The following is a 57,671-nucleotide window of genomic DNA, read 5'->3' on the forward strand; positions in this document are numbered from 1 at the left end:
GTTTTGACTAGCATTTAAGTATATTTAAGAAATCAGTAAAAGGTTAATTTCCTTTTACTGATTAAATTCGTCTATCCCCTCTTGTAACCAAGTTTTAAATAAATCTACCTCACCATAATCTTGATAGTTAGCAGATACACCCATTTGGTTTTCGTTATGATCTAAGATGACATAATAAGGTTGGGAATTGGTCTTATACGTTTCAGCTTGAAGAACTGTCCACTTATCTCCTACTGTTCTTACCTTCTTCTTTTTACCTGCAATAGTGGTTTCGTATTGTTTATCTTCATCGAGAGGTGTTCGCTCATCTACATATAAAGATATAAGCACAACATCTTCACTAAGTATTCTTTTAACCTCAGAGTCAGACCATACTTGCTCTTCCATCTTACGGCAATTTACACAAGCCCAACCCGTAAAGTCTATCATTGCAGGTAAACCCACTTTTTTGGCATGAGCCATACCTTCATCGTAATCATGGAATACCATAATACCTTGTGGACCTAAATGTTGCCCTTCTTCTTCTGAGTGAGCAACTATGCTTCCACCCTTAGTGAAGCCTACACCGTGAGGTGATTCGCTATAATGCATCGGAGGTGGGAAAGCATTAATAATTTTCAAAGGCGCCCCCCATAATCCAGGAATCATATAAACAGTGAACATACCAGTAAGGATAGCCATAAACAGACGACCAACAGAAACGTATTTTAAGTCGCTATCGTGTGATAATTTGTACATTCCAAGCAAATACATCGTTAAGAAAGCAAAGATGATTATCCAAATAGCAATAAATACTTCCCTTTCTAACAAGTGAGTTTGCCACACTAAATCGGCATTAGATAAGAATTTAAATGCTAAAGCCAATTCTAAAAATCCTAAAACCACTTTTACTGAATTGAGCCATCCGCCAGACTGAGGCAACGAGTTTAGCCAACCAGGAAAAGCCGCAAACAGGGCAAATGGTAATGCTATGGCTAAAGAAAAGCCTAACATTCCAATAATGGGTCCCATATAACTACCGCCTGATGCCGCTTCAACTAATAATGTACCAACTATAGGTCCGGTACAGGAAAATGAAACTAAAGCTAATACCAAGGCCATAAAGAAAATACCTACTAAACCACCTCTATCAGATGCTCTATCGGCTTTATTGATCCAGGAACTTGGAAGCGTTAACTCGAATGCTCCTAAAAAAGAGGCTGCAAATACAACTAGAAGAACAAAAAATGCAATATTGAAATATGCATTTGTAGCCATACTATTGAGTACCTCAGGCCCAAACAGTGCCGATACACCTACGCCTAAGGCTACGTATATTACTATAATAGAAATACCATAAATAATAGCATTGGTTACCCCTTTGGCTTTATTTTCACTTTGCTTCGTAAAATAGCTAACTGTCATGGGTATCATAGGAAAGACACAAGGCGTAAGTAAGGCAGCAAATCCACTTAAAAAGGCTATGAAGAATATACTCCACATTCCTTTTTTATTGGACTTTTTTTCTGCTGGCTCTTGCGAATCAGATGCAACTAAATTAAGTGAAGACGTACTTTCTGCGTCATCAACACCCTTCGTTTCGACTTGTTCAGATGGTACACCTAAAGTGAAAGAGAAGTCAACATATTCAGGTGGTAAACATTGAGTGGCATCACAAACCATAAACATTAACTCCCCATCGACTTTTGAATCAGTACTAACTGCTTTTACTTTTTGACTGAATACAGCTTCATTAGTAAAATAAGATAAAACCATATCAAAATTAGGGTCATATTCTTGTTTAGGCTCCCCTTCTTGTGTCGTGCCAATAAGCTCATAGCTATTGGATTCAAAAAAAGTAAACGTAGTCGGCAAAGGACCATCATCTTCAACAAATTGAGAATACAAATACCACCCGTCTTCAATACTTGCTTTGAAAACAAGTTCGTACTCACCACCTCCTATATCTTCTTGAGAAAATTCCCATTCTACAGGATTAAAAATTTGAGAGAAAAGCAGTGTTGGAAACACCAGAATAATTGCTAAAAGAAATTTTTTCATGATTATTTATTTAGTTGTTCTTTAAGTATTCGTAATAATTCAGAGGGCTTTTGGCTTCCAATTAAATATTTTAAACCGTCTTTATCAGTCAATTGAATACATTCATTACCACGTGTGTAGAAATGAACAGCACCCTTAAGATGCAAATTGTATACCGCTCTATTAAAGAAGAAGCGGCTATATTTTACTTTAGTGACATCTTTAATAGAGCTCAAGTCAATTTTTACTTTTCTAGCGGTCCATAAACCGTCTAAAATTAAGCTCCCATTTGCAACACATGTTCTGAAATGAAGAATGAAAACAAGAATTGCTGAAACAAAGATTATGGCTACTCCTAAGAAAAAAAGCAGACTACCAGAACCTTCTGATTCAACAGAGTTTTCTGACCAGTAATAGGACAAAAAACAAAATAAAGCTAAAACCATTCTCCTTAAAAAGGACAACCTATTGTAGCCTAGATACTGACTTTCTTCGTATAAAATTTCACTTTCCATGTTCAATTTTCAAAGGTTCGACAAGATATACTTTTTCTGTTTCTGGCACAAGTTTGAATTCATCATTTATTCGATGACCTACTATGCAAACTATGGTATCTAACGAACAAATTACCAAAGTATTTTCTTTTTGATATGTAGAAAACTTTTCATCAATCATAAAGTCACTGACTTTCTTCTTTCCTTTCATTCCTAAAGGGGTAAAACTATCTCCTATTTGCCAATGTCTAACCAATAACGGAAAATGGAGTTTACCGTAATCCAAAACGGCACAACGACTGTTTTTAACCATTTTAAAATCAATAGCCTTATGTATACTAAAAGCTATTTTAATAGGGCTTTCAATTGAGGAATCGCCACTTTTAACTAAAACACTTTGCAGAGCCTTTGATGGGCTTTTGGAAAGGAATAGCCCCTTCCTCTCTCTAACTATTCTGTAATCAGCATTTGAAACCTGTTTGCCAACTTCACTATTTAAAAGCCTAAAAACATCTTTCCAAGCAAACGGCCCATAATACTTCAAGTATTCATAAAGTATCTCTTGTTTCTCGTCCTGATCTAATAAATAATCAAAAGTTAGTAAAATACCACCATCTACAACTTTACAATGTCTAGTCCTAAATGTTTCATATTTTTCAAGAAGGCTTTGGTACTTCACCTCGTTATCTTTAATTTCATCTAGGTATTGATTTCTTTTATCTGTTTCAGACAACAAATTATAACGAATGCTATTTCTTTGGTAATAAGTTGAAAAATTGGATTTGTCTTCTCTAAAATTAATTGAGTTGCGTGTCAAGTATTGTTGTATATCCTTCACTCCAAAGCAAAGCATTGGTCTAATAATATTAGTATTTCTGACTGGTATACCTTGAAGAGCACCTACACTAGCTTTTCTACTTTTTTTGATAATTAAGGTTTCTATTGCATCGTCTTGATGATGAGCTGTTAGAATTTTATCATAACCCTCATCTAGACATAATGTTCTAAACCACGAATAGCGAAGATCACGAGCAGCCATTTGAATAGATAATTTATTTTCCTTTGCGTAAGATTCTGTATCAAATGTTTTGGAATAAACAGGAACTTTTAATTGTTGACCTAATTCCTTTACAAATTGTTCGTCAAGATAACTATCCTGAGCCCTCAATTTAAAATTACAATGCGCTATTGAAAAGTCATAATTCAATTGTGCAAATAGATGAGCCATTAAGACACTATCCTTACCTCCACTTACTGCAAGTAGCAACTTTTCGCCATCATTTATTAACTCATTTTTAGCGATGAATGCTTTTAACTTATTAAGCATCTAGCACCTCCATCATAGCTTTAACTTTCAGCTCACACTCCTCATATTCATCTTTTGGATTTGCATTAGCCGTAATTGCACTACCGACAGGCATAGACGCATATTTCTTTTTTGAATTATAAAGAATACTTCTTATCACTACATTAAAATCGAAATCCCCTGATGGATTAACATAACCAACAGCTCCTGAATACAAGCCCCTTTTGAAGACTTCAACTTTTTCAATTAATTGCATAGCACTAATTTTTGGTGCACCCGTCATACTGCCCATTGGAAAAGCATGTCGAATAGCGTCAACCCAATGTATACTTTCATCCAACTCAGAAACTATGGTTGAAATCATTTGATGAACTTGAGGAAAGGAATAAATACCAAAAAGCTCTTCTACTTTTACCGAAGAAGCCAATGCCGTTTTTGATAAATCGTTTCTCACTAAATCAACAATCATAACATTTTCTGATTGCTCTTTTGGACAATTTAATAACTCATCTTTCAATCGATTATCCTCTTCTAATACAACACTTCTCTTTCTAGTCCCTTTAATAGGTTGAGAAATTAATTTTGAGCCCTCTTTTTTAAGAAATCGTTCTGGACTTGCACACATGAGGTAATTCTCTTTACAACGATAAAAAGCTGCAAATGGAGGTTTCGAAATATCATACAAATTATGATATACCGAAATTGGATTTAGCACTACATTTTCTGCATAATATTCTTGGCAGTAATTGACTTCGTATATATCACCTCTGTAAATATGTTCTTTTAGCTTTTCGAAACCTTCAAAATACTGCTCTTTTGAAATCTTGGATTTTATAGATACGGACTTTTTATTTTCAACAGGCATATCAAAATGAGTAATGTTTTTAAATAAAAGTTGCATCTCTTTACGGTCAACACCCTCAGGAAAAGAAATAATAACTTCATTTTGAATAATTTCAAAAACCCACTTAGGCTGAAAAAAATGCATGATGGGAAATGATAAATTATCATCATTCTCAGATTTTAGATCTTCAATTTCATTTTTCAAATCGTATGATAAGAAACCAAAAATCCAATCTTTTTTATCCTTATGAAAATCAGACAAAGCCGAAAAACTATTCTCTTCAAAATACAGTTGTGAAATTGAATCTGCACCGACAAGCATATCATATTTCAAGTACTTGCCATAGTTAGGACTAGCTTCTCCTTCAAAAACAGCCGATTGCTCAAACTGAGCAGACCAACAAGAAAGTTGTCTTTTAAAAGAATCAATATTGGAAATATGATAAGTAGCCATTTGACGCATAGGTGCAAAACTAAGCAATATTCAATCCCTAAAAATACCAAAATGAGACGCTTTATTATATTTTTTTTAAATTGTCAACAATTAAACCCAAGAAATTATGAAAATAAGTGAAATCATCATTACTGCAATTCTTGTAATTGGTGCTTTTGTAATTGGCTTTTTAAACAATACCAATACTAGCCCTGATTTAAGTAATTCTCCAACAAACACTACTATCAATATTGAGTCTTCAGCTACAAACGAAGAACAAAATCTAATGGTTATTAAGTTTGATTTGGAAGAAAGTGAGGAAATGGAAATGAGTGTAGATTCCCTTGTTGTAGACTCTATTTCTCAAGACACTTTGTTAAATATCGAATAGTAGGGAACTACTTATGAGTTTCTTTTAGCTACTGCGAAACACAAGAACATAACTGCAATAAAAGCAGATAGTCGGCCAATATAATCTCCAAAACTGATATAAAATGTTTGGACTGTATTAGTCTTTATTATGTCTTTAATCACGACTTCTTCATCCCAATTAGTTTTTCGATTTATATTACCACGGCTATCAATAAATGCAGAAATTCCTGTATTGGCAGAACGTGCAATTGCTCTTCTGCACTCTATAGCTCTTAAACTAGCATAATTTAAATGTTGTTTGTACCCTGGCGTATCTTTCCACCATCCGTCATTAGTTATAATAGCAAATATATCAGCTCCATTTCTAGCATAATTTGTTGTGTACTCACCAAAAACTGATTCGTAACATATGATTGGTGCTATTTGAGCTGAATTGGAAGGAAATACTTCTCTGAAATCCTGAGTTCCCAAACTACCTGTAATACCTCCTAAATCAATTGTCAGAAACTCTAACTTTTCTAATATTGAAGGAAAGGGCGTGAACTCAACCCCTTGAACAAGCTTTGATTTATGATAAATTGAAATAGCAGACTTATTAACTTGAATTGCAGAATTATAAACATCATAATAGGCATCTAAACCCGTAAATTTTCTAGCAGTGTGAGGCACTTCATCAAACTCTGCATAGGCTTTGTATGTTACAGCACCTAAAATAATATTTAAGTCTGGGTATTTATCAATTAAACCCTTTAAGCGACTTATTTCTGCTGCATTATCAATCTTGTTTTCCCACAAACCATCGATAATAGCTGTTTCTGGGCCAATCAAATAATTAGTATTTGAATCTAATTTAGTTTCAGCCAATTCAATAAATATATCCAGTTGCTCCATTGAAGTCAATCCATCAAATTTCTCTTGATATGGATCGATATTAGGTTGAACTACAACGACTTCAACATCTTTTCCATCATCTTCAAACTGCACACAAAAAGAAATCAAAATGGGTATAATTATTACTAATGATGGTAATGTATACTTCTTTTTGTTTTTAAAGGAATGAAACAAAAGAATATTGGCTAAAACTATCCATAAGCTACCACCTAAAACCCCCGTAAACTCATACCACTGTATATATTTTGGATAGTGAGCAAAAACATTGCCTAGTGTAAGCCATGGCCAAGACAAATCCCAATTTAGATGTAAATACTCAAAACTTAACCAAAAGCTTAAAAGTGCCCACCATGCTCGTCTGTCATTAAATTTGGATTTTAACCATACGAATAAAAAAATCACACATGCCATAAGAAAGCTATTTACCAAAATTGCTGCTACAGCGCCGAACAAACTAGCGTTGTAAATCCAATAAGTAGTGAATACATTCCATATAACGAACACAAAAAAAGAATAGGTGAAAGCACTTCTTTTTTTACTCAATCCCTCTAAGACAAAAAACAGGGGTACAAATGCCCCAAAAATAAGAAATGGGAAGCCAGACGGCGGCCATGAAATCACCAATAGAAAGGCTGAAATAAGGCAAAGTAGTAGTTTACGAAACATCTTTTGTATTATTGCAAAGCAAATATCGTATTTCTTGAGCATATTTAAACACATACCCAATCTTATTACTTTAGGAAATTTATCTTTTGGTATAATAGCCATACTTTTTGCTTTTGGCGGAAATCTAGATTTGGCTTCAGGCTGTATCATTCTAGGCGCATTTCTCGATTTTTTTGATGGCTTTTTTGCACGTTTACTAAAAGTAAATGGCAATTTAGGAAAACAACTAGATAGTTTAGCTGATTTAACTTCTTTTGGACTAGCACCTTCTGTTATTGTTTTTCAACTGTTATTTTTTGGGGAAACAGAAAAATACTTTAGTCCTTCATCGCAGAATCTTGACGACTATACGAGTCATTTCATACCGTACATAGCCTTTTTAATTCCTTTATTCTCTGCATATCGATTAGCAAAATTCAATATTGACGACAGACAAACTGACTCGTTCATTGGCTTACCTACACCAGCAAACGCTTTGTTTTTCATTTCAATTCCTTTCATTTTAGAATATCAACAAGACGGATTCATCTCCAATTTCATTTGTAAAAAAGAAACGATTGTTATTAGTGTATTAGTTTTATGTCTTCTAATGGTTTCAGAGTTAAAATTAATAGCGCTAAAATTTAAATCCATAAAATGGTCAGAAAATAAGTACAGATATATACTAATTGTATTGAGTGTAATATTATTATTGCTTTTACGCTTTGAAGCTGTTCCAATTATTTTAATTTTGTACATAGTTTTATCGATTATTAATAAGTACAGCAAATGAGATTTATAGCAGAGATCGACATTATGCCATTAAAGGCACTTTTAGACCCACAAGGCAAAGCAGTAAGCGGAAGCATGAAAAACGTTGGTCTCCCAGAAATAACTAATGTTAGAATCGGTAAGCACATTACATTACAAGTAGAGGCTGAAAATGAAGCTGAAGCTACTAAAAAGGTAGATAAAGCGTGTTCGGAAATGTTATGTAATCAAATTATGGAAGGCTATGAGTTTAAAATTTCAGCAGCCTAAAATTATTTCCTAAGCTCAAAATTCTGTCCTAAGTATACTTTTCTTACTTGTTCATCGGAAGCTAATTCCTCCGCTGTTCCAGATTTTAAAATTTTACCTTCAAAAAGTAGATAAGCTCTATCCGTAATTGATAGTGTTTCATGTACGTTGTGGTCAGTAATAAGAATACCGATATTTCTATCTTTCAATTTAGACACTATCAGCTGAATATCTTCTACAGCAATAGGGTCTACTCCAGCAAAAGGCTCATCAAGCAAAATAAACTTAGGATCGGTTGCTAAACAACGTGCAATCTCTGTTCTTCTTCTTTCTCCACCAGAAAGTAAATCCCCTTGATTTTTACGAATGTGCTGTAATCCAAACTCATCAAGCAAAGAATCCAACTTTTCATATTGCTCTTTTTTAGACATGTCTGTCATTTCCAAAACGGCAAGAATATTATCCTCTACTGATAATTTTCTAAATACGGATGCTTCTTGAGCCAAATAACCTATTCCCATTTGGGCACGTCGATACATGGGTTGATCTGTGACATCATCATTATCAAGAAAAACATGACCTTCATTAGGTTTAACTAAGCCTACCATCATATAAAAAGATGTGGTTTTGCCTGCGCCATTGGGACCCAACAAGCCTACAATCTCGCCTTGTTTAACCTCTAAGGAAATACCGTCAACTACCCTTCTTTTGCGGTAGGTTTTAACTATGTTTTTGGCTACTATCTTCATTCTTTATCTTGAAATTTAGCTGAAACCTTTATGCTAATCTCGTACAATAACATTAATGGAAATGTTACTAGAATTAGACTCATAATATCGGGTGGCGTAATTATTGCAGCTAAAATCATTAATACAACTAATGCGTGCCTTCTATATTGCCTCAAAAAAGCAGGAGTTATCAACCCTAGCTTACTCAGAAAATAAATCAGAACAGGTAATAGAAAAACTATTCCGTTTGCTAGACAAACTGTTGTGACAGTCGAAATGTAAGAGTTAAGATTAATTTGATTAGCAACCTGAGAACTTACTTGATAGTTTCCTAAAAACTGAACAGACAAGGGTGCTACTGCATAATACCCAAACAAAACGCCTATTGTAAATAACAAAGATGTATAAAAGACTACTCCTCTAGAATATTTTTTTTCAGTGGAATGAAGTGCAGGCTTAACAAAACGCCAAATCTCCCAAAAAACATAGGGAAAGGCAATTACAAAACCAGCAATTACAGAGGATATAATATGTGTGCTAAACTGCCCAGACATATTGATGTTCATCAACTCAAATGGCATTTCATCTATACATAGAGCTTCACCGAAATGAAGCGTTTCTGACATCCAACAAAAAAACTGATACGTAGCAAAGCTAGGGTCTTTAGCCGCAAAAATTATTTTATCAAAAAGTATACCAGGAAAGATAAATGCTAAAACTGTAAATAAGAGGACTGCAACTGCGCTTCTAATTAGATGCCAACGTAATACCTCTAAATGGTCTAAAAAAGACTGTTCTTGTTTTTCTTCACCTATTTCTTTCATCAAACTAATCCTTCTTTTAAAATATCGTGAATATGAACAATCCCAAAGTAATTAGATTCTTTTAGAACAATTATTTGAGATATATTATTTTGCTCCATAATCTTGAGAGAGGAAGTTGCCAATTCATCATAGCTAACCGTTTTAGGATTAGTATTCATAATATCAACAGCCTTCACCTTACTCCAATCAGCCTCACTTTCCAACATTCTCCTGATATCTCCATCAGTTATAATTCCTAGCAACTTATTTTTATCGATTACGGCTGTAGCTCCTTGTCGTTTGTTAGATATTTCAACTATTACTTCATTAATAGTCGACGAAGGTAGAACTTGCGGTGACAAATCTTGGGAACATAAATCTCCAGCTTTTAAAAACAAACGCTTACCTAAAGTTCCACCGGGGTGATATCGAGCAAAATCTGCATCTGAAAAGTCACGACATTCTAACAAACAAATTGCAAGAGCATCACCCATCACTAATTGAGCAGTAGTACTTGTTGTAGGAGCTAAATTATTGGGGCATGCTTCTTTCTCTACACTTGTTTTAATTGTCCAATTAGCCTGCTCTGACAAATACGAATCCGAATTAGCTGTCATTGCAATTAGTTTATTATTCATTTTCTTGATTAGAGGAACGAGAACCTTAATCTCATCTGTATTCCCACTTTTTGAAATACAAAGCACAATATCGTTAGGTTGAACATTACCTAAGTCCCCATGAATAGCGTCACCAGCATGCATAAAAACAGCAGGTTGACCCGTAGAATTAAATGTAGAAACTATCTTTTGAGCAATATTAGCACTCTTACCAATACCGCTTACAATTAATCTCCCCTTAGACTCAAGAATTGCATTTACTATTTCAGAGAACGTATCATCTATATATTCTTTTAAATGAAGGATTGATTGCCCCTCTAAAGATATAGTTGATATTGCTATTGATTTTATTTCGCTAATTGATTTCAATAAACTAATTTTGATTAACTAAATAAATTTTTCTAAATTTATAAAGAATAATTTGACACAAAAGTATCAAATTTTAGCTTGATTATATTAAATGAATTTACATACTACATCTCTTACAGACGAACTCCAAAAGTATTTTGGGTTTAATCGTTTTAAAAGCCAACAAGAAACTATCATTAAAAACACTTTAGATGGTAATGATGCATTTGTAATCATGCCTACTGGTGGTGGCAAATCTATGTGCTACCAGCTCCCGGCTCTTGTTAGTGAAGGGTGTGCAATCGTTGTTTCCCCATTAATTGCATTGATGAAAAATCAAGTAGATGCAATAAGAGGGTTTAACGATAATGATGCTATTGCTCATGTATTAAATTCATCGCTTTCAAAAAGAGATATTATTCAAGTCAAAGAAGATGTTGAGTCAGGGAAAACCAAATTACTTTATGTTGCTCCTGAGTCTTTAACCAAAGAAGAATACATCGAGTTTTTAAGAAGTAAAAAAATATCTTTTTATGCCATTGACGAGGCACATTGTATTTCTGAATGGGGGCATGATTTTAGGCCAGAGTACAGAAACCTAAGACGAATAATTGAAAATATTGGTAGAGCTCCAATAATTGCACTTACCGCAACCGCAACAACGAAAGTTAGAGAAGACATTCAGAAAAACTTAGGGATAAGCGATTGTCCTGTTTTCTTTGATTCTTTCAATAGAGATAATTTATACTATGACATCAGACCAAAAATTGATGTTGAAAAAGAAATCATCAAATTCATTAAGCAAAATGAAGGAAAATCAGGTATTGTTTATTGTCTAAGCAGAAAGAAAGTAGAAGAAATTGCCGAAACCTTACAAGTTAATGGTATCAACGCATTACCATACCACGCAGGTTTAGAAAATAAAACAAGAGTCAAACACCAGGATGCTTTCCTCATGGAAGACGTAGATGTTATTGTTGCTACTATAGCCTTTGGAATGGGCATTGACAAACCAGACATCAGGTATGTTATTCATCATGACATTCCAAAAAGTTTAGAAAGTTATTATCAAGAAACTGGAAGAGCAGGGCGTGATGGTGGTGAAGGCAACTGCGTTACTTTTTACAGCTATCAAGATATTGAAAAATTAGAGAAGTTTTTACAAGGAAAACCTGTCGCAGAGCAAGAAATAGGAAGGCAACTCATTCTTGAAACCATTTCTTTTGCCGAAACCTCCATGTGTAGGAGAAAATACATTCTGCATTACTTTGGCGAAACTTTTGATGATGCTAACTGCAATGAAATGTGCGACAATTGCCGCCATCCTAAACCTAAATTTAATGGTGAAGAATATATTGTTAGACTTCTAAATTCAGTGAAGGCCGTAAGCGAACGACTAAAGGCTAAAGAAGCAGTTAAAGTAATCGTTGGCGAAAGTAATGCTTTGATAAAACAACATAAATCCGAAGCTTTAGACGTTTACGGAGAGGGTAAAGATAAATCCAAAGGTTTTTGGCATGCCGTAATTCGTCAATCTCTGGTAAAAGGTTTTTTAAGAAAAGAAATTGAAAGTTATGGCATTCTTAAGCTAACAGAACAAGGGTTAGAATATCTTGAAAAATCATATGAAATTCTTCTAACAGAAGACCATGATTACGATGCTATAAATGCTAAAAATGCAGCCAACAGTTTCCAAAAGGGCGCTGCTGTTGACAAGCTTTTATTTTCTAACCTTAAAGAATTGAGAAAAAAATTCGCTAAAGAAAAAGGGTTGCCACCAAATATTATTTTTTCTGAAGCATCACTAATTGATATGGCAAATCAATTCCCAATAAGCTCTGAAGAGTTAGCCCAAATTCATGGGGTGGGACAAGGAAAAGCACGAAAGTTCGGAGAACCTTTTTTAAAATATATAAAACAGTATGTTGAGGATAACAATATTGTTAGACCTGAAGATATGGTCGTGAAAACGGTAGCAAAGCAATCCAGCAACAAAGTCTATATTATTCAGAGTATTGACAGAAAACTGTCTATTGACGATATTGCATCAGCCAAAGGACTGACTGTTGAAGATTTAATCACAGAAATAGAAACTATCGTTGAGTCAGGAACAAAAATTAACCTCAACTATTACCTTGATGAAATTATTGACGAATATCAAGAAGAAGAGCTAATGGATTTCTTTACAAACTCTGAAGAAGCCACTTTTAACGAAGCAAGAGGAGAGTTTGAAGAAGATGAATACACTGACGAAGAATTAAGACTTTACAGGATAAAGTTTATTTCTGACGTAGCTAACTAACTGTTTATAGCCAGCCAACTCATCAAGCCAATACTATTTTTCAAAGCCGACTCATCAATATTAAAATAGGCATTATGCAAATGCTTTCTTTCCTGGTTTTTTATCCCTACACCCAAACGATAAAAACAAGCCGGAACGTGGTGTGAATAGTAAGAAAAATCTTCGGCAGTCATACGCTTAGGAATTTCAATAACACATTCTGTACTCATGTATTTTCTAGCATTATTAAAACAATCCTTAGTAAAATGCTCATCATTTTTCAAGTATGGATAACCAATTCGAATATCAATATTACACTTACCGCCCATTTCTTGAGCAGTACTAAGGCATATATCTCTAATTATTTGATGTGCTTCCTCACGCCATTGTTCATTCATAGCACGAAAGGTTCCTTCTAAACTAACTTTTTCAGGAATTATGTTTCCTGCCGCTCCTCCTTTAATAACTCCCAAAGAAAATACCGAAGGCGTGTCTTTAACATTATTAAATCTTTCATATAATGCTGTTATGATTTTGCTTGATACAACCAAAGGATTAACCCTACCCTCAGGAAGTGCTGCATGCCCTCCTATTCCTAATACATCTATATATATTTCATCAGCAGATGCCATAAACATTCCGCTACGCATTCCAATAATACCACTATCTAATTCAGGCGATACATGCTGACCAATAATTTTATCCACTTTGGGGTTTTCTAAAACACCTTCAGCAATCATTAAAGAAGCTCCGCCCGGTAATTTTTCCTCACCAGGCTGAAAAATCAACTTAACACTACCCTCCCAATCATCTTTCAATTCATTAAGAATACGTGCCACGCCCAATAGTGACGCTGTATGCACATCATGACCACAAGCGTGCATAACTCCATTATTTTTGGAAGCGTAGCTCAATTCATTTAATTCTTGAATAGGCAAAGCATCTATATCTGCACGTAAGGCTATGCATTTTTTATCTGAGTTTTTTCCCTTGATTAAAGCTACTACTCCTGTTTCAACAATACCCGATTTAAAACTAATCCCATAATCAGTTAGTTTTTGTTGAATGTATTCGGATGTTTTATATTCTTTGAAAGATAACTCAGGGTATCTATGTAAATGCTGCCTTAGGGCAATAGTATCATCAAGATATTTCTCGGCTAAACTGTGTATTTTTTCTTTTAGAGAACTCATTTGCCAAAGATTAGTTTCACGCCTCCGATAAGCAAAAGTATGCCAAAGACTTTTTTAAGTGTTTTAGCATCAATATTTACTGCCCATTTTGAGCTCAAATATCCACCAACTATAAAAGCTGCTGAAATGATTAAAGCATATTTCCAATCTACAAAACCAGCTTTGTGATAATTCCAGGCTGCTAATATTCCTATTGGAGGAAGCATTACTGCAAGACTAGTTCCCTGTGCTTGATGCTGCGTCAAGCCCAACAAAATCATAAGTAAAGGAATAATAATTATACCGCCACCTACCCCAATAAAACCACTAAGCAATCCTGCAGCAAGTCCTATAAGTATTAAAAAAAGTAAAGTAATTATAGACATATTATAAATTCCTTGCTAAGATATATAATTCAAAATATCTTTGCCTTATGATACAAATACAATCTTTCATCTTTAACGGCTTTCAAGAAAACACCTATTTATTATTTGACGAAACTAAAGAATGTATAATCATAGATCCTGGTTGCTATGATGAGCAGGAGCAAAAAACTTTAGAAAAATTTATTGCAGAAAATGAACTTAAGCCTGTTCAGCTTATCAATACCCACTGCCATATAGACCATGTTTTAGGAAATAATTTTGTAGCTCATAAATGGAATTTGGATTTGGCTATGCACGAATTAGATTTGCCCACGCTCCATTCTGTAAAAGATTACTGTACAGTCTATGGTTTTCACAATTATGAAGAAAGCCCTCAGCCCACACGATTTTTAGAGGAAGGTGGACAAATAAAATTTGGAAAAAGCACATTAGACATTCTATTTACTCCAGGACACGCACCGGGACATATCGTATTGCACAGCTCCAAACAGCACTTTGTTATTGGCGGCGATGTGTTGTTTCAAATGAGTATTGGAAGAACTGATTTGCCAGGTGGTGATTTCGACACACTCATTACAAGTATAAAAGAAAAATTATTTTCACTAGATGATGAAACCACCGTTTATTGTGGTCATGGCCCTAGTACAAATATCGGCTTCGAAAAAGCCAATAACCCGTTCTTGAAATGACCACTTATATTTGAACAACAAAAAACAATTTTCAATAATGACAGATGGCTTGTCCAAAAAACAAAAGAATATAATTATTGAAGGGCTAAAAAATCATTCCACTCTCCTTTCATAATCCAATATAAGTAGATAATAGGTAAACACTCCAAATGCATACAGAGCTGCTGTGATATAAAAAATATAAGCGTAGGGCATATCCATACTTTTTAAAAATCTAAATATTTGAGAACTGAAATACCAACTGCCACTCCAAATTGCAGCAGTAACCGCAGACAATATTTCTTGGTTCTCTTTACCCACATAATTCATAGTTAATTCAGAGGTCATAGGCGCAGCCATATTCATTAAGGGTGTGCGAACCCAAAAGCATAAAATCGCTAGTGGCAGAGCCCACCAATATTCCACAAAAAATTCAGTTGTCGCTAAGGCTACCAAAGCTAAGACAGCAATTGACTGAGTTAGAGTAATCCCTTTTTTAAAGCCTAATTTATCTTTGACTTTAGGAACTAACAAAGCCATAAAAGCGACAAGTAAACTAGCCCCACCACCTATGAGTGCAAACTCTGATGAATCCACACCAAAGTCGTGATAGAAAAATAGATTGATGAAAGGAATAGTCAGTCCTGCCCCAATAGAAATAATAACTGTTGGTACTATTGCTTTGGTCAACAAATTCCAGTTGTACGACCTCCATTGAATGCCTTTCTTTTCCGCCACCACATCATCTGTCTTTAATTGGAATAAGAAAAACACCCCGACCACACCAATTAATGAGATGAACAGAAGGATTGTGCCTTCATCAATATTCTTCATTAATCGACTTAAAACAAAAATGATAATACTACAACTAATAGTTCCAAAACTATGTGTTGCATAATTCAAGGATATAGCATGTGATTGATTTTCTTTTGATGTGTTTCTCATGATATAAGGCAACGTACTGACTTGAAAACAGGTAAACACTACACCCCAAAAAATAAACATAAAGGGCAATAGTGTAAACAACTGGTTGCGAATGGCTAATATCATACCAATGGCAACCAGTGGCACTCCTAAACTACCTAGCATAAAGAAAGGCTTTAACCGCTTTCCTTTTATATAAAATCCTAAAGGAAAAGCTAATACCATTACTGCTAAAAAGCGGTAGGATATGAAATTTGCTATCTCAGGATCGCTAAAGCCCTCTTTGGCTAAATAAATATTGAGAATAAGAAAAAAGGCAGATCCAATTAGCTGGATAAAAAACTCTGCTTTTATCATCAGCAAGACGTGCTTTTCTAGCTGTATATACGATTTTAAAATATTCCTCAAGCTATTAAACTAAGCATCAACTGTTCCACCTCTTCACTATCCCACATACTTTCAATGTTCGGAACTTTCATAACCTCTTGCATCAGCTGCTCTTGTTGTTGACCTATTTTCCATGCTTCAGAATAGCGAATATTACTGAAGGATACCATCGAGTACAAAGGCAACCACTTGTCAGGATATTTTTTAGAAAAGTGTAATTCTATTTTTTTCTGAAGTAAAAAATTGGGGTCAGCTGTTTTGTCACGCATAACAATAAAGTTGTGCATGGATAAATCTTGCACTCCATCGCCATCAGGTTTTCTTATTTCAGAATATTCTTTAAAACAAGACTTCCAATCATCGCCATGTTTTTCCATAAGTTGATCCAACACAAAACAACCTTCAAAACCTGCATTCATACCTTGTCCATAAAAAGGAACAGTAGCATGAGCAGCATCGCCGATTAGCAGCACCTTATCTTCCACCACCCAAGGATCACATCGCATAATAGCTAATGATGAAGTTGGGTTTTGAAAATACTCCTCTACTAGATTTGGAATTAAATCTAAAGTGTCTGGAAAAACTTCTTTGAAAAAGTCAAATACTTGTTTTTCGGTTTTTAAATTATTAAAGGAGTACTCGCCTTCAAAAGGAAAAAATAAAGTGCAGGTAAAACTTCCATCCATATTTGGCAATGCAATTAGCATATAACTTCCTCGAGGCCATATGTGTAATGCGTTAACTTCAAGCTGATGTGTTCCATCTGAGTTGGCAGGTATTGACAACTCTTTATAACCATGCTCGATATAATTCTGCGAGTACTGAAACCTATCTTGTTTCATCATTTTAGAGCGAATAACAGAATATGCTCCGTCTGCTCCAATAATCATATCAGCATCTATGACTTTCTGTTGGCCGTCTTTATGCTCAAAAGTTGCCGATGCTGTTGTTAAATCTACATCACTGCATTTGTAGTTGAAATGCATATTTACATTATCTTGTTCTCCTGCTAAATTCATTAGCAATTGATTAAGCCCACCACGAGAAACCGAATAAATAGCTTCACCATCTTGACCATACTGTTGGTCAGTAAGCGTACCATCAATAGCATGCATCACTCTTTTGTACATTGGTATAGCCATCTTCTCAACTTCTTTATCCACTCCAACTGCTTTGAGAGCATTCCAACCTCTTGCAGATAATGCCAAATTTATTGAACGACCTGCTGACAGTTCAACCTTTCTCATATCTGGTCTTCTTTCAAATACTTCAACTTGAAAACCTCTTTTTGATAAATAGATAGCCTCTAAAGACCCAACTAATCCGGCTCCTGCAATAGTTACTTTTTTTCTCATGATAATGCTTTTTCTATAATTTGACCTAATTGGTATACATCTTCAAATGTGTTATATAGTGGAACAGGCGCTAAACGAATAACATTAGGCTCCCTCCAATCTGCAATGACTCCATGCTTGGTGATAAAATCAAACATGGATTTTCCTTGTCCATGACATAAAACTGACAACTGACATCCTCTATATCTCTCCTCTTTTGGAGTTATAATTTCTAAATCGCAATTGTCATAACGTTCAGAAATATCATTAAAAACAAACTCCATGAAATTAGTTAGCTTCCTGCTTTTTGCAACTAATTTTGACATACCAACTTCATCAAAAATATCCATACTTGCCTTACAAGGCGCCATAGCAAAGACAGGAGCATTACTCAATTGCCAACCTTGAGCTCCTTGCATAGGAACAAAATTCTTTTCCATCAAAAAACGACGCTCTTCATCGTGACCCCACCATCCTGAGAAACGTGGCAAACTGGAATTTTTAGCATGCTTTTGATGAACAAAAATACCAGACACACTCCCTGGTCCTGAATTAAGGTATTTGTACGAACACCAACAAGCAAAATCAACATCCCAATCGTGTAATTTAAGCTCTATATTTCCGACGCCATGCGCTAAATCAAAGCCAACAAAAGCATCTTGACTGTGAGCTCTTTGAGTAATCTTACGCATATCAAAGACTTGTCCGGTGTAATAATTCACCCCGCCCCAAAAAACTAATGCTAACTCATCGCCAACTTCATCTATTTTAGAGATTATATCTTCTTCTCTTATGGTGTGTTCACCATCACGTGGTGACACTTCAATAATGGTATCAGCAGGATTCAATCCATGAAATTTAACTTGGCTTTCAAGCATATACTGATCAGAAGGAAAAGCTTTTGCTTCACAAATAATCTTAGTGCGCTTACCTTTAGGCTGATAGAAAGAAACCATCATTAAATGCAGGTTTACGCTCAATCCATTCATTGCAACGACCTCATCTTTATCTGCTCCAACTAATCGAGCAAATGGTTCTGACAAAATTTTATGATATGAAACCCAAGGGTTCTTAGCTTCAAAATGTCCTTCAACACCATACTTGGCCCAATCGTTCAGTTCTTGTTGTATAAAATCAGAGGTGCTTTTAGGCTGTAATCCTAAAGAGTTTCCTGTGAAATAAAGCGCTTCTTTTCCATTTACTTTTGGAATGTAAAATCGTTGCCTGTAAGCTGAAATTTTATCTTGCTTATCAGAATCTTGGGCGAATTCTAATGTGTTTTGCATGCTGTAAATTTAGGGTACGAAGATACCAAAAGCCAATGGTATAACGAAAATTAGTAATAACATTAAAATACTTGCTCCCTCAATCCAAAAGGAAAAAAAGAAAGTGTTCTTTTCTTGAGAAGTTTTAAAAATCAGAATAGCTGTAAACACAGAACTCAGTAGTAAGGCCACCAGAACAGAAAGTGAAAAACCTCCAATGAAGAAGTGAACAATAGAAAGTAATTCAAATGCAGCTAAACTATATAATGCAATCATCTTAGCCTGTTCTTCCCCCCACAACTGCGGTATAGTTTTTAAAGAAAAATCGTCGTATTTCAAATCTCTGATATCAAATGGAATGGTTATTGCAATAACAAAACAAAAACGAGCCAGGAATAACAATAACGCATCTAAAGTAAGTAACATATCATTTTCTTCAGCAACTAAGACAACACTAACTATTGACCATACCAAAGCAATTAGAAAAATTTTAAGATAGGGCAGCTCACGTAAAGAGATTTTTTTACTTCCAAAAGGAAATAATTGAAGAGGATATAAAAAACTTATAAATGATGCCGGAACCAAGAACAACAAGACTGTAAGGGAAAGATTAACAGCAAAATAAATAGACAAAAACATCGAAATAAATGTAATTGACAATATAAATTTTCTATGTTTTTTCATCCAATTTAAATGAGCCGGTTGCATTTTATTTGGATTGAACCTTATTAAGCGTTGAAAATTATATATGAACAGCGTTGAAAAAAAGACAAAAGGCAAAATACTAGATTGATTTGAACCTAAAATCATAACTGTACTTTGACAAAGAGCAACGACACATAACGATACGTAAATGTTGGAATAAATAAAAAATTCTGTAGTTTTTCGAAGCAAATTCACCATTCAAAAATATAGAATATTAGTTGGTTAAATTACAACTTCATTTCATATTTTTGTACTTTAAAAATTTCGACCAATGAATCAGTTCTCAGAGCGCCATATAGGCCCACGACCAAGCGACCAAGAAAGCATGCTGAATAAGATAGGCGTTTCATCAATGGATGAGCTTATTGACCTTGCACTACCGCCAGGTATTCGTCTACATAAAAAAATGGATTTACCACAAGCATTGAATGAGTCTGAATTGTTGGAACACATGAAAACCTTAGGTCAAAAAAATAAAAACTATAGATCGTACATAGGACTTGGATATTACAACACTATTCTTCCAGGCGTAATACAAAGAAATATTTTAGAAAATCCAGGCTGGTATACTGCCTATACACCTTATCAGGCTGAAATTGCACAAGGACGACTTGAAGCATTATTAAATTATCAAACGATGGTCACCGATTTGACCGCTATGGAAATTGCTAACGCCTCGTTATTGGATGAGGGAACTGCAGCAGCTGAGGCTATGATTATGCTATTTAACGCTAGACATAAAGAAAAGAAAAAAGCAAAGTCAAAAACTTTTTTAGTGTCTAAAGATTGTTTACCACAAACCATAGACGTTTTAAAAACAAGGGCTACACCAATTGGAATAGAACTGCAAATTGTGGAACATTCTGATTTTATCTTTTCTGATGGTGTTTTCGGAATGCTGGTACAGTACCCTTGTAAATATGGTAATATTGAAAACTACAAAACCCTTGCTCAAGATGCCAAAAACAATAATGTAGGAATTGCAGTAGCTGCCGATTTATTAAGTCTTACACTTTTAACTCCTCCTGGTGAGTGGGGAGCAGATGTCGTAGTTGGCACTACTCAACGTTTTGGAATTCCTATGGGATACGGTGGTCCTCACGCTGGTTATTTTGCAACCAAAGAAAGTTTCAAAAGAAATATTCCAGGTAGAATTATTGGGGTAACGATTGACTCTCACGGAAAAAGAGCGTTAAGAATGGCTCTTCAAACCAGAGAACAACATATCAAAAGAGAAAGAGCAACATCAAACATCTGTACCGCCCAAGTGTTATTATCCATAATGGCAGGCATGTACGGTGTCTATCATGGGCCCAAACGATTAAAAAACATTGCTAGAAAAATACATGGACTGGCCTGTGTTTTAACAGAAGGCTTAGAACAATTAGGGTACAAACAACTCAATAAAAATTACTTTGACACCATATTGGTAAATATCAACGATGTATCAATAGATACCCTTAAGGTATTTGCTGAAGATGCAAAAATGAACTTCAACTATATCGATGACAAACACCTTTCAATCTCTATTGATGAAAAAGACGGTCTTCAAAATATCAACGATATACTCAAAGTATTTGCTAAAAGCTGTAACCATTCAGATCCAAGTGAATTGATAAAAAACGTACTAAATGGCAATTACACTGATGCCAATTCATTTATCCCCAAAGAATTGTACAGAGAAAGTGCTTTTTTACAACACGATGTATTCAACACTTACCATAGTGAAACAGAAATGATGCGTTACATTAAGCGTTTAGAAAACAAAGACTTAGCGCTTAACCATTCTATGATTCCATTAGGATCATGTACAATGAAATTAAACGCTGCTGCCGAACTCTTTCCTCTGAGCTGGAGTGAATTTAGCAATATTCATCCTTTCGCACCTATAAATCAGGCAAGAGGCTATCACATTATGTTTCATGAATTAGAAGAGTCATTATGTGAAATTACTGGTTTTGACGGCATGTCTTTGCAACCCAATTCAGGAGCACAAGGAGAATATGCTGGATTAATGGTAATAAGAGCCTACCATCACAGTAGAAATGAAAGCAACAGAAATATCTGCCTTATTCCTGCATCGGCACATGGCACCAACCCTGCATCAGCTACTATGGCAGGAATGGAAGTCATTGTTACAAAATGCGATGAAATGGGTAATATTGACGTCGATGACCTAAAAGCCAAGGCCGAAGAGCATAGTGAAAATCTGGCCGCATTGATGATAACATACCCATCGACCCATGGAGTATTTGAGGAGTCTGTTATAGAAGTAACTGACATTATACACCAACATAGAGGTCAAGTGTATATGGATGGCGCAAACATGAATGCACAAGTAGGCTTAACAAATCCCGCAAAGATTGGCGCCGATGTTTGCCATTTAAACCTTCATAAAACATTTGCTATACCTCACGGTGGTGGCGGACCTGGAATGGGACCAATAGGCGTTGTCGAACACCTTAAACCGTTCTTACCATCAAATCCATTAATTCCTACTGGTGGTGAGCAAGCCATTTCTGCAATATCTGCTGCACCATGGGGCTCGTCATTAGTCTTATGCATATCTTACGCATATATCAAAATGCTAGGGGAAGAGGGGCTAAAAAAGTCAACTGAAGTAGCTATTTTAAATGCAAATTATATTAAGGAAGAATTAAAAGACGACTACACCATATTATATACCAATCCTAACAATATGGTAGCTCACGAGATGATTTTGGAGTGTCGCCCTTTCAAAGACATAGGTATTGAAGTCACTGACATAGCCAAACGATTAATGGATTACGGTTTTCATGCACCTACAGTATCTTTCCCTGTGGCAGGAACGCTAATGGTTGAACCCACAGAAAGCGAAAGCAAAGAAGAATTAGATAAGTTTATTTCAGCAATGAAATCAATACGCCAAGAGATAAATGCTATAGCTAGTGGTAAATCTGACGAAACAGATAATGTTTTGAAAAATGCACCCCACACTATAGGTTTAGTTGCTAATGATGTTTGGGAAAAACCATACAGCAGACAACAAGCTGCATTTCCTCTGCAATACATTAATGACAATAAATTTTGGCCTAGCGTTGGTCGAGTTAATGATGCTTTTGGTGATCGAAATTTAGTATGTTCTTGCGTAAGTATCGAAAGTTATAATTAAAAATACTTTAAATACTTGTTAAGTAGGTTAGGATTTTTTGAAAAAAGGCCGTAAATTCGTGCTCACTTAACCGATAAATTTAACAAGTATAATGAAAAATTTTTATTCAATTATTGGCTCATTTTTGATAATTGGTAGCGCTTTTGCCCAAGGCGTGAATTCTAATTACAAAATGGCTCAAAAGAAAATAATCGACACCACTTTACCGAAAGTCATTCAGGCTTCTCTCGAATTAAGATCAGCCGCTGTAGATTGTGATTCCGAGTTTTATTGCGAAAACTTTGAAGATGTTAATACTCCAGCTCTTCCTGATGGCATGAATACCTCTTCTCTTGAAAACAACTATTACGTTCCTACAGAAAGTGGCAATGTACAAGTTAGTGGTTTCTTTACAGGAAATAGTCAAGATGCAGGTGTAGGTGGCTATTGGACCTACTTAGATGATCATACTACATTTGCAATGACAAATGATGACTCATGTTTGCCTGGCGGTGTAGCTCCAAATGAAGCTAACAACTGTGACCTTTCATTCGAAGTTTTAGAGCTTCCTGAAATGGATTTCACAGGTCAAACGAATATGTGGATTTTATTCGAATTCTACCACGACAAAAATTGGGGTGGAGGAGATGCATCTGTCGAAATTAGTGTGGATGGCGGTACAACTTGGGAAGAATTAAGCGACGGCCCTCTTCCAGAAACACAAGCATGGCAAGCTGCAGCATATGATTTGAGTGATTATTCAGATTCGTCAAGTGTTACAATCCGTTTTTTATGGTCTGACGCAGGAAGTTGGGCAAGTGGATTCGCTATAGATGATATCGTAATTAATCCTCTTCCAGACTATGCTTTAAAACTTAACCAAGCATTCCAAGTATTCCCAAGTTCTTATTTCGGAGCTACTACTTACCAAACTGTACCAAAAGCACAGGCTGAAGCTACAGCATACAACTTTGCTGGATACATTCAAAACATGGGATTAAATACTTTAGATAGCGCAAGAGTATATGCTTCCATTACTAGTGAAGGTTTCTCAACTCAAAGTGATGGTATAAATACCGTTTCATTAGACCAAGACTCGCTCTTCTGTAATGATGTTTTCACGGCAACTGGCGCAGGCACTTATACTGCTGACATCTATGCTGCCGATGAAAATGGAACACAAACAGAAACTAGCTCTGTTTCATTTGAAGTTACTGAATTTGAATATGCAAGAGATGATGCTGGAATGTCTGGTGATTATTCAGGCGGTTCATTTGTGAATGATGCTGGTAGTGAGCAAAGAGGTAATGTATTTGATATTTACGCTGATGCTACTATTTATGCTATTAAAGTAAGAGCACATCCGGCTACATCTCCAAACTGTATGGTTAAAGGTATTATAAATACTGTTATTCCTGGTGATGGCACAGAAGCAAACCCAACAACATATGCTTTCTTTACAGAAACACCTGAAATTAACATTGGTGAATACACTGACGGTTGGACTAACTTAATGTTTAATCCACCAGTAGAAGTATTTGCAGGTGATGTTATTTTAGCAACTATCTCTGCTGCATACAATGGTGTGGACACTTTAGTTATTGGTACTTCAGGAAATACTGATGTTGCCGAAACTATGCTACAAGATATAGATGGAACACAACCAAATGGTAATCCAGGCGATTGGTATTATACTACTACAGCTCCTATGGTTAGACTAAACTTTGACCCTAATGCAACTGGCCCATTACCACCAGCGTCTGTAAACGAAATAGTAAACTCTGCTACATTCAATGTATATCCTAATCCTAATAACGGTATATTTAACATTTCTATCAGTAATTCAGCTGAAAATCAAACGATAGAAATCAAAAATGTTATCGGACAGACTGTATACTCTGAAATTGCAAGAAACTCTTCTGAAAACACTATCGATTTATCGAACCTAGACAAAGGTGTTTACACTATTACTCTAATTAGTGATAACGGTATGAGCTCTGCTAAAAAGATAATTATTCAATAATTATATACTTAATCTTAACAAGAAAAAAAGCAGGCTAACGTCTGCTTTTTTTATTAAAACTCATTATTATGAAAAACGCTTTATTAATTATAGGGATGGTGTTTGGCTTACATTCATTCGCTCAAATGAACGTTCAGTCTATTGTACATTCATTAGAAAAAGGTAAAAGCCATTATCAATTGCGCTCTTTGCAAGCAGTATCTGCTGCTGATAGTGCCGATATTATATGGTACGAAAACTTTAGAGAAGGACTAGATGGAAATAACTCATCTGCAGATCCTTCTTGGACTACAAGTGGTGATGATGGAGATATATGGGCACTTGATTTTGACGGCTCTAATGGCGATTATGCTGGTGAAAATCCTTTTTTGTTAGAGTCTGAATCTGCAGATAATGGCTGGATGATTTTTGATGCTGATGGTGCAAATGCAGATATACCCGTTGCAGCATATTCAGAAAAAAAAGGACAATTGACATCGCCTTACATAGATTTGTCAAATGATTCAAACGTTACTTTAAGTTTTGAACATGCCTACAGATGGTGCTGCTTTAATTCACACGAACTAGTCGTTTCAATAAATGATGGTAGCGGATGGGAATCTGCAACTTCATACCAAGTCAATGACTTAGGAACTGTTAATGTATTGTCAGGGACTGTAAAGGTTGAAATTATCATTACACAAATAGCCGCTTTAAAGGACAGTGTGCAAATTCGTTTTGACTGGGCTATTGATGAAGAAACAGCATCGCACTATTTCTGGATGATTGATGATGTAAAAATTAGCGAAACTCAACCTTACGCTTCCAATATATTGACTAGTTACAATAGAGTACCTAGCTCTTACTTGGGCGGAACAACATACCGAGTAATGCCATTAGAACAAGCTGCATCAACAGCGTATTTCTTTGGTGGTATTGTTGAAAATGTAGGCTTTAATACCTTAGATAGTATGAGAATACATGCCGAAATTACTGATGAAGATTTCTCAACACAGAGTAACGGTGTAACACTAATCTCTAGCGACAAAGACACCTTATTTGTAAATGAAGGTTTCACCCCAACAGAAATAGGCGACTATACAGGAACTGTTATTGCTAAAGACGATTATGAAAATGTAATTACTGATACGCTTCGTCAATCATTCTCAATTTCAGAATTTGTATACGCTAGAGATAATGGAAACAATGCAACGAACTTTGGACGTTATGCAATAAATGCCGATGGCTCAAGACAATTTGGCAATGTTTTTGACATATACACAACAAGTACTTTGTACAGCATCAGTATTCGTTTAGATACAACTACATCACCAAATGCTGAAGGGACAATCAGAATAAATACGATTGACCCAACAAGTGGTGAGGTAAGTTATTTAACAGAATCTGAAACTCTGAGTTTAGGAGATTATACTGGCGAATGGTTTGACGTGTCATTTGACCCACCATTAATATTAGATGCTGGTCAAGTTATATTACCTACTTTATTTGCTAATTATAATGGTGTTGATACCGTATTTATCAGCACCTCGGGCAATAACCCTAACAATAGCGAAAGTTTAGTACAAGATATCGATGGTATTCAAGAAGGTGTAAACCCAGGAACATGGCTATACACAACAAGCGCTCCTTGTGTAAGACTAAATTTTGATCCTAGCGTTATTGGTGTTAATGTAGGTATAAATGAAAATGAATACGTCTCTAAATTTAACGTTTTCCCTAACCCTAACAATGGTAAATTTAATATTCAGGTTCAAACAACAAATTCTGAAAAATTAAATATTACTATTCGAAATTTGGTTGGACAAATTGTTTATTCTGAAAAAGTCTCCGTAATGAATGCACTAAACAAATCACTAAATTTAAGTCATTTAGAAAAAGGAATATATACCATATCATTAGAGAATGAGCAAACTAGCTTATCAACGAAAAAGGTTACTGTCCAATAGATAACTCATCTTTTTATTAAACTTTAAAAAGCAGGCCTATGGTCTGCTTTTTTTATTTCTTTTTTTTATGTAATTTTGCTTTGAACTTAAAACTATGAAACCAGTGCTTACCATTTTGGGTATTTTTTTATTTCTGCAAACAGCTACCCTAATGGTAAAATTCAAACCAAACTTTACCAATTAGATAACGGAACCCCTATTTTTCTTTATGAATCGAATAAATTGAGCCTAATAAACGGTATCGATACTTGGCAAAGCATAAAGTTCCCAGAACCCTTTACTTTAGAACAAGGAAATGAATATCTAGTGACAGTTGGTGGTGATGGTACTATCACGTCTGATACAACACGTATTGGCGCTACAAGTTCAAGAGAAGGCAGTTATGGATGGAGAATTTATAATGGCTACACCTCACCAGGCAGTAGTTCTGCAGAACAAGATGGTATATATTTGTCTATTCCAATGGTAAGGATGAATTTTGACCCTAATGTAGCAGGTCCAATAAGTGTTAAAGAGGAAGAATTATCTTATTTCTCCATTTACCCCAATCCGAATAACGGCATGTTTAGCATAAGTTTCGACAAGAATATTACTGTAAAATCCTCGATAGAAATTCACAATATCCTTGGACAGTTAGTTTATAACGAACAGCTTAATGAGAAAATGATTTCTAAAGATATTAACTTAAGTCATCTTGAACAAGGGATTTATACCGTCAGCCTGAAAACTAATGGTGAAAATGCTCAAACTCAAAAAGTGATAATTAAGTAAATGAGTTTTATATAAAAAAAGGCTAGTCATCGACTAGCCTTTTTTTATGCTTACTTTTTGAGCTTTTTGAAGAGCTTAGAAGCGAAAACGAAATCATTCAACTCTTTAGAGTCTGAATTAACAATGGAATCTTTATCTCCTTGCCAAGCCAGTTGCCCCTGATGAATAAACGCTATGTTATCGCCTATTTCCATCACTGAATTCATATCATGAGTATTCACAATAGTTGTTATTTTGTACTCTTCTGTAATTTCTTGAATAAGGTTATCAATAATTATTGCTGTTTGCGGGTCTAGTCCAGAATTAGGCTCATCACAAAATAGATATTTTGGATTCATAGAAATTGCTCTAGCAATCGCTACTCTTTTCATCATACCTCCACTTAATTCAGCTGGATATAGATTGTTAACGTTGTTTAAATTAACTCTTTTCAAACAAAAATTAACACGGTCTTTTTTCTCCTCATCACTCATATTAGTGAACATATTTAGAGGGAATGAGATATTTTCTTCGACTGTTAAATAGTCAAAAAGTGCGCCACCCTGAAATAACATTCCAATTTCCTTTCTTAACTCTCTTCTTTTCTTTTTATCTAATTCGTCAAAAGAAGACTTGTTAAATAAAATGCTTCCTGAGTCAGGCATGTGCAAGCCTACCATACACTTTATTAACGTTGTTTTTCCTGAACCACTAGCACCAATAACTAAATTGGTTTTTCCAGATTCAAAAACAAATGAAACATCTTTCAAAACGTGATTATTACCAAAGGTTTTGTTTATGTTTTTAACTTCAATCATGCTAACATTAATTGAGTAAGTATGAAGTTCATTATGAGAATAAATATACAGCTGTAAACCACAGACTTAGTACTAGACTTACCTACAGCTAAAGCTCCCCCACTTGTGTAATAGCCAAAGAAAGAAGAAATCGAAGAAATGGCAAAGGCAAAAAATATTGTTTTAATTATTGCATAAAAAATATAATAGGGCTCAAACCAATAAATTAAACCTTGTAAAAATTCTGGTTTACTGATTATCCCACCCAATGTAGCTGCCAAAAAACCTCCGAACATTCCTATTCCCATACTTATAATAACAAGAAAAGGAAAAAATAAAACCGAAGCTATTATTTTAGGTTGAATGATAAAAGCAGCTGAATTGATACCCATAATTTCCAGGGCATCGATTTGTTCTGACACTCTCATTGTTCCAATTTCAGAGGCAATACTAGAACCCACTTTACCAGCAAGAATTAAAGCAATCATGGTTGGGGAAAACTCTAAAATCAATGATTCTCTTGTGGCATAGCCAATCAGATATTTGGGAATAAATGGGTTGCTTAGCTGCAGTCCTGTTTGTATGGTTACAACAGCACCCATAAAAAGTGAAATAATAGATACAATAGTTAAAGAGTTGACTCCTAAATTTACCATTTCATCTAGAATTCTTCTCCAGTAAACCTTTTTATTTTCAGGACGACTAAACACATTGCCTAACATGCTTAAGTACAAACCAAAAAGTTTTAAACCATTTATCATATTCTCCAAAAATAATAATATTTAAGCGGTTATCTTAAAAGCAAGATTAGTATTTTTGATAATCTATTACACAAAACTATGTTTTCAAAAAAGAATTTAATCTATATCTCTGTATTCATTTCAGTCATTTTTTGCTTATCATCTTGTAGTATTCTAAAAAAAGATTGCGATTGTCCCTCTTTCTCTAAGTCAAAATCAGCTATTGAAAAACATGGATAATTACTTTTTAGATTAATTCTAAATAAGTAATTTAGTGGCATGAAAAATCTAAGTGAGTTAAAGCTTGGCACCAAGGCAGTAATCGACTCTTTTTCTGATAAAGAATTAGCGTTAAAGTTAATGGAAATGGGATGTTTGCCAGGTGAAAAAATTCATGTTGAGCGCAAAGCTCCACTTGGCGACCCCATAGCAATCTCTATTTCAGGCTATGTTTTGAGTATGAGAAAAGCCGAAGCAGAAACTATTTTTGTTAATGAAATACCATAATTATTGACAAACTCTAAAAAAATCACCGTAGCCTTAATAGGTAATCCTAATAGTGGAAAAACTACTTTATTTAATGCCCTTACTGGCTTAAATCAAAAAGTAGGTAATTTTCCAGGTATAACTGTCGACAAAAAAGTCGGCGCTTGTCAAATTTCTCAACTTGCTAGTAAAAATAAAGTAGATACTGAGTTTATTGATTTGCCAGGAACTTACAGCTTATACCCTAAGTCTATGGACGAAAGCATCAGCTTTCAAGTCCTTTGCGACCCTAAAAATGAACACCATCCAGATGTAAATATCATTATTGTTGATGCATCAAATCTAAAACGTTCGTTATGTTTAGCCACTCAGGTTATCGATTTAAAGACTCCCTGTATTCTTGCACTAAATATGATGGATTTGATTGAATCCGACGGTGTTAAAATTGATTTGCAATCGCTGGAAAAACAGCTAGGAGTCAGTGTTGTGGCAATTAATGCCAGAAAACAAATAGGTATAGGTAATTTAAAGCAAGCTATACTCAATGTTAAAAAAAGGGAAACTAAAAAAAGCTTTGTTGACATCAAAAACCTTTGCCCTGAACTTATCACAGACATACAACAAAAACTTGATAAAGCTAGTGATTACAACGCCTTCCAAATTGCTTGTAATTACAAAACCATCACAGATTTCTCTAAAGATGAAAAGGATAAGCTAAACCATATCGTAAATAAGCACAAATTTATAGCCAAACGATTACAAGCTACAGAAACAGTTAGGCGATACAAAGCTATTGACAAGCTACTTGATGAGTGTGTTGAATATCCAGAAAATAGCCGAAATAATAGCCTAACCCATAAATTAGATAATATCTTAACTCATCCTGTTTATGGGTTTATCATCTTTTTAAGTGTCCTCTTCTTAATTTTTCAAGCCGTATTTTCTTGGTCAGAATACCCTATGGAGCTAATCGACGGTGCTATTTCACAATTATCACAGTTTACTGCAAACACCTTGCCTGAAGGAGCATTAAACAGCTTGATTGTAGATGGAATAATTGCTGGATTAGGAGGGATAATCATATTTGTACCTCAAATTGCCTTTCTATTTGCCTTCATTGCTATTCTTGAAGATACAGGCTATATGTCTAGGGTAAGCTTTATAACAGATAAAATATTGAGAGGCTTTGGACTTAGTGGTCGGTCAATAATACCTTTATTGAGTGGTGCTGCTTGTGCTATTCCAGCAGTTATGTCTGCACGAACCATACCTAATTGGAAAGAAAGAATCATAACTATTATGGTCGTTCCATTAATGAGTTGTGCGGCTAGGCTACCTGTCTACACCCTTCTTATTTCAATGATGATACCCGCAGACCAAAAATGGTTCATCTTCAACTTACAAGGGCTAACAATGATGGGGTTTTATCTGATTGGCTTTGTCGCTGCAATATCAATAGCATGGATAATGAAGTACATCGTAAACTCCAAAGAACGCAGTTATTTTGTGATGGAGATGCCTACCTATAAAACACCCGATTGGAAAACAGTTATATATACTATCATTGAAAAAGTTAAGGTATTCCTCATAGATGCTGGTAAAATTATAATTGCCATTTCTATTGTATTGTGGGCATTATCGTCTTTCGGACCAAGTTCAACATTCGAAGAAATAGAAAATAAATATAAAAATACAGAAAATGCAGAGGTTATGATTGCCAGTGAAAAGTTAGAATCTTCATATGCAGGTATTATTGGCAAAAGCATAGAACCAGCTATTGCACCATTAGGCTTTGATTGGAGAATAGGGATTTCTCTAATAACCTCATTTGCTGCTAGAGAGGTTTTTGTTGGCACGATGTCTACTATATATAGTGTAGGTGATGCGGATAACACAAAATCAATACGTGAAAAATTAATGTCGCACAAAAATCCAAAAACAGGAGAGGCATTTTTCACCCCTGCTGTAGCTCTTTCATTAATGCTTTTTTATGCCTTTGCCATGCAATGCATGAGTACTTTAGCAATAGTTTTCAGAGAAACTAATGGATGGAAATGGCCAGTCATTCAATTTATATATATGAGTGCCCTAGCTTATTTAGCTAGTTTTGTAGCTTATCAACTACTTAGCTAATGGAGTATTTAAAACACTATATACCCTCAAAATCTATTGATAAGATTTCTGAATGGTTGGAAGAATACAATTGTACACTAACAATAAAAAAAAGAAGAACCACTAAATTAGGAGATTATCGTTATCACAAAAACAAGCACTACATTTCAATAAATGAAGATTTGAACCCCTATTCATTTCTAATCATATTAACACATGAAATAGCGCATATGGTGGTTACTGAAAAATATTCCTCAAGAGTCTCCCCACATGGCAAAGAGTGGAAAAATGAATTTAAAAAATTAATGCTTGGCTTCATACCTCTTTTTCCTATTGAAATTCAACAATCTTTGGCCATTCATTTAAAAAACCCAAAAGCATCGAGCAGTTCAGATTATATGCTTGTAAAAGCATTAAGAAAATATGATAGTCAGCCAACGCTCACAATCTCAGATATTCCAAATGGGAGTATTTTCTTTACTCCTAATGGCAAAAAATATTTAAAGGAAAAAAAAATAAAAACTCGATTTCAGTGTAAATCTTTAAACAACAACAAAATATATCTTTTTAACCCATTAGCAGAAGTGCGCATATGATTTTGTACTTTTGGTATTCAACTACATTCGTGTTATGAACAATAATAATTATGCCGTAATAATGGCAGGAGGTATAGGCTCAAGGTTTTGGCCTATGAGCAGAAGTACTTACCCTAAGCAGTTTTTAGATATTTTAGGTACAGGAGAAACACTTATTCAACAAACGTTTAGACGTTTAGCTAAATCATGTCCTGCTGAGAATATTTTGGTTGTTACAAATGCCAAATACAAAAAGCTTTGCTTAGAACAATTAGGCGATATGTTAGAAGATAATATTTTGTGTGAGCCCACCATGAGAAATACGGCACCATGTATTGCTTATGCATCATTCAAAATAAATAAAAAGAACCCTAACGCAAATATTATTGTTGCTCCATCAGACCACCTTATAAGTAATGAAGATGAGTTTACAAGAATTATTTCTGACTGCTTTGAAGTTTGCACTAACAATGAGGTGCTTCTCACCTTAGGCATAAAACCTTCAAGACCTGATACAGGATACGGATATATCCAATTCAATGAAGGAAAATCGGATCTACATAATAGCATAAATACTGTTAAAACCTTTACGGAGAAACCAAACTTAGAACTCGCTAATCAGTTTTTAGAAAGTGGTGACTTTTTATGGAATTCAGGTATTTTTATTTGGAGTGCTAAAGCGGTTACCCTTGGCTTACGAAAGCATTTGCGAGATTTGTACGATAGATTTGAAGATGGTAACGACTATTATAACACTGACGAAGAAGTGGAGTTTATTAACCGAATTTTCCCAGGATGTAAGAATATTTCTATTGACTACGGCTTAATGGAAAAAGCAGATAATGTTTTTGTTTACCCATCTGATTTTGGATGGAGTGATTTGGGAACATGGGGATCTTTATACGGTCATTTACAACTTGACGATAATCAAAATGGAGTTATTGGTGATAATGTTATGCTTTATGATTCTAAAAACAATATTATTAATGCCCCTAATGAAAAAGTAGTGGTAGTTCAAGGGCTAGAAGACTATATTATCATAGACAACAAAAACACTTTACTGATTTGTAAAAAAGAAGATGAACAACAAATCAAGCAATTTGTTAGTGATATAAAGCGAGATAAAGGCGAAGATTACGTTTAAACTATTTTTTTAAACTACCACACATATCTTCAGGGCGTACCCATTCGTCAAACTCTTCTGACGTAAGATACCCTAAGTTGATAGATTCTTCTTTAAGAGTCGTTCCATTTTGATGAGCTGTCTTGGCAATTTTTGCGGCTTTCTCATAGCCTATTTTTGGGTTTAATGCCGTGACTAACATCAATGAATTATCCAAGTTCTTCTTTAAGTTATCGTGATTAGGCTCAATACCATCGGCACAATTAGTAGTGAAAGACACGCAAGCATCTCCGATTAGACGTGCTGATTGTAAGATATTAGCCGCCATCATAGGTTTAAACACATTCAATTCATAATGTCCTTGCATACCTCCTACTCCAATTGCTACGTCATTACCCATAACTTGGGCACAAACCATAGTTAGGGCTTCACATTGGGTAGGGTTTACCTTTCCAGGCATAATAGATGAACCTGGCTCGTTAGATGGAATTATGATTTCACCAATTCCACTTCTAGGTCCCGAAGCTAAAAGGCGAATATCATTAGCTATTTTATTTAGAGATATGGCCAGCTGTTTTAATGCAGCATGAGATTCAACAATAGCATCATGAGCTGCTAAAGCTTCAAATTTATTTTCAGCAGAAACAAAAGGTAATTGCGTAAACTCCGCAATCTTTTCAGCTACTAAGTCGGCATATCCGTCAGGTGTATTAATTCCCGTTCCAACAGCAGTACCACCAAGTGCCAATTCTGAAAGATGACTTAATGTATTTTCTAAAGCCTTAAGTCCGTGGTCAAGCTGAGAAACATATCCCGAAAACTCTTGCCCCAAAGTCAATGGCGTTGCGTCCATTAAATGGGTTCTACCGATTTTCACAACATTCATAAATTGATTGGACTTTTTATCCAATGTATCTCTCAACATTTTGACTCCAGGAATTGTAGTTTCAACAATCATTTTATAGGCAGCAATATGCATACCTGTTGGATAGGTATCATTAGAAGACTGTGATTTATTGACATCATCATTGGGGTGAATGATTTTGTTATCATCATCAAGGCTACCACCATTCAATACATGAGCTCTATTAGCAATTACCTCATTAGTATTCATATTAGATTGTGTACCTGAACCAGTTTGCCAAATCACTAAAGGAAACTCATTATCGTGCTTACCATCCAAGATTTCATCACAAACGGCTGATATCAAATCTCTCTTTTCTGCAGAAAGAACACCAAGTTCACAGTTAGTATGAGCTGCGGCCTTTTTTAAATAGGCAAAACCATATACTACCTCTAGTGGCATGGTTGCTGATTGACCAATTTTAAAATTGTTTCTAGAACGTTCTGTCTGGGCACCCCAATATTTTTCTGAAGGTACTTTTACCTCGCCCATTGTATCTTTCTCAATTCTATAGCTCATGATTTTTTTATTAGAATATTAACACTTACTTTTGCACAAAGTTAATTCAAATTATAAAGATATGTTTATAGGTTTTGTCCTCTTTTTAGTTATTGCTGGTATGGCATTTTGGTTGTTAACCTTTATTATTAGTTTTTTACCGTATTGGATTGGCGCATGGTTTATCGAATCTTACAAAAACCGTGATTTGGTTGAAGATTTAGAATAGTCTAAATCACCTCCATTACCTTTTCCAAAGGTCTTCCTATAACAACACCTTTTTTACTTTTAACAATTGGTCTTTCAATCAGTTTTGGATTTTCGACCATTGCTTTTATTATTTCTTTATCGCTTAACTCTCTATTCTTAAATTCTTCTTTCCAAATAGCCTCATTACGTCGAACCAATTCTATAGGTTGAATCTGTAATTCATCAATCAAAGAAGACAGCGAATCCAAAGAAAGGGTATCTTTTAAATATTCTACTATTTTAATATCGCATTTTTTTTCTTCTAAGAGGGCTAAAGCTTCTCTACTTTTCCTACACCTTGGATTATGATAAATTGTTACTTCCATAATTTTATTTTTGTCCAAACTCCATTAAATAAGCTTTGATGAAGTCATTAATTTCTCCATCCAATACAGCCTGTGTGTTTGATGTTTCATGTTCTGTCCTTAAATCCTTAACCATTTTATACGGATGTAAAACATAGTTTCTTATTTGAGAACCCCATTCTATTTTCTTCTTATTTCCTTCTATTTTATCTTTTTCAGATTGCCTTTTTCTTAACTCAATTTCATACAACTGCGATTTAAGTAGTTGCATAGCTTTTTCTTTATTCTCCAACTGAGAACGAGTTTCAGAATTGGTAATAATAATTCCTGTTGGGGCGTGTTTTAGCCTTACAGCAGTTTCTATTTTATTTACGCCTTGACCTCCAGCACCACCGGCTCTAAAGGTGTCCCAGCTGATATCAGCAGGGTTAATTTCTATTTCTATTGAGTCATCCGCTAAAGGATATACAAAAACAGATGTGAAAGAAGTGTGGCGTTTAGCATTAGAATCAAAAGGTGATATACGTACTAATCGGTGAACACCATTTTCTCCTTTTAAATTTCCAAAAGCAAAATCTCCGTCAAACTGTAAGGTAACTGATTTTATACCTGCCGCATCCCCAGCTTGAAAATCCAATTCTTTAACTTTAAATTTATTTTTTTCACCCCACATGATGTACATACGCATTAACATTTCAGCCCAATCTTGACTTTCTGTACCTCCTGCGCCAGGGTTTATAGTCATAACAGCTGACAGATTATCTTCTTCGCCGCTAAGCATATTTTTAAATTCTAGATCAGCAACTTTTTGAATTACTGATTTATAACTAGAATCTATTTCGTCTTCTTCTATTTCTCCCTCCTGAAAAAAGTCAAACAATACACTAAAGTCATCAACCAAAGATTGTAATTCGTCAAAAGCGACAACCCAAACCTTTTGTTTGTTTATGTTTTTTAAGTGAATTTCTGCTGACTTTGGATCATCCCAAAAGTTTGGATCTTGCGTTTTAAGCTCCTCAGCCTCAACGTAGTTTTTTTTATCTTCAATAGATAAAAAGCCATATAAATCAGCTAATCTTTTCTTGATATCTTCTATCTGCTCCGTTGTAACCATTAGGACAAATTTAGTGTTTTAAAGTTTGTGAACGCACGACCAAACAAGATCTGATTCGTAGCCTTTTCTTAACAGATAATCTACCACCTTCTTTTTTCTAACAAAAGGGTTTTTATCTTTCAATAAGCTCAATTTTTTATTTGCAAGTTGTGTTATTGTATTATTATAATCCACATCATCAATTTCTGTCATTCCGAGAGTAACACAGCTTTTAGATACTTTCAGCTTAGATAGTTCAAAAGCAATTTTTTTTCTTCCCCATCTTTTAATTTTAAATTTTCCACTGCAAAAAGAACGGGCAAATCGTTCTTCATCAACGTATTTATGCTGAATAAGCTCAACGAGTATATCGTCTACTAATCCATCACTAACACCATACGATTTCAACTTAGTAACTACCTGATATTGACAACGATCCATAATAGCGCAATAATGCCGAATGCGCTCTTTGATTATTTTTAGATCGTATATTTTATCGTTCATCCTTTCAAAGGTAGTATTTTTGTACCCAATGAAAAATAAAAAGGCAATAGGCTTATTATTTATAGCCAACATCGTTTCAGGTTTTGCTCAAGGCATTAGTATGATTGCTATTCCTTGGTATTTTGCTGGCATACTTGACATGGGTGGCACCTATGCAAAAGCATATGCATTACTCACATTTTTAAGTCTATTTTGGGGACTCTACTCAGGAACTCTAATTGATAAATATTCCCGAAAGAAAATGTTTTTGTATTCTAACTTAGCATGTGCATTTATTATCGGCAGTATTGCCTTATACGGCATAAGTGCTGGTGAAACACCTTGGATTTTAGCAATGGCTGTTTTTGGCACAACGATGTTTCATTATAATATTCATTATCCAAACCTTTATGCCTTTGGACAAGAGATAACAGAACCCAAAAATTATGCAAAACTTAATGCTTACATAGAAATACAAGGACAATCGACAAGTATCCTTGCAGGAGGTTTTGCTGCCATACTACTTACAGGAACTGATAAAGGGACTCTTAATATTCTAGGGCTTAAAATTCCGATTCCATTCAGTATTGAAGCATGGGAAATACATGAAATATTTTTAATGGATGCCTTCACTTATATTTTAGCATTTCTCATTATTTTATTCATAAAATACAAGCCTTTAGTAAAAAATAACATTGACCAAGGCAATATGTTTAGGCGATTATTTAAGGGGTTTTCTTTTCTTAAAGAAAATTCTTTAATCTTTATTTTTGGAATTTGCTCCTATGCTATTTTTACTTTTCTAATTGTTGAAATGTTTGTTCTAGTTCCTTCTTATGTGAGTAATTATTTAAAAGAAGGTGGCGATGTCTTTGCATCGTCTGAAGTATATTATTCACTTGGTGCACTAATGGCTGGCTTTGGGATTAGAAAAATCATGTTGAAAGATAATATCGTTACAAATATCCTTATCCTTATGATTGCCACCATTATAGGTTGTTTACTACTAACCTATACAAAGAGTGTAGCTATGTTTTTTGCTGTTAGCTTACTGATTGGTATTAGTAACGCTGGAACACGAATTCTAAGAATTACCTTTCTTTTCGAAAAGGTGTCAAATGATATAATAGGAAGGACAGGGAGTGTTTTTAATTCGGTAAGCATATTAATTCGAACGCTCTTGATTGGTAGCTTATCACTACCCTATTTTAATACAGCCGACAATATTAGATATGGATATTTAATAGGAGCTGTGTTTTTGTGCATTGCACTAATCCCTCTTATAAAAAATCGTAAAAAATTAAGTGAACTGAAAAGTATAAATACCTAGGTAGTAATAACTTTTCTATCCTTTGTAAGAAAACGGTATTGTAACATATGATAGGTTGTGTCTTCTTCAACCACAAGTTTGCATCCAAATTCTTTGGCCCAGGTGCGTCGTTGATTGTTAAACCATCCTTTATTGATATAACTAGCGACAAAAGGATGAGTTTTAATAACAATATCATTACTCTTATTACTCGCCTTAGCTAATTTCTGTTCAATCTCATCAATTAACAAAATACTGGCCTCGATTTTTCCAGTGCCTTTACAAGCAGGACAACCTTCTTTAGTCTCAATGTTTAATTCAGGGCGCACTCGCTGTCTAGTAATTTCGATAAGTCCAAAACGAGAAGGGGGTAAAATATGATGTTTGGCCTTATCATCAGACATAAACTCTTTTAAAGCTGTGAAGAGTTTTTTTCTGTTCTCGCCATTGTACATATCAATAAAATCGACAACAATTATTCCGCCCATATCACGTAATCGAAGTTGTCTAGCAACTTCTTCTGCTGCGATTAAATTAACTTCTAAGGCATTAGCCTCTTGATCTTGTTTTGAGTTAACTCTTTTACCACTATTGACATCAATTACATGCATAGCTTCGGTATGTTCAATAACCAAATATGTGCTTTTACGCATGGTTACAGATTTTCCAAATGAAGATTTAATTTGTCTTTCTATTTGAAATTTCTGAAAGAGAGGAATGTTTCCTTTGTAATGATGGACTATTTTTTCTTGTGACGGTGCTATAGTAGAGATATATTCTTTAATCTCATTGTGTAACTTTTCATCATTTACAAGAATACTTGTAAAATCATCATTGAGTACATCTCGAAGTAATGAAGCTGTTCTGCCAAGTTCACCTAGTACTTTAAAAGGAGGATTTCCTTTTTTGGTTTGCTTAAATAAGGTTTGCCATTTTTTATATAAATATTTTATATCTGCATCCAAGTCAGCAACTTTTTTACCATCTGCTACGGTTCGTATAATAACACCAAAGCCAGGTGGTTTAATACTTTGAACCAATTTTTTTAACCTTTTCTTCTCTTCATTAGATTCTATTTTTTGAGAAACAGAAACTTTGTTAGAAAAAGGAACTAAGACCATATATCTACCTGCAATGGTAATCTCGGTCGTTAATCGTGGGCCTTTTGTGGAGATGGGCTCTTTAGCAACTTGAACTAGTATTTGATTTCCAGATTGTAAAACATCAGTTATAGAACCGGATTTATCAATTTCTTCTTCAAGTTTGAAATTCTTTAGGGAAGCCGTATTTAGCTTACCGCCAAGGTTTCTTTGTGTAAATTTTTGAAATGTTTTGAATTTAACACCTAAATCTAGGTAATGAAGGAACCCATCTCTTTCATAGCCTACGTCTACGAAAGTAGCATTCAATCCAGTGATTATCTTCTTGACTTTTGCCAAGAAAACATCACCAACGGAAAACTTTGTTCCTACAGGTTCTTTGTGTAGCTCTATTAACTTCTTGTCTTTCAACAAGGCAATCACGACCTCATTGGGTCTAGAGTCTACTAGCAATTCATATTTCAAAATAATAAAGGCATACGAAACCATCTAGGGAGTGATGGTTTCAAATTGATATTAAAAATAGTGTTTAAATACTATTTTTTCTTGTGTCTATTTTTTCTTAAACGCTTTTTACGTTTATGAGTAGCCATCTTATGTCTTTTTCTTTTTTTACCGTTTGGCATAACGTTGAGTTTTAAATATTTTAAATTTCTTTATTGTTCAGATTATTATCCTATCTGAACATTTGTCTTCACTTTATTTACAAATTCTTTAGAAGGCTTAAATGCTGGTACATTGTGAGCAGGTATGATAATTGTTGTATTTTTAGAAATATCTCTACCTGTTTTTTGTGCTCTTTGTTTAACAATAAACGAACCAAACCCTCTTAAAAACACATCTTCTCCATTAGACAAAGAACTCTTAACTTCGTGCATAAATGCTTCAACAACCGCTTGTACATCGACTCTCTCGACACCAATCTTATCAGAAATAGAGTTAACGATCTCTAACTTTGTCATAATCCATTAGATTTAAAAAGATGTTTAATTATCTTAATTTAGCGTGCAAATATACTTACTTTTATTTAAAACGGACATAATTTAACACTATAACTCACTAGATTTTACGACTTTATGGGATATTTTTCTTCAAATATTATCAATTGGTATAAAAATTGCAAAAGGGATTTGCCGTGGAGAAAAACTAGAAACCCTTACAAAATATGGCTTTCTGAAATTATTTTACAACAAACTCAAGTCAAACAAGGATTACCTTACTACCAAAAATTTATAGCAACTTTCCCGACAGTTTCTAAACTAGCAAATGCTGATGAAGAGCAAGTTTTAAAATTATGGCAAGGATTAGGCTATTATTCTAGGGCTAGAAATCTTCATTTTGCAGCTAAACAAATCCATGAAAAAGGATATTTTCCCAATAATTATAAAGATATCATATCTCTAAAAGGGGTAGGCGAATATACAGCTGCTGCTATTGCTTCATTTGCCTATAAACTCCCTTATGCTGTTGTTGACGGCAATGTATTTCGGCTTCTATCTCGTTTTTATGGTATTGATATTCCCATAAACACTTCAAAAGGTAAAAAGCACTTTACAGAATTAGCCCAAACCTTAATTACAAAAGATAATCCAGACACGTTCAATCAGTCCATAATGGAGTTTGGATCACAGATGTGCAAACCTAAAAATCCTAATTGCGAAAATTGTCCATTACAATCAAAATGTGTTGCTTACTCAGAATCAACAATACACCTTTTACCTGTAAAGCAAGGCAAAGTTAAAGTCAAAACCGTTTATTTCGACTATTTCTTTTTTAAAAAAGATACTAAAACACTTATAAGCAAAAGGACATCCAAAGGTATTTGGCAAAACCTTTATGAATTTCCTTTAATTATATCCGATAAAGAAATGAAACATGAAGATGTTTTAATACATCCACAGTTTGAGTTATGGACACAGGACATAGACACTAATATTATCTCGGTTAGTGAATTCAAACATGTGCTAAGCCATCGCATTATTTTTGCACGGTTCTGGCAAATCAATTGCAATAATAAACTACCAATTACTAAGTGTAAGGAAATTAAAATAGAAGATATTGAGAAATTTGCAGTATCGAGATTAATGGATAAATTTCTTCAATCTAAAATTTGATAGCTACAATAATTAATCTATATTTGAGCATAATCAAACACTTAAAAACATAAAAAAATGGCTAGTATAAACAAGGTAATCTTAATTGGAAATTTAGGCAAAGATCCTGAGTTAAGACACTTCGAAAATGGGGGATCGCTAGCTAGGTTTCCTCTAGCGACCTCTGAAACATATACCAAAAAAGACACCAACGAAAAAATTACGCAAACCGAATGGCATACTATTGTTACTCGAGGCGGATTGGCTGCTAAAGTTGTTGAGCCTTACCTCAAAAAAGGCAATAGTGTTTACATAGAAGGTAAGCTAAGAACACGTTCTTGGGAAGATAAAGATGGTGTTACACGCTATACCACTGAAGTTATTTGCGATAGTTTAGAAATGTTAGGCAAAAAGTCAGACAATGTTGAAAGCACTACTAACGAAAGCTCTAGCTCTACAGCTCCAATTCAAGAGTCAGGTGATGACTTACCATTTTAGTTTAACTTAACCCTCGACCTTTGGACGAAGACCCTCAGCAAACGATATTAATAATTCAAGATATAGTTAGTAATGGTATAGACCTTAACTTGTTTTTAGCAAGTATTTCTATGCTTTTCTTGTTGTTTTGCTCAGCAATGATATCTGGCTCTGAAGTTGCGTTTTTTTCATTAGATGCCTCTAAGTGGGAAGATGAAAAAGATAGTACTAGCGAAGCACAAATCAAAAAGATGTTACATAAGCCAAATCATCTTTTGGCAACTATACTAATTTCCAACAACTTCATCAACGTAGCTATTATCATATTATCGACCTATATGACTGATAGCTTATTAGACTACAATCAATACCCTATTCTTGGCTTTATTATTCAAGTTGTTGTAGTCACATTTGCTTTATTGCTTCTTGGAGAGGTTATCCCAAAAGTATATGCCAATCAAAAAACACTAACATTTGCCAAAAGAATGAGCGGACCGCTTACAATACTAAGCGCACTATTCAAACCTTTGAGTCAATTGCTAGTTTCATCAACATCAATTATTGAAAAACGTTTCAACGCTAAAGGCTATCAAATTTCTGTCGACGACTTATCTTCAGCACTAGACTTAGCTGGAGAGAATGACACCAAAGAAGAAGAAAAAAGAATTTTGAGAAGTATTGTAGAATTCGGTAATATTCAAGTCAAAGAAATAATGAAATCTCGAGTAGATGTTACCGCACTAAATCAAAGCACAACTTTTGAAGAGGTTAAAAAAGTAGTAATCTCAAGTGGATATTCGAGAATTCCTGTTTATAAAGAGAATTTTGATACGGTTATTGGAGTTTTATATATCAAAGATCTTCTGCCTTTTCTAAATCACGAAGACTTTAATTGGAGTAATTTAATAAGAACACCCTTTTTTGTTCCAGAAGGAAAAATGATTGACGATTTAATGCGAGAGTTTCAGGAAAAGAAAATTCATCTTGCAATTGTGGTTGATGAATATGGCGGAACATCTGGCGTTGTTACTCTTGAAGACATAATAGAAGAGATTGTTGGTGACATTAACGATGAATTTGATGATGATGGCATTCAGTTTTCGAAATTGGATAACTCAAACTATATCTTCGAAGGGAAGACCTCTCTCAATGATGTATTAAAAACAATTGATGGTGAAATCGACTTTTTTGATGATATCAAAGGGGAATCAGATACCTTAGCAGGGCTAATTCTTGAGATGAAAGGAAACATTCCTGAAAATGGCGAGGAATTAAATTATGAGCACTATTTATTTACAGTAGAGTCTGTTGACAAAACAAGAGTTAAACGAGTAAAAATCACCATAAATGAACACTAAGTATTTGTTTTTGACACTTATGTTGTGTTGGGCTTGTGGAGATAGCTACACCCCAAAACCATGGGGATATTCTAGAATAGACTTACCTCAAAAGGGTAGCACACAATTTGACAGTGATTGTCCATTCGTATTTCAACAACCAAACTACAGTGAAGTGATTTTTAAGTACAAAAACAACAACTGTTGGTTTGATTTGGAATTTAAAGATTTTAATGGCAAGGTTCATATGAGTTATAAAACACTCAATAATGACCTTAATGAATATACTGAAGATAGTCGATCTCTGGCCTATAAGCATGCTCAAATAGCAGAGGCCATAAGCGAACAGGTTTTCTTGAAAGACTCTTTAAATGTATATGGAATGGTTTATACATTTCAAGGAAATACCGCTACACCGATGCAGTTTTATCTTACCGATAGCTTAAATCACTTTGTTAGAGGCGCTTTATACTTTAATTCTGCTCAAAACGACTCTATCACACCAATTAGCAATTTCGTGAAAGAGGATATTTATAGAATTATCGAAAGCTGGGAATGGAAAAACTTATAGCTTAAAAGTTATAGGTAAGACAACTTTACCATTTACTTTTTCACCATTTTTTAAGCCAGGCTTCCAATTGGGCATTTTAGAAATTACACGAAGCACTTCACGTTCAAAGTATTTTTTGTCTTTTCTTTTAAATTGAGGATCTCTTACTTGACCTGATTTATCGACTACAAATTCAACAAAGAGTCTAGCTGTTTCTTCTTTAGCCTTAGCTTCTTCCGGATATGTTATGTTCTCTTTGACAAACTTCATTAGTCCTTCTATTCCACCTTCAAATTCTGGAGCTACATCAAACTGCTCATAAATAGAGTCATTGTCTAGCACTAAAACATTGGATAATGTTGTTGAATAGGAAAATTGTGAAACAAAGAAAAGAAGTAAAATAAATGCAAACGATTTTTTCATGCTTTCTAGATTTTAAGTTTATACTTCAGCTAATTTAATAAAAAAAGCCCCAACCATAGGCTGAGGCTTTCAACTGAACTAAAACTTAACTATGACAATAAAGATTTTACCACTTGGGCAATGAGTTTGCCATCGGCCTTACCTGCCAACTGCTGGTTGGCGGCACCCATGACTTTACCCATATCAGCCATACTACTAGCACCCACTTGGGCAATTACTGTAGTCACGACTTCTCGAATTTTATCTTCACTTAACTGCTCAGGAAGAAATTCTTCAAGGACTGCAACTTGTGCCATCTCATCATCAGCTAAATCTTGACGATTTTGCTGGATATAGATAGCGGCTGCATCTTTTCGCTGCTTGACTTGTTTCTGTATGATTTTCTGCTTGGCAGCATCATCTAAATCACCAGCACCTTTTTCAGTTTGCGCCACCAAAAAAGCAGATTTTATTGCTCTTAATGACGATAGCTTAACTGAGTCTTTAGCCAACATGGCTTCTTTGATTAATTTATTGATATCCATAAGTTAGTCAACGTTATCGTGTAAAAAATTATTGGGTTTTAGACCTACATTTTTGTCATCATCTTCTCCTAAAACATAAGATGAGTTATCAGACTCTGAAGAGTGAGCGACATCATCTAACTCAATCTCTCTTCTTTTATATGCAGGCTGACTCTCTAAATCTGTTAAGCCAGATGGAGTACGGAGTTTTACTGTAATCTCTCTTAGCCTTTCCATACGCTGACGACTTCTCAACGCCATCTGCTCAGCAGAAATACCATGGTTGATTTGAGTAAATTCCTCTTTTTCAACTTCATCTTTCAAGTCAGAAATAACATCTTCAGGGGCTTCTTCCTCCATCTCAAGATTATGAACAACAACTTCATCGTTGTTATCGCTTTCTTCGACTTCATTAGTAGCCATAACACTTTCTTCTACTTGTAGGTTTTCAGTCGCTAAAGGAAAATCAATAGGACTTTCCTCTGTACCTTCTTCTTCAAGGGTAAAATTTAACACTGGTGATTCTTCTTCTAAGTCAAAATTTAAAGTAGCCTGAGGCTCTTCACTGGTAACTTGAGAATTATCGTCAAAAATAGATTCAAATGTGTCTTGAGTTATAGACTCTTGAGGCTCTTGTTTAACAGTATCTTGAGGAACAACCTCTTCTTCTGTCGCTTGATCGTCTTTATCTAAATTATAGACTTTAGGCGTAATTGGCTTAGCAGGTCCTATATTTTTGTTGACCTTGAAACCTGTAGCAATTACAGTAACACTAATTTCATCATTTAGCCCATCTTCAACACCAATACCTTCAATAATATTGACATCTGAACCAGCAACATCTTGAATGTGTTTCTTAATACTAAATAGTTCGGTCATACGAATCTCTTTCTCACCAGAACCTGTGACTATTTTCAAAAGAACTTGTTGTGCTCCCTTAATGTTATTATCATGTAATAATGGGGAATCTAAAGCTGCTTCAATTGCCTCAATAGCACGATTTTCTCCCGATGCATAGGCTTGGCCCATAACGGCACTACCACTGTTTTGAAGTACTCTTTTAGCATCATTAAGGTCAATATTAACCATTAATGTTTGAGAGATAACTTCAGCAATCCCTTTAGTAGCTGTATTTAATACTTCGTTAGCTTTAGCAAAGGCTTGGCTTAAAGTAAGGTCGCCATATACTTCAATAAGTCGGTCATTATTGATAACTAAAAGAGTGTCAACTTGCTCTCTTAATTCTTCTAAACCTTTTTCAGCATACTCTTTTCTGTAGCCACCTTCAGTCCAAAACGGAACGGTAACAACGCCCACTGTTAATATTCCTTTTTCTCTAGCAGCTCGAGCAATAACTGGTGCAGCACCAGTACCTGTTCCACCGCCCATACCAGCAGTAATGAATAGCATCTTTGTATTGCTTTCCAGCAGTTCATCAATACGGTCGATACTTTCTTCTGCAGCTTGTCTACCTACTTCAGGATTAGCGCCTGCGCCAAGTCCTTCGGTTATTTCGGCTCCAATTTGAATTTTTGTAGTTATCGGGCTAGCTTCTAAAGCTTGTAAATCAGTATTACAAACCGCAAAGTCCACGCCATCGATACCATTTTCATACATGTAGTTTACAGCATTACTTCCACCACCACCAACTCCAATTACCTTAATAACGGAAGATTGATTTTTGGGTAAATCGAATGCTAATACGCTTTCGTTTGTCATTGTTTTAATTGTTAATTATTAATAGTTCAGTTTATTCGTCATTTGTTAAATATTTGTCGATTTTGTCGAGCATTTTTTTGAAAAAATCTCCCAAACCTGCATTTGATGCACTACCCTTTTGGGCTGCACTCAACTCATCGCCATTTTCTTCTTCTAAAAATTTCATTACTAGTCCTACTCCTGTGGCATACATCGGGCTACTAACATCGACAGGTGAAGTCGATGATATATGTTCGTTAGGATAACCTATCCTACATTCAATACCCGTATGAAACTCCACGAGTTGACCAATGTGCTTCAGTTGGCTACCACCACCTGTAAGTACTATTCCTGTAATGAGTTTACTTTCGTACCCAGAGTTTTTAATCTCATGGTGTACCAATTCTATTATTTCTTCTACCCTAGCTTGTATAATATTTGCTAGGTTTTTTAATGATATTTCTTTAGGATCTCTACCTCTTAATCCAGGAATAGAAACAATTTCATTTTCTTTGTTTTGACTTGCCAAGGCAGAGCCAAATTTTATTTTTAAGAGTTCTGCCTGATTCTCTAAAATTGAACATCCTTCTTTAATATCTTGAGTAATGATGTTACCTCCAAATGGGATAACAGCAGTGTGTCTTATTATACCGTCTTTAAATATAGCTACATCAGTAGTTCCTCCTCCAATATCTACTAGTGCAACTCCTGCTTCTATTTCTTGATGATCCAAAACAGATGTTGCCGAAGCTAGTGGCTCTAATGTTAAGCCGGTCATAGCAAGACTTGCATTATTAACACATTTCTTAATATTTGAGATGGCAGCTGTTTGACCAGTTATAATATGAAAATTGGCTTCGAGCTGCACCCCTACCATACCTCTAGGGTCTGGGAAATTATCTTGCTTATCTACTATATATTCTTGTGGAATAACATGGATGATTTCTTCACCTGGAACCATCACTAGTTTGTACATGTTTTGCATCAATTTATCAATATCAGCATCATTGATTTCAGTTTCAAGATTCTCTCTGACCAATTGCCCTCTATGCTGTAAACTTTTGATATGTTGACCTGCTATCCCTACATTAACATTTTTCACTTGTAAGCCTGAAGAAGTTATCGCCTCATCTAATGCTTTATTAATGGACTGGGTGGTTTTGTCTATATTGGCAACTATACCACGCATGACTCCTGTCGATGGAGCATTTCCCATGCCGAGGATTTCGATTTTGCCATGTTCATTTTTACGACCTACAATGACCGTTATTTTTGTGGTTCCAATATCAAGACCGACAGCTATTTTTGAGGTATTTTCTTCCATAATTATCTTTTTACACAAACAATTTGATTCCTAAACTTTAAGTTGATTTCTTTATAATTATTCCAACCCACTTGATTAACTCCTTGCTCATAAAACAAATACAGTTTTCTGAATTTGTCTTTATAATTTTCGACATCACCAAGTAAAATGGTGTGATTTCCAACTCTAGGTATAAGCTCTATTTCCTTATTCTCTTTAAAGTAAATTTGAACAATTTGAGATTGCCATAATGAGTCTGATGAGATATAATTTGCTAGTATAAGCGCATTAGAAAAATCTACACTATCTTCTATATTCCCATTAGCAATAAGCAGATGCTCGGTGTAATTTGTTGACAAACTAAACATAGAACCATTGGCGTCCATATAAAAATCTTCACTTCCTTCTGGGCTTACCCTTACAACAGCTTTTTTCTGATTTACTTCTACATGAAGCATCCCTTCCATGTCTATAAAGACCTCAGCATTTTTGACATTTTTTAATCCTTCAATTTTACGTTCAATATCAAAGATTGGGATTGCATTGACCAACTTGCCCACGATAGTATCTTGAATGGATTCCATAAGTAGAATTATTTCTCCTCGAGTTATTAGCGATATGTTTTCATCAGCTAACTCAATTCGATAGTCTACACATCGTTTTTCACTATGGCGTTGATTCGTAAAGCCTAATAGAAAAATTAAGCCTACAACAAATAATATTTGTGATATTATCTTAACCCATTTCATTGACGTAACATTTTTTAATTGGTTCAACGAATTGGTCTATATCTCCTGCCCCAAGCGTTAGTAACAGTTCTCTTTTCGGGTTGATTAATTCTTCAACTAAATCGACTTTACTAACGAGAGATTTTTCACACTCTGAGATTTTATCTAGAAGCATTTTTGAATCTACCCCTTCAATAGGTAATTCTCTAGCTGGGTAAATATCTAACAACAACACCTCGTCTGCTAATGATAACGCATCGCCAAATTCGGAAGCAAAATCTCGTGTTCTGGAATATAAATGAGGCTGAAATACTACCGTTATCTTTTTATTTGGAAATAACTCTTTGGTAGCTATTAGCGTTGCTTTAATTTCTTCTGGGTGATGAGCGTAGTCGTCGATATATACATATTTACCTTTAGCATGTAGATCATATCTTCTTTTTACGCCTTTAAAATCGGCTATTGCAGATTTTATATTTTGCGGATTCGCCCCTAATGAAGATGCTACAACAATTGCCGCCAAGGCATTTTCCACATTATGTTTTCCAGGCAATTGGAGCTGAACATCTTTTAACTCATATTCATATACTTGACCAGGCATTAAATCTTTGATATTAGCATCAAATTGCTGAGCTCCATTCTCTATACATAAATTAATAGCAAAGTTGTCTGCTCTTAAAGATGCGGAATAGGTCATCAGACTAATATCCTCAGGGCAATCAAAATCTATATTTATGGATTTGTTTACTAAAAGAAGACCATTAGGCTTAGTATTCTTAGCAAACATTTTAAATGTATTCTGCATATCCTCTGCATTTTCATAAATGTCTAAATGGTCAGGATCAACAGAGGTAATTATTGTAATATCTGGAGAAAGCTTTAAAAAAGATCTATCGTATTCATCAGCTTCAACAACGACAATATTACCAGATTCTGATAACAATAGATTAGAATTATAATTACTACTAATTCCTCCTAAAAAGGCGGTGCAGTATATATCTGAATACTTTAATATATGTGCCAAAATACATGAGGTAGTTGTTTTACCATGTGTTCCTGCAACAGCAATAGTGTAGGCATCTTCTGTAATAAGACCTAACAACTCTGCTCGTTTCAAAACGATCCACTTATGAGAAGAAAATGGTGTTAATTGCGGACTACTTAAACTTACGGCCGGAGTATATACAATAAGTACTGACTGAAAGTCGGAGTCAAGGATTTCTTGTGGTATATAATTCTCATCAAAATGTAAGTTAATACCCTCGTCAGTTAGTGCTTGAGTAATTGTGGAGGGGGTTTTATCATAACCACTTACTTTCTTACCCTTTGCATTAAAGTAACGTGCCAAGGCAGACATTCCGATACCGCCTATTCCAACGAAATAAATATGTTCAACTAACTTAATATTCATTTTTCTTGCACTAATTTTAAAACCTCATCTACAATGAGAGCCGATGAGTTAGGCATAGCTAACTTTTTAATATTTTCTCCTAAACTTTTTTGACCACCATTGTCACTTAACAATCCGAAAATAGCGGCACCTAATTTTTCTTTGGCTTCAATATCTTTCACCATCAGAGCGGCATTTTTATTTATCAAGGCCATGGCATTTTTTGTTTGATGGTCTTCAGCCACATTGGGCGAAGGGACTAATATTGCAGGTTTCCCTATCAAACATAGCTCTGAAATTGTACTTGCTCCAGCTCTCGATATAATTATATCAGCAACACTATATGCTAAGTCCATATCGTAAATGAAAGCATGGGCCTGAACATTGGATAAACTATGGCATATTTCCTTAGCTTTCTTTTCATAGGACAAGCCTGTTTGCCATATAACTTGAATATTGTTTTTCTCAAACTCTTGGGCAAGAGATGCTATCGATTGATTGATTGTCCTTGCTCCTAAACTACCTCCAACAACTAATACCGTAGGTCGCTTATCGTTCAGATTAAATTGCTGAATAGCTTGGTGCTTTTTAGAAGCTGATGCAAGTAAATCTTGACGAACAGGATTGCCTAATAGCATTAGCTTATCTTTTGGAAAAAAGCGTTGCATATTGTCGTATGCTACACATATCTTCTGAACAGATTTTGACAATAGCCTATTGGTTATACCTGGATATGAATTTTGCTCTTGTATAAGTGCTGGTATTGAAAGTTTCGATGCCGCAAATAAGAGTGGTCCACTTGCATAGCCTCCAGTACCAACAACCACGGAGGGTTTGTATTTTTTTACTATCCAATAGGACTTCCAAAGACTTGATATTAATTTGAATGGGAACAATAAGTTTCTTGTGTCTTTCCAATTTCTTTGGAGTCCACTTATATTTAAACCCTGGATTGAATACCCTGCTTTAGGAACCTTCTCCATTTCCATACGCCCTTTTGCACCAACAAATAGTATATCTATGTCCTTAACTCTTTGTTTCAGTTCATTGGCAATAGAAATCGCTGGGAAGATATGCCCTCCAGTACCGCCACCACTTATGATTACTCTAATTGACATTGGCACTTATTTTAGAAACGTTAACACTTCGACTAGTACTTAGGATAATTCCTAAGGAAACACATGTGAATATGACCGAAACACCACCCATACTAATAAGGGGTAAGGTTTGACCTGTAACAGGAAAAAAATCAACTGCCACAGCCATATTTATAAAAGCTTGTAGAACTAAAGATATGCTTAGTCCTACTCCTAAATAAGCTGCTAATGGATCATTAGCTAGATTAAAAATCCGTTTACCACGAAGCAATAGCACTACATAAGCAAAGACTACTGTAAATCCGCCTAAGACCCCCCATTCTTCAATGAGTATAGCATAAACATAATCCGAATTGGGTAATGGTAAAACATTACGTTGAGTACTTTTTCCAGGACCTCTGCCTTTAATACCGCCATTCACTATGGCTATTTTAGCATGAGCTACTTGATAAAATTCATCGCTATTTACGGACTTATCTTCAGAAAAATTCTTCACCCTATTGACCCACGTTTGAGCTCTAGGGAATGTTTTTTTCAAGGCAGGAACTGTTAAGGATAAACTGATTACAAGAACGCCTAATGTGAGAATACTTGCTAGAAGAAGTGCTAAATATTTAAAGGGAACACCCCCCAAGTATAACAACATAATACCAGCCAAAAATATCATTGCGGCAGTAGAAAGGTTGGCAGGAAAGATAATTGCACAAACCAAGATTAAAGGCGCAAATAATTTCAATGAAACTTTCTTTAAATCATTAAGATCTTTCTGGCTTCTTACCAACTGACGAGCTAGAAATACTGTAATTGCAATTTTTCCTATTTCAAATGTGTTGATAGGCATATCTGCAATAGTTATCCAACGGTTGGCATCGTTTAGAGATGTTCCAAAAGCTACTGTATATAAAAGTATAGGAATGGCAATGATAAAACCTAACTGCCCTAAGCGAGAGAAATATTTATGGGGCACCTTGTGAACAAAATACATCAATACAAGTCCAACAATTAAAAACTTGAAATGTTTGAAAAACAAATGCCATGTATTACCTCCATACGAAGTATATGCTAAACCACCTGTTGCACTATATACTACTACAATAGATACAATAAACAGAAAAAATACAACTGCCCAAATGCGAGTATCGCCCTCTAAGTTTATGTATTCTTTTAGCTTATTCATTTATAAACTTCTTACAGATGATTTGAATTCATAGCCTCTGTGCTCATAATTTTCAAACAAATCAAAACTAGCACAGGCTGGTGAAAGTAAAACAGCATCTCCTTTTTTAGCATGAGAATAGGATTGATTAACGGCCTCATCCATTGATGAAGCGAAAGTCATCTCAATACTTAAGTTTTCAAATGCCGATTTTATAGACTCTATATTTTCTCCTAAGCAAACAATTGCTTTTACCTTTTCTTTAATTAAAGGGATAAGAGATGTATAATCATTGCCTTTGTCAACTCCACCAACGATCCAGATGGTGTTTTTGGTCATACTCTCTAAAGCATACCAAGTCGAATTTACATTGGTAGCCTTTGAGTCGTTAATGAACTCAATACCATGTACCTTAATGACTCTTTCAAGACGATGTTCTACGTTCTTAAAATCAATAAGACTTTCTCTTATTAAATCTTTGTTTAAATCTAAAATTCGTGCTGAAATAGCTGCAGCCATAGAATTGTAGATGTTGTGTTTGCCTTGTAAGGCTAATTGTTGAATATTCATACTAAATGATTCTTGGTTAATATTTATTTCTAACTCATCTTTACTTAAACAAGCTCCTTTAATCTGGTTTTCTTTAATGGAAAAAGGCAACCTTTGAGCTTGAGTGTTTAAATGCGTTGTTAAATTTAAATCGTCTGAACAGTAGATTAAATAATCCTCTGAACTTTGATTCATTGTTATTCTCATTTTCGACTGAATGTAGTTTTCCATTTTATTGGCATACCGATCCAAATGGTCTGGCGTGATATTTAATAAAATGGCGATGTTAGGCTTGAAACTTTGTATTCCATCAAGCTGAAAACTACTTAACTCCAAAACATAAATGTCATGTGACTCCTTAGCAACTTGCAGTGCAAAGCTTTCACCAACATTTCCGGCGACCCCAACATTTAACCCTGCTTTTTTGAGCATATGACCCACTAACAAGGTGGTGGTTGTTTTGCCATTACTACCTGTAATCCCAATAATAATAGCGTTGGTATATCGTGCAGCAAATTCAATTTCTGAAATGATTGGTATTGAGGCATTTTTTAAATCTAATATCAAAGGAATAGTATCTGGTATACCAGGGCTTTTGACAATTAAATCTGCTTTGAAAAAACGCTCCTCGGAATGTGTTTCTTCCTCCCATTCAATCGCATTATGTGTAAGAACATTTTTGTATTTCTCTTTAATCTTTCCTATGTCAGAAAGAAATACGTCAAATCCTTTTTGTTGCGCTAAGATTGCTGCTCCACAGCCACTTTCTCCACCTCCTAGCACAACTATTTTTTCCATTATCGCAGTTTTAAAGTGACAATGGTTAGAACGGCTAACATGACTCCAACAATCCAAAAGCGAGTCACGATTTTACTTTCGTGCATTCCTAACTTTTGAAAATGATGATGTAATGGTGCCATCTTGAAAATTCGACGACCTTCGCCAAATTTCTTTTTGGTGTATTTGAAATAACCGACTTGCAGCATTACTGACAAATTCTCTACTAAGAATACGCCACACAAGACAGGTATTAATAATTCTTTTCTGATAGCAATTGCAAAAACCGCAATTATTCCTCCTAGTGCTAGACTACCTGTATCACCCATAAATACTTGTGCAGGGTAAGAGTTATACCATAGGAAACCTACACAAGCACCAACAAAGGCTGCCATATAAATTACTAGCTCTCCCGAGTTAGGTAAATACATGATGTTGAGATAATCGGCAAAAAATACATTACCAGACACATAGGCTAATATGCCTAAGGTGGCACCTATTATTGCTGAGGTTCCGGTTGCTAAACCATCTAAACCATCTGTCATGTTTGCACCATTACTAACAGCAGTAACTACAAAAATGACCATCAGCACAAAGATTATCCATGAATATTTTACAGCACCATCGCCTAACCAGCTGAGTAAAGTCGTATAGTCAAATTCATTGTTTTTCACAAAAGGAATGGTTGTTTTTAAAGATTTTGTTTCCTCTCCAAAAACAATTTCAGTATTGGAATTGGCATGTCTTACTTCTTCTTTAATGGTTATCCCATCGTGGAAGTACATCGTTAGGGCAATGATTAGTCCCAAGCCTACTTGTCCTATAATTTTGAATCTTCCTGCTAATCCTTCTTTATCTTTTTTAAAGACTTTAATGTAATCATCTATGAAGCCTATAAGGCCTAGCCACACCGTTGAGATTATCATTATGATTACATAAATATTAGAAAGCTTAGCAAATAAAAGTGTGGGTAATAATATTGCCGCGAGGATAATCAAACCTCCCATCGTTGGCGTTCCTTTCTTCTGTGCTTCACCCTCTAAGCCAAGCGTTCTAACTTCTTCGCCAATTTGTTTGTTTCTAATAAGGTTGATAATCTTTCCTCCAAAAACCATAGACACTAATAATGAGGTAATCACGGCTAATGCTGCTCTAAAAGAAATGTATTGAAACACACCTGCCCCAGGTAATTGATAAACGGATTCTAAATATTCAAATAAGTAATAAATCATTATTTTCTAAGTAGGTTAAATGTGTTTTTTAATTCTTCTTTGTCATCGAAAGGAAACTTCTCGCCATCGACTTCTTGATATTTTTCATGTCCTTTTCCCGCTATAAGAATGATATCTCCATCATTGGCTAAAGAACAAGCCGTCTTGATGGCCTCTTTTCTATCAGAAATGGTTAATACTTTCTTTTGATTTTTGGAATCTACACCTTGAGCGATATCTTTCAATATAGCCTCTGGTTTTTCAGTACGAGGATTATCACTTGTTATAATTATCCTATCGCTAAGTTCTGAGGCAATCTGCCCCATTTTCGGACGTTTAGTTTTATCTCTATCGCCTCCACAGCCAAATACAGTAATTAATTGCTGCTCATTTTTAATCTCGTTAATAGTACGGATAACATTGAGCAAAGCATCTGGAGTGTGAGCATAATCTACTATACCTACACAGCCTTCGCTAGATCTAAAAACCTCGAATCTACCTTCTGCGCTATTCAAAACACTAAGACTAGTGAGCGCTTGTAAATTATCTTCTCCCAAAAGGGTAGCCGTAGCATAAATGGCTAATAGGTTGTAAGCATTAAACTCACCGATAAGCTTAGTCCATACTTCCTTACCTTCCACATTTAAAAGCATTCCATCAAATTGATGCTCAATGATTTTGGCTTTGAAATCAGCTGAGGACTTTAGAGCGTAACTGTATGTTTTAGCGTCACAATGGTGTAACATATTTAAGCCATGTCTATCGTCTTTATTTACCAAAGCAAATGCATTGGTCGGAAGGCTATCGAATAGTGCTTTTTTTGCTAATATGTAATCATCAAAAGTCTTATGATAATCTAGATGATCATGTGAAATATTTGTAAAAACGGCTCCTGTAAAATGCAATCCAGATATTCTATTTTGGTGTATAGCATGAGAACTCGCTTCCATAAAACAAAACTTACAATCCTCATTAACCATTTCTGATAATAGCTTGTTGATGCTTAAAGCATCTGGTGTAGTATGTGTAGATGGAATTTCGTTAAACCCAATCTTATTGACTATGGTTGATAAAACACCTGACTTTACCCCTAGCGATTGATAAAACTGATGCAACAAACTAACTATGGAGGTTTTTCCGTTAGTCCCTGTCACAGCAACAAGCTTTAATTTATCTGAAGGATTATCGTAAAAGTTTGAAGCAATTAAACCTAAGGCTTTCGAACTATCCTTAACTCTTATATATGTAATGCCATCGGGCTTCGTAAGGGGTAGCTCTTCTGCTAGAATAGCCACAGCTCCTTTCTCAATGGCCTGACTTATATATTCATGACCATCACTAAGAGTACCTTTAATTGCTATAAATAAAGCGTCTTTCGATACCTTTCTTGAATCGAAACAAACATTGGGTATTGCTTTATGAGTCGAACCAGCAACTTCAAGTATTTCTACTTTAAACAATATGTCTTGTAATAACTTCATGACAGTACAATTGTTAAGTTTTGACCTCTTCTTATCTGTGCACCTTTAGTGATTGATTGTTCTTTTACACTCCCTCGACCAGAGTAATTGACCTTTAATCCATAATTCTCTAAAAGAAATAGCACATCGTTTAATCCCATTCCTTTGATATTGGGCATTTTATTTTTTTCTAAATCCCGTGTAATATTTCTAGTTTGTAGTTGTACTTCTTCCTTTTTAGATTTAGTAAGTACCCACTGGGCCATATTATCATCGCTAGAAATGGGAACATCTAAAACGTTAAATACAGTTGTTAAATGTTTTTTATAACCATCTTTTGAAACAGGTATTTGATGTTTTTTCAAAGTGTCTTCTTCATATACACTTAAGTCGGTATTCATTACATAATCCGATATTTTTCTGAACACTGGAGCCGCAACATCACCACCATAGCTACCATTTTCTTGAGGATCATTAATCATTACAATACACGCATACTTTGGGTTGTCAGCAGGAAAATAACCAACGAATGACGCTAAGTGTCTTTGGTTGTTGTAGCTACCATCAACAATGAGCTGAGCAGTCCCTGTCTTTCCTGCAATCTTGTATTGCTTAGACTTAATGCTTCTTGCGGTACCATCTTCTACCACACCCTCCAGTATTTTTTTCACCTTATGAATAGTCGTCATTGAACAAATGGATGGGTTCAGAACTTCAGGGCTAAAGTTTTTTTCTACAATTCCATTTGATATAATAGACTTGACAAATAGGGGTTTCATGCGTTGGCCGTCATTGGCAATAGCCGCATAAAAACTGAGAATTTGCAAAGGTGTCATCTTAATTCCGTAGCCAATAGACATCCAAGGTAGAGTAATACCTGACCAATTTGAAGATTGTTTTGGATGTCTTATATCAGGCTTTACCTCTCCTGATAATGCAATATTTAAAGGCTCATTAAGCCCCATACTATAGAGTCTATCAACGAATTGTGAGGGCTTACTCTTGTAATGCTTGTTTATCAACTTGGAAATACCAACATTAGAAGATTTTGTAAAAGATGTTTCCAGAGAAATCACCCCGTATCCTCCCTTTTTAGAGTCACGCATCACTCTATCGTAAAAGCTATATTCTCCGCCTGTAGTATTAACAGAATCATCTAATTGAAGATAACCATCTTCTAAACCAGCAATGACAGAGGCTAATTTAAAAGTTGACCCCGGCTCTACACTTCTACCAATAGCAAAATTGTAAAATTCACTATACTTATCATCTTCAACTTTTTTCAAATTGACAATAGACTTAATCTCGCCTGTCGCAACTTCCATAAGAATAGTTGTACCGAAATCAGCGTTGTGAAAAGACAATCTATCAAAGAGAGCCTTATGGGCAATGTCTTGAAAACGAATATCAATAGTTGTTATAACATCTTTGCCAGGCGAAGACTCTCTTTCTCTTATTGGCATCCATTCGTTTCCTGCCAACCTTTGTTCTAGTCTTTCCCCATCTTTCCCTTTTAAATCATAATTAAAAGCCCCCTCGATGCCTACAGATTTAGATTGCTTTTTATGGTATCCTATTGTTCTTCCTGCCAATAACTGAAATGGCTTTTGACGGATATTCAATTGCTTATACTGAAAACCGCCTCTATACCTTCC

The 57,671-nt window shown here is 35.0% G+C and carries 53 protein-coding genes (1 of these 53 running past the window's edge); 19 read left to right on the forward strand and 34 right to left on the reverse strand.

Going from position 1 to position 57,671, the window contains the following annotated elements; all coding sequences use genetic code 11:
- Positions 1–54 precede the first annotated feature (54 nt).
- The 4 genes from P8I29_04650 to P8I29_04665 are packed head-to-tail and all read right to left on the reverse strand — an operon-like array spanning position 55 to position 5,143.
- Positions 55–2,040, reverse strand: coding sequence for a cytochrome c biogenesis protein CcdA (locus tag P8I29_04650; protein MDG1917090.1), 1,986 nt, complete (start codon positions 2,038–2,040; stop codon positions 55–57).
- A gap of 2 nt (positions 2,041–2,042) precedes the next feature.
- Positions 2,043–2,534, reverse strand: coding sequence for a hypothetical protein (locus P8I29_04655; GenBank protein MDG1917091.1), 492 nt, complete (start codon positions 2,532–2,534; stop codon positions 2,043–2,045).
- Complete coding sequence (tilS, locus tag P8I29_04660) at positions 2,524–3,840, reverse strand: tRNA lysidine(34) synthetase TilS (protein ID MDG1917092.1); 1,317 nt, start codon at positions 3,838–3,840, stop codon at positions 2,524–2,526. The genes P8I29_04655 and tilS overlap by 11 nt, the downstream gene beginning before the upstream one ends.
- Positions 3,833–5,143: an anthranilate synthase component I family protein gene (locus P8I29_04665; GenBank protein ID MDG1917093.1), complete on the reverse strand. Its 1,311-nt coding sequence runs from the start codon at positions 5,141–5,143 to the stop codon at positions 3,833–3,835. Before P8I29_04665 ends, tilS begins: the two co-directional genes overlap by 8 nt.
- Positions 5,144–5,222: 79 nt before the next feature.
- On the opposite strand from P8I29_04665, the gene P8I29_04670 reads away from it, so the two are divergent.
- Entirely contained in the window at positions 5,223–5,486 is a 264-nt protein-coding gene (locus tag P8I29_04670; GenBank protein MDG1917094.1) for a hypothetical protein, read from the forward strand.
- Between the two features lie 11 nt (positions 5,487–5,497).
- On the opposite strand, the gene lnt is transcribed toward P8I29_04670, so the two are convergent.
- Complete coding sequence (lnt, locus tag P8I29_04675) at positions 5,498–6,979, reverse strand: apolipoprotein N-acyltransferase (GenBank protein MDG1917095.1); 1,482 nt, start codon at positions 6,977–6,979, stop codon at positions 5,498–5,500.
- Between lnt and P8I29_04680 the strand changes: the two genes are divergently transcribed.
- On the forward strand, positions 6,876–7,796 hold the full coding sequence (locus P8I29_04680) for a CDP-alcohol phosphatidyltransferase family protein (protein MDG1917096.1): 921 nt from the start codon (positions 6,876–6,878) through the stop codon (positions 7,794–7,796). The genes lnt and P8I29_04680 overlap by 104 nt on opposite strands.
- Positions 7,793–8,044 (forward strand): phosphoribosylformylglycinamidine synthase subunit PurS, encoded by a 252-nt coding sequence (gene purS / locus P8I29_04685; protein MDG1917097.1) that lies wholly within the window; start codon positions 7,793–7,795, stop codon positions 8,042–8,044. Before P8I29_04680 ends, purS begins: the two co-directional genes overlap by 4 nt.
- A 2-nt stretch (positions 8,045–8,046) precedes the next feature.
- On the opposite strand, the gene lptB is transcribed toward purS, so the two are convergent.
- From lptB to P8I29_04700, 3 genes are read right to left on the reverse strand one after another with little or no spacing between them, the layout of a single operon-like run.
- Entirely contained in the window at positions 8,047–8,772 is a 726-nt protein-coding gene (lptB, locus tag P8I29_04690) for an LPS export ABC transporter ATP-binding protein (protein MDG1917098.1), read from the reverse strand.
- The gene (tatC, locus tag P8I29_04695) at positions 8,769–9,566 is read right to left on the reverse strand and encodes a twin-arginine translocase subunit TatC (GenBank protein MDG1917099.1); all 798 of its coding nucleotides are present in this window, start codon (positions 9,564–9,566) and stop codon (positions 8,769–8,771) included. The genes lptB and tatC overlap by 4 nt, the downstream gene beginning before the upstream one ends.
- Before the next feature lie 8 nt (positions 9,567–9,574).
- Positions 9,575–10,540 (reverse strand): KpsF/GutQ family sugar-phosphate isomerase, encoded by a 966-nt coding sequence (locus P8I29_04700; protein MDG1917100.1) that lies wholly within the window; start codon positions 10,538–10,540, stop codon positions 9,575–9,577.
- A gap of 91 nt (positions 10,541–10,631) precedes the next feature.
- Between P8I29_04700 and recQ the strand changes: the two genes are divergently transcribed.
- Entirely contained in the window at positions 10,632–12,821 is a 2,190-nt protein-coding gene (gene recQ / locus P8I29_04705; protein ID MDG1917101.1) for a DNA helicase RecQ, read from the forward strand.
- On the opposite strand, the gene P8I29_04710 is transcribed toward recQ, so the two are convergent.
- Positions 12,818–13,993: a M20 family metallopeptidase gene (locus tag P8I29_04710; protein MDG1917102.1), complete on the reverse strand. Its 1,176-nt coding sequence runs from the start codon at positions 13,991–13,993 to the stop codon at positions 12,818–12,820. The two genes, recQ and P8I29_04710, sit on opposite strands and share 4 nt — an antisense overlap.
- Positions 13,990–14,358 (reverse strand): sulfite exporter TauE/SafE family protein, encoded by a 369-nt coding sequence (locus P8I29_04715; protein ID MDG1917103.1) that lies wholly within the window; start codon positions 14,356–14,358, stop codon positions 13,990–13,992. The genes P8I29_04710 and P8I29_04715 overlap by 4 nt, the downstream gene beginning before the upstream one ends.
- Positions 14,359–14,405: 47 nt before the next feature.
- On the opposite strand from P8I29_04715, the gene P8I29_04720 reads away from it, so the two are divergent.
- Complete coding sequence (locus P8I29_04720; GenBank protein ID MDG1917104.1) at positions 14,406–15,047, forward strand: MBL fold metallo-hydrolase; 642 nt, start codon at positions 14,406–14,408, stop codon at positions 15,045–15,047.
- Positions 15,048–15,140: 93 nt separating this feature from the next.
- Here the strand turns inward: P8I29_04720 and P8I29_04725 are convergent, their stop codons facing one another.
- The 4 genes from P8I29_04725 to P8I29_04740 are packed head-to-tail and all read right to left on the reverse strand — an operon-like array spanning position 15,141 to position 19,620.
- The gene (locus P8I29_04725; GenBank protein ID MDG1917105.1) at positions 15,141–16,358 is read right to left on the reverse strand and encodes an MFS transporter; all 1,218 of its coding nucleotides are present in this window, start codon (positions 16,356–16,358) and stop codon (positions 15,141–15,143) included.
- The gene (locus P8I29_04730) at positions 16,355–17,692 is read right to left on the reverse strand and encodes an NAD(P)/FAD-dependent oxidoreductase (protein MDG1917106.1); all 1,338 of its coding nucleotides are present in this window, start codon (positions 17,690–17,692) and stop codon (positions 16,355–16,357) included. Before P8I29_04730 ends, P8I29_04725 begins: the two co-directional genes overlap by 4 nt.
- Positions 17,689–18,957 (reverse strand): kynureninase, encoded by a 1,269-nt coding sequence (gene kynU / locus P8I29_04735; GenBank protein ID MDG1917107.1) that lies wholly within the window; start codon positions 18,955–18,957, stop codon positions 17,689–17,691. Before kynU ends, P8I29_04730 begins: the two co-directional genes overlap by 4 nt.
- A 9-nt stretch (positions 18,958–18,966) precedes the next feature.
- A complete protein-coding gene (locus P8I29_04740) occupies positions 18,967–19,620 on the reverse strand; it encodes a hypothetical protein (protein MDG1917108.1) in 654 nt (217 codons plus the stop codon).
- Positions 19,621–19,912: 292 nt separating this feature from the next.
- Between P8I29_04740 and gcvP the strand changes: the two genes are divergently transcribed.
- From gcvP to P8I29_04760, 4 genes are all read left to right on the forward strand, one after another.
- On the forward strand, positions 19,913–22,792 hold the full coding sequence (gene gcvP / locus P8I29_04745) for an aminomethyl-transferring glycine dehydrogenase (protein ID MDG1917109.1): 2,880 nt from the start codon (positions 19,913–19,915) through the stop codon (positions 22,790–22,792).
- A gap of 91 nt (positions 22,793–22,883) precedes the next feature.
- Complete coding sequence (locus tag P8I29_04750; GenBank protein MDG1917110.1) at positions 22,884–24,794, forward strand: T9SS type A sorting domain-containing protein; 1,911 nt, start codon at positions 22,884–22,886, stop codon at positions 24,792–24,794.
- Positions 24,795–24,862: 68 nt separating this feature from the next.
- Positions 24,863–26,740 (forward strand): T9SS type A sorting domain-containing protein, encoded by a 1,878-nt coding sequence (locus P8I29_04755; protein MDG1917111.1) that lies wholly within the window; start codon positions 24,863–24,865, stop codon positions 26,738–26,740.
- Between the two features lie 222 nt (positions 26,741–26,962).
- Positions 26,963–27,511, forward strand: coding sequence for a T9SS type A sorting domain-containing protein (locus P8I29_04760; protein MDG1917112.1), 549 nt, complete (start codon positions 26,963–26,965; stop codon positions 27,509–27,511).
- Positions 27,512–27,561: 50 nt separating this feature from the next.
- On the opposite strand, the gene P8I29_04765 is transcribed toward P8I29_04760, so the two are convergent.
- Together P8I29_04765 and P8I29_04770 are read right to left on the reverse strand one after the other, a co-directional pair.
- Complete coding sequence (locus tag P8I29_04765; protein MDG1917113.1) at positions 27,562–28,308, reverse strand: ATP-binding cassette domain-containing protein; 747 nt, start codon at positions 28,306–28,308, stop codon at positions 27,562–27,564.
- The gene (locus tag P8I29_04770; GenBank protein MDG1917114.1) at positions 28,305–29,048 is read right to left on the reverse strand and encodes an ABC transporter permease; all 744 of its coding nucleotides are present in this window, start codon (positions 29,046–29,048) and stop codon (positions 28,305–28,307) included. Before P8I29_04770 ends, P8I29_04765 begins: the two co-directional genes overlap by 4 nt.
- Positions 29,049–29,306: 258 nt before the next feature.
- Between P8I29_04770 and P8I29_04775 the strand changes: the two genes are divergently transcribed.
- From P8I29_04775 to P8I29_04790, 4 genes are read left to right on the forward strand one after another with little or no spacing between them, the layout of a single operon-like run.
- On the forward strand, positions 29,307–29,534 hold the full coding sequence (locus tag P8I29_04775) for a FeoA family protein (protein MDG1917115.1): 228 nt from the start codon (positions 29,307–29,309) through the stop codon (positions 29,532–29,534).
- Positions 29,535–29,537: 3 nt separating this feature from the next.
- Complete coding sequence (gene feoB / locus P8I29_04780; protein MDG1917116.1) at positions 29,538–31,646, forward strand: ferrous iron transport protein B; 2,109 nt, start codon at positions 29,538–29,540, stop codon at positions 31,644–31,646.
- Positions 31,646–32,221 (forward strand): SprT-like domain-containing protein, encoded by a 576-nt coding sequence (locus P8I29_04785; GenBank protein ID MDG1917117.1) that lies wholly within the window; start codon positions 31,646–31,648, stop codon positions 32,219–32,221. Before feoB ends, P8I29_04785 begins: the two co-directional genes overlap by 1 nt.
- 34 nt (positions 32,222–32,255) lie before the next feature.
- Entirely contained in the window at positions 32,256–33,344 is a 1,089-nt protein-coding gene (locus tag P8I29_04790) for a mannose-1-phosphate guanylyltransferase (GenBank protein ID MDG1917118.1), read from the forward strand.
- Position 33,345: 1 nt separating this feature from the next.
- Here the strand turns inward: P8I29_04790 and fumC are convergent, their stop codons facing one another.
- Complete coding sequence (gene fumC, locus P8I29_04795) at positions 33,346–34,746, reverse strand: class II fumarate hydratase (GenBank protein ID MDG1917119.1); 1,401 nt, start codon at positions 34,744–34,746, stop codon at positions 33,346–33,348.
- Between the two features lie 61 nt (positions 34,747–34,807).
- Between fumC and P8I29_04800 the strand changes: the two genes are divergently transcribed.
- Complete coding sequence (locus P8I29_04800; GenBank protein ID MDG1917120.1) at positions 34,808–34,954, forward strand: hypothetical protein; 147 nt, start codon at positions 34,808–34,810, stop codon at positions 34,952–34,954.
- A gap of 1 nt (position 34,955) precedes the next feature.
- Here the strand turns inward: P8I29_04800 and arsC are convergent, their stop codons facing one another.
- Genes arsC through P8I29_04815 form a run of 3 tightly spaced genes read right to left on the reverse strand, consistent with a single transcriptional unit; the run spans position 34,956 to position 36,876 of the window.
- The gene (arsC, locus tag P8I29_04805; protein ID MDG1917121.1) at positions 34,956–35,300 is read right to left on the reverse strand and encodes an arsenate reductase (glutaredoxin); all 345 of its coding nucleotides are present in this window, start codon (positions 35,298–35,300) and stop codon (positions 34,956–34,958) included.
- A gap of 4 nt (positions 35,301–35,304) precedes the next feature.
- Entirely contained in the window at positions 35,305–36,393 is a 1,089-nt protein-coding gene (gene prfB / locus P8I29_04810; GenBank protein ID MDG1917122.1) for a peptide chain release factor 2, read from the reverse strand.
- 18 nt (positions 36,394–36,411) lie between these two features.
- Positions 36,412–36,876: a regulatory protein RecX gene (locus tag P8I29_04815; protein MDG1917123.1), complete on the reverse strand. Its 465-nt coding sequence runs from the start codon at positions 36,874–36,876 to the stop codon at positions 36,412–36,414.
- A gap of 28 nt (positions 36,877–36,904) precedes the next feature.
- Between P8I29_04815 and P8I29_04820 the strand changes: the two genes are divergently transcribed.
- The gene (locus P8I29_04820) at positions 36,905–38,185 is read left to right on the forward strand and encodes an MFS transporter (GenBank protein ID MDG1917124.1); all 1,281 of its coding nucleotides are present in this window, start codon (positions 36,905–36,907) and stop codon (positions 38,183–38,185) included.
- On the opposite strand, the gene P8I29_04825 is transcribed toward P8I29_04820, so the two are convergent.
- Both P8I29_04825 and P8I29_04830 read right to left on the reverse strand, forming a co-directional pair.
- Positions 38,182–39,729, reverse strand: coding sequence for an Rne/Rng family ribonuclease (locus tag P8I29_04825; GenBank protein ID MDG1917125.1), 1,548 nt, complete (start codon positions 39,727–39,729; stop codon positions 38,182–38,184). The two genes, P8I29_04820 and P8I29_04825, sit on opposite strands and share 4 nt — an antisense overlap.
- A 206-nt stretch (positions 39,730–39,935) precedes the next feature.
- Positions 39,936–40,226 carry an integration host factor subunit beta gene (locus P8I29_04830; GenBank protein ID MDG1917126.1) on the reverse strand — a complete coding sequence of 97 codons (291 nt, stop codon included), beginning with the start codon at positions 40,224–40,226 and terminating at the stop codon, positions 39,936–39,938.
- A 114-nt stretch (positions 40,227–40,340) separates the two neighbouring features.
- On the opposite strand from P8I29_04830, the gene mutY reads away from it, so the two are divergent.
- The 4 genes from mutY to P8I29_04850 are packed head-to-tail and all read left to right on the forward strand — an operon-like array spanning position 40,341 to position 43,742.
- Positions 40,341–41,378 (forward strand): A/G-specific adenine glycosylase, encoded by a 1,038-nt coding sequence (gene mutY / locus P8I29_04835; GenBank protein ID MDG1917127.1) that lies wholly within the window; start codon positions 40,341–40,343, stop codon positions 41,376–41,378.
- Positions 41,379–41,435: 57 nt separating this feature from the next.
- The gene (gene ssb / locus P8I29_04840; GenBank protein ID MDG1917128.1) at positions 41,436–41,855 is read left to right on the forward strand and encodes a single-stranded DNA-binding protein; all 420 of its coding nucleotides are present in this window, start codon (positions 41,436–41,438) and stop codon (positions 41,853–41,855) included.
- 20 nt (positions 41,856–41,875) lie between these two features.
- Entirely contained in the window at positions 41,876–43,192 is a 1,317-nt protein-coding gene (gene gldE, locus P8I29_04845) for a gliding motility-associated protein GldE (protein ID MDG1917129.1), read from the forward strand.
- Positions 43,182–43,742, forward strand: coding sequence for a hypothetical protein (locus tag P8I29_04850; GenBank protein ID MDG1917130.1), 561 nt, complete (start codon positions 43,182–43,184; stop codon positions 43,740–43,742). Before gldE ends, P8I29_04850 begins: the two co-directional genes overlap by 11 nt.
- Here the strand turns inward: P8I29_04850 and P8I29_04855 are convergent.
- The 12 genes from P8I29_04855 to P8I29_04910 all read right to left on the reverse strand — a co-directional run.
- Positions 43,737–44,144: an energy transducer TonB gene (locus tag P8I29_04855; protein ID MDG1917131.1), complete on the reverse strand. Its 408-nt coding sequence runs from the start codon at positions 44,142–44,144 to the stop codon at positions 43,737–43,739. The two genes, P8I29_04850 and P8I29_04855, sit on opposite strands and share 6 nt — an antisense overlap.
- 89 nt (positions 44,145–44,233) lie before the next feature.
- Positions 44,234–44,668 (reverse strand): GatB/YqeY domain-containing protein, encoded by a 435-nt coding sequence (locus tag P8I29_04860; protein ID MDG1917132.1) that lies wholly within the window; start codon positions 44,666–44,668, stop codon positions 44,234–44,236.
- 3 nt (positions 44,669–44,671) lie between these two features.
- Positions 44,672–46,366, reverse strand: a complete 1,695-nt coding sequence (gene ftsZ, locus P8I29_04865) for a cell division protein FtsZ (protein MDG1917133.1) — start codon at positions 46,364–46,366, stop codon at positions 44,672–44,674.
- Between the two features lie 31 nt (positions 46,367–46,397).
- Positions 46,398–47,669: a cell division protein FtsA gene (gene ftsA / locus P8I29_04870; GenBank protein ID MDG1917134.1), complete on the reverse strand. Its 1,272-nt coding sequence runs from the start codon at positions 47,667–47,669 to the stop codon at positions 46,398–46,400.
- Between the two features lie 2 nt (positions 47,670–47,671).
- Positions 47,672–48,397 carry a hypothetical protein gene (locus P8I29_04875; protein MDG1917135.1) on the reverse strand — a complete coding sequence of 242 codons (726 nt, stop codon included), beginning with the start codon at positions 48,395–48,397 and terminating at the stop codon, positions 47,672–47,674.
- A complete protein-coding gene (murC, locus tag P8I29_04880) occupies positions 48,384–49,787 on the reverse strand; it encodes a UDP-N-acetylmuramate--L-alanine ligase (GenBank protein MDG1917136.1) in 1,404 nt (467 codons plus the stop codon). The genes P8I29_04875 and murC overlap by 14 nt, the downstream gene beginning before the upstream one ends.
- On the reverse strand, positions 49,784–50,884 hold the full coding sequence (gene murG / locus P8I29_04885) for an undecaprenyldiphospho-muramoylpentapeptide beta-N-acetylglucosaminyltransferase (protein MDG1917137.1): 1,101 nt from the start codon (positions 50,882–50,884) through the stop codon (positions 49,784–49,786). Before murG ends, murC begins: the two co-directional genes overlap by 4 nt.
- Entirely contained in the window at positions 50,874–52,040 is a 1,167-nt protein-coding gene (locus P8I29_04890; protein ID MDG1917138.1) for an FtsW/RodA/SpoVE family cell cycle protein, read from the reverse strand. The genes murG and P8I29_04890 overlap by 11 nt, the downstream gene beginning before the upstream one ends.
- Positions 52,041–53,366 carry a UDP-N-acetylmuramoyl-L-alanine--D-glutamate ligase gene (murD, locus tag P8I29_04895; GenBank protein ID MDG1917139.1) on the reverse strand — a complete coding sequence of 442 codons (1,326 nt, stop codon included), beginning with the start codon at positions 53,364–53,366 and terminating at the stop codon, positions 52,041–52,043.
- A complete protein-coding gene (gene mraY / locus P8I29_04900; protein MDG1917140.1) occupies positions 53,366–54,577 on the reverse strand; it encodes a phospho-N-acetylmuramoyl-pentapeptide-transferase in 1,212 nt (403 codons plus the stop codon). The genes murD and mraY overlap by 1 nt, the downstream gene beginning before the upstream one ends.
- Positions 54,577–56,037, reverse strand: coding sequence for a UDP-N-acetylmuramoyl-L-alanyl-D-glutamate--2,6-diaminopimelate ligase (locus P8I29_04905; protein MDG1917141.1), 1,461 nt, complete (start codon positions 56,035–56,037; stop codon positions 54,577–54,579). The genes mraY and P8I29_04905 overlap by 1 nt, the downstream gene beginning before the upstream one ends.
- Positions 56,034–57,671, reverse strand: the 3' portion of a protein-coding gene (locus P8I29_04910) for a penicillin-binding protein (protein MDG1917142.1). It continues 447 nt past the right edge of the window; the window shows 1,638 of its 2,085 coding nt (coding positions 448–2,085); its start codon lies beyond the right edge, outside the window — the gene reads right to left on this strand; it ends in the stop codon at positions 56,034–56,036. Before P8I29_04910 ends, P8I29_04905 begins: the two co-directional genes overlap by 4 nt.

Source organism: Flavobacteriales bacterium, from assembly GCA_029248105.1.
In the GTDB taxonomy this organism is placed as follows: domain Bacteria; phylum Bacteroidota; class Bacteroidia; order Flavobacteriales; family UBA7312; genus UBA8444.

Coding starts and splice junctions, on each gene's coding strand:
- P8I29_04720 (MDG1917104.1), top strand. CDS start 14,406: ATGATACAAATACAATCTTTCATCTTTAACGGCTTTCAAGAAAACACC.
- ftsA (MDG1917134.1), bottom strand. CDS start 47,669: ATGGAAGAAAATACCTCAAAAATAGCTGTCGGTCTTGATATTGGAACC.
- P8I29_04785 (MDG1917117.1), top strand. CDS start 31,646: ATGGAGTATTTAAAACACTATATACCCTCAAAATCTATTGATAAGATT.
- P8I29_04790 (MDG1917118.1), top strand. CDS start 32,256: ATGAACAATAATAATTATGCCGTAATAATGGCAGGAGGTATAGGCTCA.
- P8I29_04855 (MDG1917131.1), bottom strand. CDS start 44,144: ATGAAAAAATCGTTTGCATTTATTTTACTTCTTTTCTTTGTTTCACAA.
- P8I29_04815 (MDG1917123.1), bottom strand. CDS start 36,876: ATGAACGATAAAATATACGATCTAAAAATAATCAAAGAGCGCATTCGG.
- P8I29_04740 (MDG1917108.1), bottom strand. CDS start 19,620: ATGAAAAAACATAGAAAATTTATATTGTCAATTACATTTATTTCGATG.
- ftsZ (MDG1917133.1), bottom strand. CDS start 46,366: ATGACAAACGAAAGCGTATTAGCATTCGATTTACCCAAAAATCAATCT.
- purS (MDG1917097.1), top strand. CDS start 7,793: ATGAGATTTATAGCAGAGATCGACATTATGCCATTAAAGGCACTTTTA.
- P8I29_04860 (MDG1917132.1), bottom strand. CDS start 44,668: ATGGATATCAATAAATTAATCAAAGAAGCCATGTTGGCTAAAGACTCA.
- P8I29_04775 (MDG1917115.1), top strand. CDS start 29,307: ATGAAAAATCTAAGTGAGTTAAAGCTTGGCACCAAGGCAGTAATCGAC.
- P8I29_04770 (MDG1917114.1), bottom strand. CDS start 29,048: ATGATAAATGGTTTAAAACTTTTTGGTTTGTACTTAAGCATGTTAGGC.
- fumC (MDG1917119.1), bottom strand. CDS start 34,746: ATGAGCTATAGAATTGAGAAAGATACAATGGGCGAGGTAAAAGTACCT.
- prfB (MDG1917122.1), bottom strand. CDS start 36,393: ATGGTTACAACGGAGCAGATAGAAGATATCAAGAAAAGATTAGCTGAT.
- P8I29_04890 (MDG1917138.1), bottom strand. CDS start 52,040: ATGAATAAGCTAAAAGAATACATAAACTTAGAGGGCGATACTCGCATT.
- P8I29_04800 (MDG1917120.1), top strand. CDS start 34,808: ATGTTTATAGGTTTTGTCCTCTTTTTAGTTATTGCTGGTATGGCATTT.
- P8I29_04715 (MDG1917103.1), bottom strand. CDS start 14,358: ATGTCTATAATTACTTTACTTTTTTTAATACTTATAGGACTTGCTGCA.
- murC (MDG1917136.1), bottom strand. CDS start 49,787: ATGAATATTAAGTTAGTTGAACATATTTATTTCGTTGGAATAGGCGGT.
- P8I29_04650 (MDG1917090.1), bottom strand. CDS start 2,040: ATGAAAAAATTTCTTTTAGCAATTATTCTGGTGTTTCCAACACTGCTT.
- P8I29_04765 (MDG1917113.1), bottom strand. CDS start 28,308: ATGATTGAAGTTAAAAACATAAACAAAACCTTTGGTAATAATCACGTT.
- murG (MDG1917137.1), bottom strand. CDS start 50,884: ATGTCAATTAGAGTAATCATAAGTGGTGGCGGTACTGGAGGGCATATC.
- kynU (MDG1917107.1), bottom strand. CDS start 18,957: ATGCAAAACACATTAGAATTCGCCCAAGATTCTGATAAGCAAGATAAA.
- P8I29_04670 (MDG1917094.1), top strand. CDS start 5,223: ATGAAAATAAGTGAAATCATCATTACTGCAATTCTTGTAATTGGTGCT.
- murD (MDG1917139.1), bottom strand. CDS start 53,366: ATGGAAAAAATAGTTGTGCTAGGAGGTGGAGAAAGTGGCTGTGGAGCA.
- P8I29_04730 (MDG1917106.1), bottom strand. CDS start 17,692: ATGAGAAAAAAAGTAACTATTGCAGGAGCCGGATTAGTTGGGTCTTTA.
- P8I29_04710 (MDG1917102.1), bottom strand. CDS start 13,993: ATGAGTTCTCTAAAAGAAAAAATACACAGTTTAGCCGAGAAATATCTT.
- P8I29_04655 (MDG1917091.1), bottom strand. CDS start 2,534: ATGGAAAGTGAAATTTTATACGAAGAAAGTCAGTATCTAGGCTACAAT.
- P8I29_04830 (MDG1917126.1), bottom strand. CDS start 40,226: ATGACAAAGTTAGAGATCGTTAACTCTATTTCTGATAAGATTGGTGTC.
- tilS (MDG1917092.1), bottom strand. CDS start 3,840: ATGCTTAATAAGTTAAAAGCATTCATCGCTAAAAATGAGTTAATAAAT.
- mutY (MDG1917127.1), top strand. CDS start 40,341: ATGGGATATTTTTCTTCAAATATTATCAATTGGTATAAAAATTGCAAA.
- P8I29_04750 (MDG1917110.1), top strand. CDS start 22,884: ATGAAAAATTTTTATTCAATTATTGGCTCATTTTTGATAATTGGTAGC.
- P8I29_04875 (MDG1917135.1), bottom strand. CDS start 48,397: ATGAAATGGGTTAAGATAATATCACAAATATTATTTGTTGTAGGCTTA.
- P8I29_04820 (MDG1917124.1), top strand. CDS start 36,905: ATGAAAAATAAAAAGGCAATAGGCTTATTATTTATAGCCAACATCGTT.
- lptB (MDG1917098.1), bottom strand. CDS start 8,772: ATGAAGATAGTAGCCAAAAACATAGTTAAAACCTACCGCAAAAGAAGG.
- P8I29_04755 (MDG1917111.1), top strand. CDS start 24,863: ATGAAAAACGCTTTATTAATTATAGGGATGGTGTTTGGCTTACATTCA.
- recQ (MDG1917101.1), top strand. CDS start 10,632: ATGAATTTACATACTACATCTCTTACAGACGAACTCCAAAAGTATTTT.
- gcvP (MDG1917109.1), top strand. CDS start 19,913: ATGAATCAGTTCTCAGAGCGCCATATAGGCCCACGACCAAGCGACCAA.
- P8I29_04850 (MDG1917130.1), top strand. CDS start 43,182: ATGAACACTAAGTATTTGTTTTTGACACTTATGTTGTGTTGGGCTTGT.
- arsC (MDG1917121.1), bottom strand. CDS start 35,300: ATGGAAGTAACAATTTATCATAATCCAAGGTGTAGGAAAAGTAGAGAA.
- ssb (MDG1917128.1), top strand. CDS start 41,436: ATGGCTAGTATAAACAAGGTAATCTTAATTGGAAATTTAGGCAAAGAT.
- mraY (MDG1917140.1), bottom strand. CDS start 54,577: ATGATTTATTACTTATTTGAATATTTAGAATCCGTTTATCAATTACCT.
- P8I29_04905 (MDG1917141.1), bottom strand. CDS start 56,037: ATGAAGTTATTACAAGACATATTGTTTAAAGTAGAAATACTTGAAGTT.